The 57,671-nt window shown below is 64.4% G+C and carries 50 protein-coding genes and 3 pseudogenes (1 of these 53 only partly in view); 21 read left to right on the top strand and 32 right to left on the bottom strand.

Annotation, left to right across the window (positions count from 1 at the left end):
- Both istA and istB read left to right on the top strand, forming a co-directional pair.
- Positions 1-372 carry the 3' portion of an IS21 family transposase gene (istA, locus tag ACFYOW_RS42520; protein WP_387296588.1) on the top strand. 870 nt of this gene lie to the left of the window's left edge, so the window shows 372 of its 1,242 coding nt (coding positions 871-1,242); its start codon lies beyond the left edge, outside the window; the stop codon is at positions 370-372.
- Entirely contained in the window at positions 372-1,169 is a 798-nt protein-coding gene (istB, locus tag ACFYOW_RS42515; protein WP_387296576.1) for an IS21-like element helper ATPase IstB, read from the top strand. Before istA ends, istB begins: the two co-directional genes overlap by 1 nt.
- Before the next feature lie 233 nt (positions 1,170-1,402).
- On the opposite strand, the gene ACFYOW_RS42510 is transcribed toward istB, so the two are convergent.
- Positions 1,403-1,531: a hypothetical protein gene (locus ACFYOW_RS42510; protein ID WP_387296590.1), complete on the bottom strand. Its 129-nt coding sequence runs from the start codon at positions 1,529-1,531 to the stop codon at positions 1,403-1,405.
- Between ACFYOW_RS42510 and ACFYOW_RS42505 the strand changes: the two genes are divergently transcribed.
- Positions 1,494-2,054: a TnsA-like heteromeric transposase endonuclease subunit gene (locus ACFYOW_RS42505; RefSeq protein WP_387296574.1), complete on the top strand. Its 561-nt coding sequence runs from the start codon at positions 1,494-1,496 to the stop codon at positions 2,052-2,054. The two genes, ACFYOW_RS42510 and ACFYOW_RS42505, sit on opposite strands and share 38 nt — an antisense overlap.
- Before the next feature lie 72 nt (positions 2,055-2,126).
- Here ACFYOW_RS42505 and ACFYOW_RS42500 read toward each other — a convergent pair whose 3' ends face one another.
- The 3 genes from ACFYOW_RS42500 to ACFYOW_RS42490 form a co-directional block, all read right to left on the bottom strand.
- Complete coding sequence (locus ACFYOW_RS42500; RefSeq protein WP_387296586.1) at positions 2,127-5,237, bottom strand: tetratricopeptide repeat protein; 3,111 nt, start codon at positions 5,235-5,237, stop codon at positions 2,127-2,129.
- Positions 5,238-5,306: 69 nt separating this feature from the next.
- Positions 5,307-5,633, bottom strand: coding sequence for a trypco2 family protein (locus ACFYOW_RS42495; protein ID WP_387296572.1), 327 nt, complete (start codon positions 5,631-5,633; stop codon positions 5,307-5,309).
- A gap of 588 nt (positions 5,634-6,221) precedes the next feature.
- Complete coding sequence (locus ACFYOW_RS42490) at positions 6,222-6,965, bottom strand: hypothetical protein (RefSeq protein WP_387296570.1); 744 nt, start codon at positions 6,963-6,965, stop codon at positions 6,222-6,224.
- Between ACFYOW_RS42490 and ACFYOW_RS42485 the strand changes: the two genes are divergently transcribed.
- The gene (locus tag ACFYOW_RS42485; RefSeq protein WP_387296584.1) at positions 6,947-7,633 is read left to right on the top strand and encodes a GntR family transcriptional regulator; all 687 of its coding nucleotides are present in this window, start codon (positions 6,947-6,949) and stop codon (positions 7,631-7,633) included. The genes ACFYOW_RS42490 and ACFYOW_RS42485 overlap by 19 nt on opposite strands.
- A gap of 8 nt (positions 7,634-7,641) precedes the next feature.
- On the opposite strand, the gene ACFYOW_RS42480 is transcribed toward ACFYOW_RS42485, so the two are convergent.
- Complete coding sequence (locus ACFYOW_RS42480; RefSeq protein ID WP_387296568.1) at positions 7,642-8,655, bottom strand: FadR/GntR family transcriptional regulator; 1,014 nt, start codon at positions 8,653-8,655, stop codon at positions 7,642-7,644.
- A 125-nt stretch (positions 8,656-8,780) separates the two neighbouring features.
- Positions 8,781-9,965, bottom strand: coding sequence for a cytochrome P450 (locus tag ACFYOW_RS42475; protein WP_387296566.1), 1,185 nt, complete (start codon positions 9,963-9,965; stop codon positions 8,781-8,783).
- 921 nt (positions 9,966-10,886) lie between these two features.
- Between ACFYOW_RS42475 and ACFYOW_RS42470 the strand changes: the two genes are divergently transcribed.
- Both ACFYOW_RS42470 and ACFYOW_RS42465 read left to right on the top strand, forming a co-directional pair.
- Positions 10,887-12,158, top strand: a complete 1,272-nt coding sequence (locus ACFYOW_RS42470) for a cytochrome P450 (protein ID WP_387296564.1) — start codon at positions 10,887-10,889, stop codon at positions 12,156-12,158.
- A complete protein-coding gene (locus ACFYOW_RS42465; RefSeq protein WP_387296562.1) occupies positions 12,155-13,441 on the top strand; it encodes a CaiB/BaiF CoA transferase family protein in 1,287 nt (428 codons plus the stop codon). The genes ACFYOW_RS42470 and ACFYOW_RS42465 overlap by 4 nt, the downstream gene beginning before the upstream one ends.
- A gap of 150 nt (positions 13,442-13,591) precedes the next feature.
- Here ACFYOW_RS42465 and ACFYOW_RS42460 read toward each other — a convergent pair whose 3' ends face one another.
- From ACFYOW_RS42460 to ACFYOW_RS42450, 3 genes and pseudogenes are all read right to left on the bottom strand, one after another.
- Positions 13,592-15,076, bottom strand: a complete 1,485-nt coding sequence (locus tag ACFYOW_RS42460) for an aldehyde dehydrogenase (protein WP_387296560.1) — start codon at positions 15,074-15,076, stop codon at positions 13,592-13,594.
- A gap of 95 nt (positions 15,077-15,171) precedes the next feature.
- Positions 15,172-15,348, bottom strand: a pseudogene (locus ACFYOW_RS42455) (NAD(P)-binding protein); the annotation flags it as partial.
- Between the two features lie 12 nt (positions 15,349-15,360).
- Positions 15,361-16,287, bottom strand: coding sequence for an alpha/beta hydrolase (locus ACFYOW_RS42450; RefSeq protein WP_387296558.1), 927 nt, complete (start codon positions 16,285-16,287; stop codon positions 15,361-15,363).
- 233 nt (positions 16,288-16,520) lie between these two features.
- Between ACFYOW_RS42450 and ACFYOW_RS42445 the strand changes: the two genes are divergently transcribed.
- The 3 genes from ACFYOW_RS42445 to ACFYOW_RS42435 all read left to right on the top strand — a co-directional run bounded on the left by ACFYOW_RS42445 (position 16,521) and on the right by ACFYOW_RS42435 (position 19,920).
- Positions 16,521-17,627 (top strand): NDMA-dependent alcohol dehydrogenase, encoded by a 1,107-nt coding sequence (locus ACFYOW_RS42445; RefSeq protein WP_387296556.1) that lies wholly within the window; start codon positions 16,521-16,523, stop codon positions 17,625-17,627.
- 289 nt (positions 17,628-17,916) lie between these two features.
- Positions 17,917-19,044 (top strand): hypothetical protein, encoded by a 1,128-nt coding sequence (locus tag ACFYOW_RS42440; protein ID WP_387296554.1) that lies wholly within the window; start codon positions 17,917-17,919, stop codon positions 19,042-19,044.
- A 96-nt stretch (positions 19,045-19,140) separates the two neighbouring features.
- Entirely contained in the window at positions 19,141-19,920 is a 780-nt protein-coding gene (locus tag ACFYOW_RS42435; RefSeq protein ID WP_387296552.1) for an enoyl-CoA hydratase-related protein, read from the top strand.
- An 82-nt stretch (positions 19,921-20,002) separates the two neighbouring features.
- Here ACFYOW_RS42435 and ACFYOW_RS42430 read toward each other — a convergent pair whose 3' ends face one another.
- From ACFYOW_RS42430 to ACFYOW_RS42405, 6 genes are all read right to left on the bottom strand, one after another.
- Positions 20,003-21,142, bottom strand: coding sequence for an acyl-CoA dehydrogenase family protein (locus tag ACFYOW_RS42430; RefSeq protein WP_387296550.1), 1,140 nt, complete (start codon positions 21,140-21,142; stop codon positions 20,003-20,005).
- Positions 21,139-22,332: an acyl-CoA dehydrogenase family protein gene (locus ACFYOW_RS42425; RefSeq protein WP_387296549.1), complete on the bottom strand. Its 1,194-nt coding sequence runs from the start codon at positions 22,330-22,332 to the stop codon at positions 21,139-21,141. The genes ACFYOW_RS42430 and ACFYOW_RS42425 overlap by 4 nt, the downstream gene beginning before the upstream one ends.
- 46 nt (positions 22,333-22,378) lie before the next feature.
- A complete protein-coding gene (locus ACFYOW_RS42420) occupies positions 22,379-23,236 on the bottom strand; it encodes a MaoC/PaaZ C-terminal domain-containing protein (protein WP_387296547.1) in 858 nt (285 codons plus the stop codon).
- Positions 23,237-23,256: 20 nt separating this feature from the next.
- Positions 23,257-24,069, bottom strand: coding sequence for an SDR family oxidoreductase (locus tag ACFYOW_RS42415; RefSeq protein ID WP_387296545.1), 813 nt, complete (start codon positions 24,067-24,069; stop codon positions 23,257-23,259).
- Positions 24,070-24,132: 63 nt separating this feature from the next.
- Entirely contained in the window at positions 24,133-24,963 is an 831-nt protein-coding gene (locus tag ACFYOW_RS42410; RefSeq protein WP_387296543.1) for an SDR family oxidoreductase, read from the bottom strand.
- Positions 24,960-25,841: an SDR family NAD(P)-dependent oxidoreductase gene (locus ACFYOW_RS42405; RefSeq protein WP_387296541.1), complete on the bottom strand. Its 882-nt coding sequence runs from the start codon at positions 25,839-25,841 to the stop codon at positions 24,960-24,962. The genes ACFYOW_RS42410 and ACFYOW_RS42405 overlap by 4 nt, the downstream gene beginning before the upstream one ends.
- Positions 25,842-26,088: 247 nt before the next feature.
- Between ACFYOW_RS42405 and ACFYOW_RS42400 the strand changes: the two genes are divergently transcribed.
- A complete protein-coding gene (locus tag ACFYOW_RS42400) occupies positions 26,089-27,306 on the top strand; it encodes a MaoC family dehydratase N-terminal domain-containing protein (protein WP_387296538.1) in 1,218 nt (405 codons plus the stop codon).
- On the opposite strand, the gene ACFYOW_RS42395 is transcribed toward ACFYOW_RS42400, so the two are convergent.
- Together ACFYOW_RS42395 and ACFYOW_RS42390 are read right to left on the bottom strand one after the other, a co-directional pair.
- Positions 27,269-28,102, bottom strand: a complete 834-nt coding sequence (locus ACFYOW_RS42395; RefSeq protein ID WP_387296536.1) for an enoyl-CoA hydratase-related protein — start codon at positions 28,100-28,102, stop codon at positions 27,269-27,271. The genes ACFYOW_RS42400 and ACFYOW_RS42395 overlap by 38 nt on opposite strands.
- A gap of 123 nt (positions 28,103-28,225) precedes the next feature.
- On the bottom strand, positions 28,226-29,440 hold the full coding sequence (locus ACFYOW_RS42390; protein ID WP_387296534.1) for an amidohydrolase family protein: 1,215 nt from the start codon (positions 29,438-29,440) through the stop codon (positions 28,226-28,228).
- A 402-nt stretch (positions 29,441-29,842) separates the two neighbouring features.
- Between ACFYOW_RS42390 and ACFYOW_RS42385 the strand changes: the two genes are divergently transcribed.
- Genes ACFYOW_RS42385 through ACFYOW_RS42370 form a run of 4 tightly spaced genes read left to right on the top strand, consistent with a single transcriptional unit; the run spans position 29,843 to position 34,641 of the window.
- A complete protein-coding gene (locus ACFYOW_RS42385; RefSeq protein ID WP_387296532.1) occupies positions 29,843-31,285 on the top strand; it encodes an aldehyde dehydrogenase in 1,443 nt (480 codons plus the stop codon).
- Positions 31,286-31,334: 49 nt separating this feature from the next.
- A complete protein-coding gene (locus ACFYOW_RS42380; RefSeq protein ID WP_387296530.1) occupies positions 31,335-33,029 on the top strand; it encodes a GMC family oxidoreductase in 1,695 nt (564 codons plus the stop codon).
- On the top strand, positions 33,026-33,781 hold the full coding sequence (locus tag ACFYOW_RS42375; RefSeq protein WP_387296528.1) for an SDR family NAD(P)-dependent oxidoreductase: 756 nt from the start codon (positions 33,026-33,028) through the stop codon (positions 33,779-33,781). Before ACFYOW_RS42380 ends, ACFYOW_RS42375 begins: the two co-directional genes overlap by 4 nt.
- Complete coding sequence (locus tag ACFYOW_RS42370; protein ID WP_387296526.1) at positions 33,778-34,641, top strand: TIGR03619 family F420-dependent LLM class oxidoreductase; 864 nt, start codon at positions 33,778-33,780, stop codon at positions 34,639-34,641. Before ACFYOW_RS42375 ends, ACFYOW_RS42370 begins: the two co-directional genes overlap by 4 nt.
- 15 nt (positions 34,642-34,656) lie before the next feature.
- Here ACFYOW_RS42370 and ACFYOW_RS42365 read toward each other — a convergent pair whose 3' ends face one another.
- From ACFYOW_RS42365 to ACFYOW_RS42315, 11 genes are all read right to left on the bottom strand, one after another.
- Positions 34,657-35,640, bottom strand: coding sequence for an NADPH:quinone oxidoreductase family protein (locus ACFYOW_RS42365; RefSeq protein WP_387296524.1), 984 nt, complete (start codon positions 35,638-35,640; stop codon positions 34,657-34,659).
- Positions 35,641-35,675: 35 nt separating this feature from the next.
- Positions 35,676-36,821, bottom strand: a complete 1,146-nt coding sequence (locus ACFYOW_RS42360) for an acyl-CoA dehydrogenase family protein (RefSeq protein WP_387296522.1) — start codon at positions 36,819-36,821, stop codon at positions 35,676-35,678.
- Between the two features lie 88 nt (positions 36,822-36,909).
- Positions 36,910-38,427, bottom strand: a complete 1,518-nt coding sequence (locus ACFYOW_RS42355; RefSeq protein ID WP_387296520.1) for a class I adenylate-forming enzyme family protein — start codon at positions 38,425-38,427, stop codon at positions 36,910-36,912.
- Positions 38,428-38,448: 21 nt separating this feature from the next.
- Positions 38,449-39,495 (bottom strand): phosphotransferase family protein, encoded by a 1,047-nt coding sequence (locus tag ACFYOW_RS42350; RefSeq protein ID WP_387296518.1) that lies wholly within the window; start codon positions 39,493-39,495, stop codon positions 38,449-38,451.
- A complete protein-coding gene (locus ACFYOW_RS42345) occupies positions 39,485-40,687 on the bottom strand; it encodes an acyl-CoA dehydrogenase family protein (RefSeq protein ID WP_387296516.1) in 1,203 nt (400 codons plus the stop codon). Before ACFYOW_RS42345 ends, ACFYOW_RS42350 begins: the two co-directional genes overlap by 11 nt.
- 63 nt (positions 40,688-40,750) lie before the next feature.
- Positions 40,751-42,334, bottom strand: coding sequence for an AMP-binding protein (locus ACFYOW_RS42340; RefSeq protein WP_387296514.1), 1,584 nt, complete (start codon positions 42,332-42,334; stop codon positions 40,751-40,753).
- Between the two features lie 68 nt (positions 42,335-42,402).
- Positions 42,403-43,206 carry an enoyl-CoA hydratase/isomerase family protein gene (locus ACFYOW_RS42335; protein ID WP_387296512.1) on the bottom strand — a complete coding sequence of 268 codons (804 nt, stop codon included), beginning with the start codon at positions 43,204-43,206 and terminating at the stop codon, positions 42,403-42,405.
- Positions 43,206-44,486 (bottom strand): phenylacetate--CoA ligase family protein, encoded by a 1,281-nt coding sequence (locus ACFYOW_RS42330; protein ID WP_387296510.1) that lies wholly within the window; start codon positions 44,484-44,486, stop codon positions 43,206-43,208. Before ACFYOW_RS42330 ends, ACFYOW_RS42335 begins: the two co-directional genes overlap by 1 nt.
- Positions 44,487-44,541: 55 nt before the next feature.
- Positions 44,542-45,837 carry an acyl-CoA dehydrogenase family protein gene (locus tag ACFYOW_RS42325; protein ID WP_387296508.1) on the bottom strand — a complete coding sequence of 432 codons (1,296 nt, stop codon included), beginning with the start codon at positions 45,835-45,837 and terminating at the stop codon, positions 44,542-44,544.
- Positions 45,834-47,033, bottom strand: a complete 1,200-nt coding sequence (locus tag ACFYOW_RS42320) for an acetyl-CoA acetyltransferase (protein ID WP_387296506.1) — start codon at positions 47,031-47,033, stop codon at positions 45,834-45,836. Before ACFYOW_RS42320 ends, ACFYOW_RS42325 begins: the two co-directional genes overlap by 4 nt.
- The gene (locus ACFYOW_RS42315; protein ID WP_387296504.1) at positions 47,030-48,490 is read right to left on the bottom strand and encodes a hypothetical protein; all 1,461 of its coding nucleotides are present in this window, start codon (positions 48,488-48,490) and stop codon (positions 47,030-47,032) included. Before ACFYOW_RS42315 ends, ACFYOW_RS42320 begins: the two co-directional genes overlap by 4 nt.
- A 491-nt stretch (positions 48,491-48,981) precedes the next feature.
- Here ACFYOW_RS42315 and ACFYOW_RS42310 point away from each other — a divergent pair, with 491 nt between their 5' ends.
- A complete protein-coding gene (locus ACFYOW_RS42310; protein ID WP_387296502.1) occupies positions 48,982-50,352 on the top strand; it encodes an FAD-dependent oxidoreductase in 1,371 nt (456 codons plus the stop codon).
- A 346-nt stretch (positions 50,353-50,698) separates the two neighbouring features.
- Here the strand turns inward: ACFYOW_RS42310 and ACFYOW_RS42305 are convergent, their stop codons facing one another.
- The gene (locus tag ACFYOW_RS42305) at positions 50,699-51,604 is read right to left on the bottom strand and encodes an alpha/beta fold hydrolase (protein WP_387296500.1); all 906 of its coding nucleotides are present in this window, start codon (positions 51,602-51,604) and stop codon (positions 50,699-50,701) included.
- A 445-nt stretch (positions 51,605-52,049) separates the two neighbouring features.
- Here ACFYOW_RS42305 and ACFYOW_RS42300 point away from each other — a divergent pair, with 445 nt between their 5' ends.
- The 4 genes from ACFYOW_RS42300 (at position 52,050) to ACFYOW_RS42285 (ending at position 55,235) form a co-directional block, all read left to right on the top strand.
- On the top strand, positions 52,050-52,370 hold the full coding sequence (locus ACFYOW_RS42300; RefSeq protein ID WP_387296498.1) for a 2Fe-2S iron-sulfur cluster-binding protein: 321 nt from the start codon (positions 52,050-52,052) through the stop codon (positions 52,368-52,370).
- Positions 52,367-53,656 (top strand): NAD(P)/FAD-dependent oxidoreductase, encoded by a 1,290-nt coding sequence (locus tag ACFYOW_RS42295; protein ID WP_387296496.1) that lies wholly within the window; start codon positions 52,367-52,369, stop codon positions 53,654-53,656. The genes ACFYOW_RS42300 and ACFYOW_RS42295 overlap by 4 nt, the downstream gene beginning before the upstream one ends.
- A 65-nt stretch (positions 53,657-53,721) precedes the next feature.
- Positions 53,722-54,999 carry a hypothetical protein gene (locus tag ACFYOW_RS42290; protein ID WP_387296494.1) on the top strand — a complete coding sequence of 426 codons (1,278 nt, stop codon included), beginning with the start codon at positions 53,722-53,724 and terminating at the stop codon, positions 54,997-54,999.
- Positions 54,906-55,235, top strand: a complete 330-nt coding sequence (locus tag ACFYOW_RS42285; RefSeq protein ID WP_387296492.1) for a limonene-1,2-epoxide hydrolase family protein — start codon at positions 54,906-54,908, stop codon at positions 55,233-55,235. Before ACFYOW_RS42290 ends, ACFYOW_RS42285 begins: the two co-directional genes overlap by 94 nt.
- 9 nt (positions 55,236-55,244) lie before the next feature.
- Here ACFYOW_RS42285 and ACFYOW_RS42280 read toward each other — a convergent pair whose 3' ends face one another.
- Positions 55,245-55,370, bottom strand: a complete 126-nt coding sequence (locus ACFYOW_RS42280) for a hypothetical protein (RefSeq protein ID WP_387296490.1) — start codon at positions 55,368-55,370, stop codon at positions 55,245-55,247.
- 62 nt (positions 55,371-55,432) lie between these two features.
- A pseudogene (locus tag ACFYOW_RS42275) lies at positions 55,433-55,579 on the bottom strand (TetR/AcrR family transcriptional regulator); the annotation flags it as partial.
- 21 nt (positions 55,580-55,600) lie between these two features.
- Here ACFYOW_RS42275 and ACFYOW_RS42270 point away from each other — a divergent pair.
- The gene (locus tag ACFYOW_RS42270; RefSeq protein WP_387296489.1) at positions 55,601-56,530 is read left to right on the top strand and encodes a zinc-binding dehydrogenase; all 930 of its coding nucleotides are present in this window, start codon (positions 55,601-55,603) and stop codon (positions 56,528-56,530) included.
- Between the two features lie 141 nt (positions 56,531-56,671).
- Entirely contained in the window at positions 56,672-57,211 is a 540-nt protein-coding gene (locus tag ACFYOW_RS42265; RefSeq protein ID WP_387296487.1) for a DoxX family protein, read from the top strand.
- A 120-nt stretch (positions 57,212-57,331) separates the two neighbouring features.
- On the opposite strand, the pseudogene ACFYOW_RS42260 reads toward ACFYOW_RS42265, so the two are convergent.
- Positions 57,332-57,504 (bottom strand): annotated as a pseudogene (locus ACFYOW_RS42260) (aldehyde dehydrogenase family protein); the annotation flags it as partial.
- Positions 57,505-57,671: the final 167 nt, after the last annotated feature.

Here is a 57,671-nt window from a genome sequence, read left to right as displayed (position 1 = left end):
TTGCCGCCGGTGGATCCGGTGGTCGGCTGGCGGCTTACAACCCGCCTGCCTCGCGATCACTATGTCCGCCTGGACTCCAACGACTACTCGGTGCATCCGGATGCGATCGGCCGCCGTGTCGAGGTCCGAGCAGATTTGGATCAGGTTGTGGTTACCTTGGCCGGCGCCGAACTTGCTCGCCACCAACGATGTTGGGCCGATCACCAAACCATCACCGATCCCGACCACGCGGCCGCGGCCGCGGATCTGCGCCGGTCCCGGCGCCTGGTGGCGGTCCCCGCGATCGACACCGATGTCGAACATCGCAACCTGTCCGACTACGACCGCATGTTCGACCTCGACGAGGCCGACAGCAGCGAGGAAATCGCCTGATGGCCACCAAAACCGCCTCGAACGGCTCACGCAACGTCACCTCCGAAATCGCCTATCTCGCACGAGCACTCAAAGCACCGACCCTGGGCAACGCGGTCGAGCGGTTGGCCGAACGCGCCCGCGCCGAGAACTGGAGTCACGAAGAGTTCCTTGCCGCTTGCCTGCAGCGCGAGGTCTCTGCCCGCGAATCCCACGGCGGGGAAGGACGCATCCGCAGCGCACGGTTCCCCTCCCGGAAATCGTTGGAGGAGTTCGACTTCGACCATCAACGGTCTCTCAAACGCGACACCATTACCCACCTTGGAACCCTGGATTTCATCACCGCCAAGGAGAACGTGGTGTTCTTGGGCCCGCCCGGAACCGGCAAAACGCACCTGTCGATCGGGCTCGGAATCCGCGCCTGCCAAGCCGGGCATCGCGTCGCGTTCGCCACCGCCGCGGAATGGGTCTCTCGTCTGGCCGAGTCCCATCACGCCGGAAAACTGCAGGCCGAACTGATCAAGCTCGGCCGGATTCCGCTCATCATCGTCGACGAAGTCGGATATATCCCCTTCGAAGCAGAGGCCGCGAACCTGTTCTTCCAGCTCGTCTCGTCCCGCTACGAACGGGCCTCGCTCATCGTCACCAGCAACAAACCCTTCGGACGATGGGGCGAAGTGTTCGGCGACGACGTTGTCGCCGCCGCGATGATCGACCGCCTCGTCCACCACGCCGAAGTCATCTCCATGAAGGGAGACAGCTACCGACTCAAAGACCGAGACCTCGGCCGCGTCCCCGCGGCCAAAACCAACGACTGACCAAACCAACAAGAAGTGGGTCCGGATTCAACCGGAACGACCGGGTCACCATTCAACCGAAGTTGACACCGGCAAGTGCGGCATCGAGCAGCACTTGCGCGGCCACGTGTGCCTGCACTGCCGCTTCCTTGAAGTTCGAGTGCATCTGCGCGCTGACGAAAACACCGTTCCTCGGAATCAGTAGCTGCGAGGCCAGGGGCTCGGTTTGCCGGCGGCCCCGCTTCGGTGAGGTACTAGGCGAAGATCTCGCGCACGAAGTTCTTGTGAGCCACCGCGACGTCCACGAAGGTGTGTTCCTGGTCGGCCATTTCCACCGCGACATTGATGAACGTGCAGCCTCGGCATTCGGGGTCTGCGGTCACGCCCGACGAAGTCGAATACGGCAAGCACGCCTTCCCTGCTGGAATCGCCGGGCCAGCCGCCGGTTGTCGGAGACGGCGGAGATTGCGTTCGAGCGGGTCGGGCCCGGTTCGGGTCATCCGGTCGTTGCGGGGGCAGCGGAACAATCCGGGCTTGTACTACTCGGCGACGCTGGGTGCACACGTGGAGTTCGAGTCTTGGCTGGAGCGCGACGAGGCGCTGGCGCTGGACTTCGATCCCGACGTGGTCGGTTTTGCCGCGCAACCGTTTCGGTTGTCGTGGACCGAGGGAGCGCGGCAGCAGTGGCATGTCCCGGATTTCTTCGCGCGGCGGGTTGATGGTGAGGGGGTGGTGATCGACTGCCGGCCGGCAGCGCGGATCAGGGCACGCGATGAGGAGTCGTTCGCCGCGAGCGAGCGTGCGTGCGCTGGGATGGGCTGGGCGTACCGATTGGTGACCGGGCACGATGCGGTATGGCTGGGGGCGGCGACGGAGCGAGTCGGCGCGGGCGCGGTACGCCGCTGAGCTGACTGCCGCCGAGCAGCGGCGCGCCATCTACGACTAGTTCTGCGGTGATGCTGAATCAACACCACTGGTTCATCTGGACTCCAACACGTCCAACGCCTGCAAGATCGCCAGCACCAGATTGGCTCGGTCCAAGTCTGCGTCGTACACCTGTGGATACTGCGCGGCCAACCGTTCGTAGAGGCCAATCGCTTCTGTGGCCGCGGCGAGCGCGTCGTCTATCGGTCCCGACTCCCCGAGCCTGACCGCGAAGTTATGCACGCACATCGCGAACTCGGGCAGGAACGCATCGGGATGCCGGTCGGCCAACCCGCGGTAGAGGGCGACAGCTTCGGCGGCCACGGCCAACGCATCGTCCCGCTGTCCTGCCTCCCACAGCTCGCTCGCGAGGTTGTCCATGCACATCGCGAACTCGGGCAGGAACGCATCGGGATGCCGGTCGGCCAACCCGCGGTAGAGGGCGACGGCTTCAGTGGCCGCCTCCAGCGCCTCCTCTCGCGTCCCGGCCGCCGCTAATCCGACTGCAAGGGTATTTATACTCGCCGCGAGGCCAGGCAAAAACGCATCGGGGTGCTGATCGGCCAACCCGCGGTAGAGGGCGACAGCGTTGGCGGCCACGGCCAACCCCTCGTCCACCCGTCCCGCCTCACCCAGCCGACACGCGAAGTTGTGCACGCTCGTCGCGAGGTGGAGCTGGAACGTGGCATCCTGGTCGGCCAACTGCCGGAAGAGAAGAACGGCTTCGGCGACCGCGGTCACAGCTTCGTCCCGCCGTCGCACCTTGCTCAACCGGATTGCAAGAGTGTTCACGCTCGTCGCGAGCTCGGGCAGGAACGCGCCAGGGTACTGGTCGGCCAACCTGCGGTAGAGGGCGACGGCTTCGGTTGCCGCCGCCAATGCCTCAGTGTGCCTCCCCACCGCGGCCAGCCCTACTGCGAGGTTGTTGACGCTCCCGGCGAGGTCGGGCAGGAACGCATCGTCCTTGTCGGCCAACTGTCTGCGGATTTCGACAGCCTCGGTCGCCGCGGCCAGTGCTTCCGCCAACCGTCCGGCATTCCCTAGTCGGTTCGCGAAGTTGCTAACAATCGCCGCGCGGAGGTTTTGGTCGGCGGCAGTGGAGTTTGGCATTCGCCGCAGGCGGTCGACGAGGGCGCCGGTTAGGGATACTGCGGCATCGGCGAGCACCTGGGTGTGGGTGGGGAGGCAGTCGTGCAGGTGGAGGAGCGTATCGGTGTCGATACTGGTGGGGTTGTTGGAAAAGTGGTCGAGGGCAGCGAGTAACGGGGCGGGTGTCTCGGTACGGGTGGCTGTCCGGATCGCGGCGGGCATCAACTTGCGGGCATGGCGCACGCACCAGTCGGTAAGCCGGTTCCCGGCAGGTGTGAGGGCGGAGTGGCCAGCGGCGCGGGTACATACGGTGAGCAGGTGCTCGGTTTCGGTGTTGGTCAGCGTGGCATCGATGGCGAGGGTTTCGATGATGCAGGGTCGGGTGTGGTCGAGCATCAGCCGTCCGACCAGTCGCTCGGCGACCCGGTCCGGCGCCAGACCGCCGAACACCCCGGGTGTTTGTCCAGGGTAGAGACTCATCAACCAGTCCCTTGTATTGCTGCGAACTATGGCAGGTTGGTCGGTCAGGTCAGGGATGCGGGCCAGTACGGTCTCGATATCGCTGAAGGTCGCGGGGGCAAGTGCAACGGTGGCCGCGATGATGTCTTTCAACGTGGCTGGTCCAAGAGCGGTAATGCTGTGGCTGGCGGCGGTGGCGTCCCAGTAGCGACGCTCATGTATGAGAACCCGATCCTCCAAACTCCTGCCACCAGGAGAGGGGGTCGGGGCGGTGGCATCGAGCAACGCGACCAGCGCATACATCTGTACCCCCAGCGCCGTCGTGTTCCATCCGAAAACCGGCAGCGGTCCGTTCACGACTGCAGCCGCAGCTGCACTCCAATCGGTGTCGGTAGGACAGGTGCTGTCGAGGTGGGGCAAGGTGTCACTGAAGGCGTGCACTGCCGCGAGGTAGGTGTTCTCCCTTGCCTGTTGGGTGGCATCCAACGGTTCCAGCGTTGTGATCCGCACCGCCCCTACGGCGTCTGCGGCGGACTCGCTGCCTGCGGCGACCTGCTCCCACCAATCCCCCACCACTCGAGCCAGCAGCAGCACCTTCACCACCGGACCGGATGCCCGCGCGGCAAGCGCGTTGAACATTTCGACGAGCTGCCCGGTACGGGTTTCTGCGTAGTCCACGACTACGAGCAGCGGCACACTCACGTGCCGCACAGGTCGTAGCTGGTCACCAGTGGCATGGACGTTCAGCCACAGCACCGCCCATCCGTCGGCGGCCAGCCGCTCACCGAAGTAGTGCGCGAGGCGGGTCTTCCCCTGCCCACCCGGACCGTGCAACAGCCATACCCCCAGACCGGGTTGCGCGGCCCATTCGACAAGTTCAGCCAGCGCTTGTTCCCGTCCACGGAACGGGACTACCGCGCGACGCGCGACCAGCAGACTCGCTGGAGTCACGGTCGCGGTGGCCCGGACCGGGGACTGATGATCCATCTGATCCTGCAGCTCGATGGGTTCGCACCGCGCCACACCCCGCTCGCCGAGGCGCTCGACCACATCGAGGAACCCTTGGTCCCGCAACAACATGTAGGCCGGCACCACCACCAACGCCGCGTGGCTACGATGGGCCGGATCGGCAGCAACCACACCCGCCAGCAAATCCCCGCAAAACACAGCCGCTCCCGAGATTCCCCGCCACGGCGACTCGGTCCCGTCATTGGGCGGATGACCATTGAGCTTCACGACATACCGATCACCGACAAACCCATCACCAGGATTCAGCGTGCCGGTCGGCTGCTCCACCTCTACCGGGGCACCGGGACGCTGCACGAAGCTCGGCAAACCCCATGTGACACATGCAATGCCAGGCTGGTGTGTGACGGTACGTCCCCACATCACCTGTTCCAGCACAAACATCGGCCAATCCGGAGCGGTCACGTGGACCAAGGCCGCGTCGGTGTCCCCATCCGGTACACCGCACCACACCACCGACGCCTCGAATTCCCCCGATCGCCCAGGTCGGATTACTGTCACCGCAGGCGTATTCATGCCGACGACATGCGCGGACGTCAACACCAGCCGCGGCCCTATCAGATACCCCGAACCCGCCGCGGCGCCGTTCACTCCCAACACCCGATCCCACCGCACCCGTAGCCCCCGATCTGACGACGCGATCGACCCGTTGACCAGCGCTCAGCGGCCGACGTGCCTCGAAACGTCGCCTGGCCCACTTTCCCGGGCGTCGTCGCCGACAAGAACGTCGCCACCTCCACGCTTTTCCGGGGTCAGCGTCATCGTCACCCGCTGCCTCCGCACCCGCGACCCGCCTGCCTCGACGTCACCACTGACCACCCACGCCTTGAACCCAGTCTTGGCCTTTGCGTCCGCCCGCAACTCCACCTCGAACGACAACTCGATCGGCCCCACCAAGAACCGCACATCCTGACCAGCATCCCGGGACGCGGCATCCAGCAACTGATCCCGCAACGCCACGACTGCGTTTCCCAACTCGATATCCATGACCTCCCCATCGCTACTCGAACCCAACACGCTACACGACACAGGTCCAACCAAATCCATTGACAGGATGCACGATTCGCTACACAACAGACACCTAAAGCCGGAATTCAGGCCGTGATCCGGGTACACCTTCACCCCCGACCGCAGCCGATCGCAAACTTCGCACCTTCAGTAGCTGTCACCGCCCGATAACTCTGCCCACAGCCCCAACACTGAACTGTGCTGAGCATTCGCCGCGAGATCGGGAACATACCAAGGCAATTCAACCAAAGCGTCCGCTCAGCGCTGCCTTTGCGAGAACATCATCAACTCCGCATAGATTGTCACCGACAGCACCGACTCGCGGTTCTCTCGAGCCGGCCTCGGTGCTAGGAAGAACAGGCGGGCAACAACCCGGGCGGAGTGCGATCAGGGTCGTGGGCACAAACAGCTACGGTCGGCGGACAACCGCCTGTAGTTGTCCTCGGCGATTGCCGACTCACGCCATTTCCCGCAGCACCCAGTGCCGCACACGCACACATCATGCGGCTGAGCCGCAGTCCGCGAGGTGAAGCGATCGACTCGACCGGAGATGGCGCGATCGGCTGGTCAAGTGAGCTGCACCCACGCGGTCGCCATTTGAATGTCCCGAGCGTTGCACACCATCTCAGACCATTCGGTACGGTCCCCGAAAGGCAAGTGCTGCTTATCGCGCTCGGTCATCGTCGTGTACCAAGCGCCGCCCACGCGTCCATCGGCGCAGACGTTGATCGCCGCCGACTGAGTGCGACCTATCGTGAACCGCACAACTGCGAGATATTCACGAACGCGCGAGTCCTCGTGTTGGCGCACCGGACTCCACGCGGTCGCGATGTCGAACTTGCGAACCCGCGCTGCGAGGTCCTTCCACGACATCACCTCAGTGAACGATCCTTGATCGCCGGTCGCAGTGGTCGCCCAGACATTGCCCCGACGCACGGCGACGAAGTTGTAATGACCACCGCTCTTATCGAAACGCACCACCGACCCATCCATTGGCTCTGCGGGTTTGGGCCGTGACGCCGGCCGCATGGGCGGAAGCGGGTTGAGTAGTGACCGCATCGGTGTCAGGTCATACGCGAGTGGGTCCAACATCGCGGGCCGCAGCGGAGGGATAACAGCCGGAGTCCCGTGCAGTACCTCCGGGCTTGCCTCGTTGGCCTTGATTGCATCGATTCGGACCTTAGCTGCAACAGCCGAGCCCTTGAACCGCTTCTTGGTTGCCGCCGCCCGAAGGTGCCCTTCCGGTTTCAGTAAGGTGTAAAGACCCCTGAGAGACGGAAGGGAGAGCGGCCATCGACGACGATCAGCCACTGACCAGGGTTGAAGCGGTCGCGCAACTACTCCGCCAGCAGATCTTGAGTGGCGAACTCGCTCCGGGCGAACCGATCAAGGATGCCGAACTGGCGAACCGTCTACAGGTGAGCATTACCCCGGTCCGGGAAGCTGTGGCTCAGCTCATCAAGGACGGTCTCATAGAAGCGCTCCCCAACAAACGCCGCCAAGTCACCGCGCTGACCCTGGAATCGGCGACGGAACTGATGGACACGCTGGGGATTCTGCTGACTGCTTCGTTGCGGCGCGCGATCCCCCACCTCGACGGCTCCGCTGTTGCCGAACTGCGAACGGCTATCGATGATTACGGACGAGCCACCGACGCGCGCGATACCCGCTCCGCAACGGTCGCGTTCGACCATTTCGTGCACATCCTCACCACAGCCGCCGGGAACCGCGAGCTCACCGCCCTCGTCGACACCGTCGCGACGCGCTCATACCGCCTCCTCAGGCTCGGGAACGACAGCCCGCTGTGGCAGTTCTGGCTGGACAACCTCACTGCCGTGGTCACCCTGCTCGAGAACGAGAAGTACACACGAGCAGTCACTCGCCTGGAGAAGCACTTCAGCAAGCTCACAGAGAAAATGCGCGCCGACGAGCGTCCGCTCGGCTTCATCCTCCAGACGACAGCAGGCCGCGAGGCGTGATCGGTTGGTCAGGTACCCGCGCCGACGGCGGTGACAGCCCCCGCAGTCTCACCGGAGTCCGCTTCGACGGTGCCCGACTTCTGGCTCGCCACAAGGTAACTCCCGATGCCCTCCAGATGGCGAAGCATACGATGCTTGGCCAGCGACCCGTCCTTGGCCACGATCGCATCGACGATCCGAGCATGGGCGTACCGGACATCGGCCTGGCGATCCCTGGCCACCTTCTTGTCCTGGGGCTGGATCTCGGGAGTCAGGCGGGCCATGACCTCGAGAAACAGCCGCAACGCGGGGTTTCCTGTCAGGTCCGCGATCAGTAGATGAATACTGTGGCTGCCCAGATGCCCGCTGTCATGCTGCATCTGCTCTTCCTGTGCCAGAGCATCCCGCAACAATCGCACGCCGTCCTCGTCGATCCGTTCGGCTGCCAATTCCACGATCGCCAGTTCGACCGCTGAGCGCGCCTCGAAGATGTCGCGCGGACTCGCTTGGTGGAACTGCAAATACAATGCGGCGGACTGTGCCACCGACGCAGCCCGCGGCGCTGTCACCACCAGGCCCCCACCCGGGCCCCGACGCATCCGCGCAATCTCGTCTCGCTCGAGCAGGCGGACCGCTTCGCGAAATACGGCCCGGCTGATGCCCAGTTCGGCGATCAGCTCCGGTTCCGAACCGATGACGGAGCCGACCGGGAAACCCAGGTCGGCAATGCGACGCTGCAGCTTCCGCACAACCACTTCGGCCAGCTTGCCGGACGACCCGTCGGATACGCCGGACTTGTCCGACTTACCGACTTGTTGAGGATCCTCTTTAGCCGCCATCACATCATTCCTTCCCTCGCCCAAACCTCGGAGCGAGCGGCTGTCGGCGTGCGATTCGCGGCGCTCCGTCATCATGATGACGATGCCAGTGGCGCTAGCCATTCTACGTGCTGGACGCCCGCGAACGGCGACGCCGTGGCCGATCGGGCCAACCCCAACGGTCGATCCCATTTTCTTACACTCTTGATGGGTCACCGTACACACAAATTTTCACGTGCGCTCGCTGCCGAGCCACCGGTGGGAAAGACAGCTGTCGCGCCCTCAGTAGGTGGGCGAAGACGCACTCGAACCCGGTCTCGCCGCGGGCCGTGCCCGCGGCGAGCACCAATTCACCTGGCGAGCACGTGCAGATACCCCGGAGAGCGGAAGGCGATACCACCGATGACCGGCTCGGGAGCATCGGGATCAATGCGCAGATCCGGCAGCTTGTCCAGTGCTGTGTTCAGTGCGGTCGTAGCCTCCAGCATCGCCAGATGCATCCCCAGGCAGACATGCACGCCGTTGCCGAAAGCGATCTGACCACCCCGCCTGTCGAGCCGGAACTCGCCCGGTCGATCGAACACCTTGGGGTCGCGGTTGGCCGCTGACAGCGAAACCGCTACCGGAGAACCGGCCGGGATGGTGCGGCCAGCCACCTCGGTGTCCTCGATGCACAACCGATATACGTACTGCGTCGGCGATTCGATGCGCAGGGCTTCGTCGATCGCCTTGCCGACGAGATTGCGGTCCTCACCGATCAAGCGGTAGAGCGACGGATCCGACAGCAGATAGGTGAACAGGTTACCGAGAGTCCGGGTCGTAGTCTCAGCGCCGGCAGGGAGCAGTATGCGCAGGAAGGAGATTATCGCGTCGTCGTCCAGCACCTCGTCGGTGTCGACCTTCATATCGATCAATGCGCTGAGCAAGGAGCCGTTGTCCCCGCGGCGGCGGGCCTCGTCCACCTGGCCCTGAAGCATGTCGCCGAGATGACGGCCGCACGTAGCCGCCAGTTCAGGGTTGGTTCGATACAGCAGCAACCCGACGGCGAGGCTGGAGAACTCCTCGAGTTTGTCATCGGGGAGGTCCAAGATTTTGTGCACGATGGCGACGGGGAACGGCAGTGTGAACTCCCGAACGAGATCGGCGCGGCCCCGTTCCAGGATTCCGTCGAGTCGCTTCTGGACGTCAGGAACCACCAACTCGTCACGCCAGTGCTCGAATGCCTTCTTGGAGAAAATGGTTCGCAGGGCCTTCCGGTGGAAGGTGTGCTCCGGAGCATCCATCACAAGAACGGTTCTACCGTGCGTCTTGCCGACAGTCCGCTCCATCACCGAGTTCGAGAAATGCTCGTTGTCGCGCAGTACCCGCAGCGCCTCGGCGTGACCCACAATCGTATAAGGCTGACCGTCGGGCCAATAGGACAGCGTCGTGGCCGGCATCCCGAGCCGATCGACCATCAGATCGCCGACGTATACCGGGTGTTCGGCCCGCACCTCGTCATAGACAGGATGCGGATCTCCTAGGTCCGACCCCATATCCTTCTCGAATTCCGCAATCAATTCGGCGGCAGGCGGAATGGACCGAGGACTTGTTGCAGCTTCGTGCACCTTCGTTACCAACTTCTGTGTTCGAGAAACAATCGACTTCGCGGTCGCTGCTCGCATAGACGACCACGGGAGTTGCAGAATCCGACCGCGTCCGTAGCGGCCACGTCGGAGAGTGCGGCTATTGCAGTGGTGACGCGTTTCGGTTCGTCACAACCCGGACAGGTCGAGCGCCGTGACCGAATGACTGCCCGCGGCGACGCTGACATCCGGCACCAACAAAGCGGGCTCGCCGTCGAGGAACGGCGGATAGCACACGTTTTACATCTGCGGGATTCGCCAGCGTCTCGTATCCGTCATAGCGCAGTAGGTGATGGCGACCAGAATGCAGAACATGAATCTGCGTCATCGTCGGACTGGTGGCGATCACGGTGCCGCGACGAGTGACGTTCGATACGAAAACCGAGCGGCCGTCGGCACCGAGGTCGGCGCTCTCGGGATTGGTGAAGCCCTCCACCCGCCCGAGGACCCCGACCTTCATCTCTTCGATCATCCGACACGGCCTCCTAGTTCAGTACGGCGCTTCGCTTCGATCGACTCCAGGCTGAGAGTGACTGAAGTCACAGCAGAAGAGTATACTTAGATAGACCGACGGTCAATCACCTTTCCGCCTCGGCGGCGGCCCCGAATGTAACCACGCATGCAGGCAGAAGGTTTCACGATCGTATCCTTCGCCGATCAACCGCCACACGCGTGAGTCCACCAAAGGGGATCCTAATTTAAATTGCAGCTGCTCATTAGCGCGTCTAGAGTGTGTGTCGCCGCAGCTGGTGGTGGATGTGTCACGCAACCTGGCCCCCGGCCCGAACGCGACGTGGATCACCCCGCCCGCCCAACCGAGGAGTTTGCTCGATGGTCGACGACGACCGCACCGGCGTCCTGGACACTCTGCAGTGCCCGCCTCATGTACCACCCCACTTGATCCGCGACTACGACCACGTCTCCGGACCGGAAGTGATGCGCCATCCGCCTTCCGCGATCGACGATCTCCGTGAAGACGCCCGGGCGTTCTACAGCCCTCGTCACGGCGGGTTCTGGGTCCTGACCCGCTACCAGGACATCCGCGCGGCCTTCCACGACCCGGAGTTGTTCCCGCAGTGGGGCAAAGGTGTCCCGGTCAACCCGTTCGCCCGGACCTACATCCCGCTCAACCTCAACCCGCCGGAACATCATTCGGTTCGCAAGGCTCTGATTCCGTTGCTGTCGCCACGACGAGTGCGGGCCCTCGAGGACGTCATCCGGGATACCGCTCGAAACCAAATCGCCCGCATCGCCCCCCAGGGACAGTGTGAGTTCGTCACCGACTTCGCACTGACCCTTCCGGCCGCGATGTTTTGCGGCCTGCTCGGCCTGCCGGTGGAGCAGTTCCCGATATTCAACGAGATGTCGAACGATCTCATCTACCGACCGGCTCAGATTCAGCGCGACGAGGGCATCGAAGCCGCCCGCGCTTTCCGCGCCGACGCCAACCGAAGCATCGAGGAATTCATGCGCGACATCGTCGAGTTGCGCAAGCGAGAGCGCGCCGACGACATGATCAGCTTCTTGCTGGACAGTTCGATCGACGGCCAGCCCATGACCGAGGACGAGGTGTTCAACATCGCGACGCTGATGTTCTTCGCCGGCACGGACTCGACCGGGTCCGCGATCGCCTTCGCGTTCGCGTTTCTGGCCGAGCACCCACGGCAACGGCAGCGTATAGTCGACGATCCGTCGATCGTAGGGAAGGCAGCCGACGAATTGCTGCGGTTCCACGGCTTTCACCACATCACTCGGCAGGTGTCTCGCGATACCGAATTCGCCGGAGTCCGAATGCGTGCAGGCGACCTCGTTCTGCTTCCCACGGGCGGCGCCAATCATGACCCGCGCGAGTTCACCGATCCCACCGAAGTGAACTTCGATCGGAAGGCGACACACCACTTGACCTTCGGTAACGGTATCCATCGCTGCATCGGCGCACCTCTCGCAACCCTCGAGCTACGAGTCGCGCTCGAGGAATTCCATCGGTTCGTGCCCGAATACTCGATCGCGCCCGGTCAGCAGGTCGAATATCTCAGCGGGCAGAGTAAGACCATCGCGCATTGTGTCCCACTGGTCTTCGATCCCGTCGAGGTGCACGAGTGAACCCGGGTTCAGACGCCACCGCTTCGCCGGATTCCGCTCTGCCACTGTCCGGCATCCGAGTCATCGAGGTGAGCATGCTGCTCAACGGTGCGACCACCACCATGCACCTCGCGGACATGGGCGCCGACGTCATCAAGATCGAAAGCCCGTTCCTCGGCGACTACATCCGCCTCGAACACACGATGCACCTGCACACTCAGGTGAACAAAGGCAAACGAAGTATTGCGCTCGACCTGCGAAACGAACGTGGTCGGCAGGTGCTTGATGCCCTTCTGAAAACGGCCGACGTGTTCGTCACAAACCTCCTGACCCCGGCGACGAAGCGGCTCGGCATCTCCTATGACCAACTGGCGGTCGATCATCCGGGACTCGTGTATTGCCAGATCACGGGGTTCGGTGCCAGCGGACCCTATGCGACGTTGCCGGCCCACGGCCAGATGATGGACGCCATCGCGGGCACCTTGCCCGCCGAGACAGGGCCCGACGGTCTGGCACGCGCCAAACAGCCCCCCCGAGTCCGCAGCGGCAGTCTCAGCGTCGCGGGCGAATCGACGGCGATGGGCGGTATTTTCGGCGCCTTCCATATCGCCGCGGCGCTCACCCGCAAAGCAGCGACCCGAATGGGTTGCTACATCGACGTCTCGGCGGCCAACTGCGCGCTGGCCAGCGCGTGGACCTCCGCGGTGGGTCAGCTCAATCTGCCGCCGGAACGGCAGTGGTGGAACCGGGAGGATGCGGGCCGCGACGGCGCCAGGTACCAGTTCTATCGCACGAGCGACGATCTGTACGTCATGTTCTGCCCGGAGGAACGCAAATTCTGGGCGGCCTTCTGCGATCTGGTGCAACGCCCCGACCTCATGGATCGTGAAGCCGGGTATGAACTGCGCTGTGAGATTCAGACGATCATCGGGGCTCGCCCCCGCGACGAATGGATGAAATTGGCACTCGCGCACCATCTTCCACTCGCGCCCGCCAACGAAGGCATGGCCGAGGTACGCGACGACCCGCAGATGCGAGCGCGAGAGATGCTGCACGACGCGCCCGATCCGGCCGGCAACCCCTTCACGTACCTCGGCCAGCCGAGCTTCATCGACGGCACACCGTGTGGAACCTTCGCACCCGCGCCGTCACTCGGCCAGCATACCGACGATCTCCTACGCGAAATCGGATACTCTCAGGACGATATCGAGGAGCTGGCCCGGGACTCGATCACTTCCGCGCCGGTCGTCGGCGACTACATCATCACCAGCGCCCAGGATACGACCGACAATCGGGCGAACTGACCCGCAGGCCGCGCCGACACGTCCAGCGCGCATGTAATGAGCATCGAAAATGCCGGTGCGGCAGCAATTATCGCCGCACCGGCGTTCTGTGTTCAGTTGTTCCTATGTACGCGCAGGCGTCCTCATAGACGCCTGCCCGTACGTGCTTCGCTACGCCGGAAGATGGATCGACTTGTATTCGAGGTACGGATCGATACCCTCCGGGCCGCCTTCACGACCCAGCCCAGACGATTTGTATCCACCGAAGGGCACGGTGAAATCGAAGACCGCGGCGTTCACCGACATGGTTCCTGTTCGGACCCGTCGGGCGATCGAGGTTCCCGCCTCGACGTCGGTGGTGTACACGGCGCCCGAGAGGCCGTACACCGAGTCGTTGGCGATTCGAACCGCGTCGTCGATGTCCTTGTACGTGATCACACTGATCACAGGGCCGAAGATCTCTTCCTGCGCCACACGAGAACCGCTGGCGACTCCGGTCAGCAGTGTCGGTTCGACGAAGTAACCCTGTTCCAGCCCTTTCGGCCGACCGCCGCCGGTGACGATCCGCGCTCCTTCCTGGCGGGCGATATCGATATATCCGAGCACCCGCTGCAGCTGCCGCTCCATCGCCAGCGGCCCCATCTCGGTGTCGGGATCGCTCGGATCGCCGACCTTGATCGACTGCAACGCGGCCGCCATCGCGGCGACGAATTCGTCGTGGCGCTTCTCGGAAACCAGAACTCGGGTCAGCCCGAAGCACATCTGCCCAGTGTTGCCGCATCCGCCGGGAATCAGCGTCGGCAACACCTGGTCGAGCGGAATGTCGTCACAGACGATGGCAGCGGATTTGCCTCCGAGTTCGAAAGTCACCCGCGCCATGCGTTTCGCCGCTTCCGCCATGATCTTCTCGCCGATCGCGGTGCTGCCGGTGAAACTGATCTTGTCCACACCCGGGTGGGTGACCAGACGTTCGCCGACCTCGCGGCCGCCCGCGACAAGGTTCACGACACCGGCCGGCATGATCCCCTCGGCTACGAGCTCATGAACGACATCGGCGAGCAGATAGGTGCTCAGTGGCACCTCGGGAGCCGGTTTGATCACCACCGTGCAGCCGGCGGCCAGCGCGGGACCGAGCTTCAGGCACGCCACCGCCAGCGGGCCGTTCCAAGGCGTGATCAGCGCGGCGACGCCCACCGGCTCTCGCACGATCGCCGTGGTCCCCCCGTCGGCGCGCGGACGATCGACCCGATACGCGAACCCGCGGGCCTGCTGGGCGTAGTAGCGCAACATCGCCAAGGACAGTCCGCGGCTGTATTGACTGAAGGACAACGGCATTCCGCCCTCGGACACCTGCAGATCGCGGATCCGGTCCAGCCGTGATTCGAGACGATCGGCAATGGCCTCGAGGACGGTCGCGCGCTGCTCTGCGGACCAGTCGGCCCACGGACCCGTATCGAAAGCCGTCCTCGCCGCTTCGACAGCTCGATCGACGTCCTCACCCGAGGCTTCTCGAATCCTGCCGACGACCTGTTCGGTTGCGGGGTTCACGACAGCAAGAACCGTGTCTCCCCCTGCGCGAACCCATTCGTTTCCGATGAGCAGATCGTCTCGGGTTTCTACCTGGTCCTGCTCGGTAACGGTACCTACCGCGGTCATATGTACTCCTGTTTCTCTGATTTGGTTCCGATTCGATGGGCCACCGCCCGCTGATGGGCGTTGCACGGCGAGTAATAGGGCTCGCCGTCGGCTCAGCTCGACACGTCGCAGCGGGCACCGGGATAGCGGTTCCAGTACCAGGTTCCGCCGACGTCGTCACCGCGTTCGAACAGACGCACCGACATGCCCAGTTCGCGTAGCCGGTGGATCAGGTACAGCCCGGCGAAACCCGCGCCGACGGCTACCATGTCACAATCGGTCGACCGGCTCATTTTCCGTTTTCCTCATCGAGTCCGGCTGATTGCCTTGGCCACATAGCGAATTCCGTCCGCACTTGCGGGCAAGACGTTGACGAAGGAGAAGTAGGCGTGGGACTGGCCATCGAAACGTTTGCGCTGCACCGCAACTCCGGCCTGCTCCAGCCGATCGGCGTACGCTTCTCCCTCGCCTCGCAACGGATCGTATTCGGCGGTGACCACTACCGCCGGCGGCAGACCGGCCAGCGATTCGCACCGCAGTGGTGAAGCTTCCGGATCGCGGCGCCAGCCGGGATCGGGGAGAGAGTGGTTCCAGAACCACTCCATGGCCTCCCGTTGCAGCAACGCCTGATTCTGCGGGTCGCGGTAGGTCGCGTTGTCCAGATCGGAGTCCGTCACCGGATACACCAGAATCTGCATCGCCAGCTTCGGTTCGCGGCGATCACGCGCGCGCAGGCTCATCACAGCGGCGAGATTGCCGCCCGCGCTGTCACCGGCGACGAGCAGTGGAACATATTGCCCAGCAATGGATTCGACATTCGCCCGGGTCCAGCACAACGCGGACCAGGCATCCTCGACAGCAGCCGGGTAGCGATGCTCCGGAGCCTTACGGTAGTCGACCATCACGACGGCACAATTGCTGGCCACCGCGAGCTTGCGCCCAAGAGTGTCGAACTCGTCGATATCGCCGGTCACCCACCCGCCACCGTGGTAGTAGACGATGACGGCGCGCGGCTGCGGGGACGGGCTCAACGTACGCACGGTAAACCGGCCTCCGTCGAAGCCCACCAGCGAATGCGTTGCAGTCGAACGCATTTCGGGACGAGCACCGTACATCTGAGCTAGTACGACACCGCCCGCGCGTACCTGTTCCGGCTCGAGATTCCAGATCGGCGGTTGCCCGCTAGCGGGCAATTGTTCGATGAGCCCAAGCCTCGACGCATCCAAAGGCATGGGGCGTCCTTCCTGAGAGTTTCCGTCACAAAGAAGGCGATATGTGACGGCAGTCACGAACTGTACGCAAAGAATGCATTCTCTTCAAGAGTCTTGACCAATTAGAGTTGCCTAAATAGGGTTGCGGCACCCGAGGACTGGCGCACCTCGCAGACCATCACCCCGGGTTCGACGACTTCGCAAGCCAGCCGGCCCGAAGCTCATCCACCGATCCGACGCACCAAGGAGACCCCATGAAGACACGCGCCGCCGTATGTTGGGAGATCGGCAAGCCGTGGTCCGTCGAAGAGCTCGAGCTCACCGAGCCGCGCGCCGACGAAGTCTTGATCAAGATGGAGTACGCGGGGCTCTGCCACTCGGACGACCACAACATCACCGGAGATTTCCCAGCCGGACTTCCGCTGGTCGGCGGGCACGAAGGAGCGGGGGTCGTTTCCGCCCGCGGTTCCGATGTCAGCAGCGTCGACGTGGGCGACTACGTCACCGTGACAGCGACTCCGGCTTGCGGCATCTGCCCCTCCTGCACCGCGGGACGGGGCTGGCTCTGCGACGCGAACGCAGCGGTCATGCGCGGGACTCGCCCCGACGGCAGCTCCCGGCTCTACGCAGCCGACGGGCGCCCCATCGGGACCATGGCACAGCTGGGCACATTCTCCGAATATTCGCTGGTCAGCGAGATTCAGGTCGTGAAAATGGAGCGCGACCTCAGCCCCGATGTCGTCTCGGTCCTCAGTTGCGCGGTCGTCACCGGCTGGGGCGCCGCGGTGAAGTGCGCGCAGGTGCGCCCTGGAGACGTTGTCGCCGTCATCGGCGTCGGCGGCGTGGGCATGAGCGCGGTACAGGGCGCCAAGGCCGCAGGTGCGAGCACCATCGTCGCGATCGATCCGGTCGAGATGAAGCGGGATATGGCCCTGAAACTGGGCGCTACACACGTCGCCGAATCCGCGGAAGCCGCGCGACCGCTCATCGAAGAGCTCACCCGGGCCGCGATGGCCGACTCCACGATCGTCACGGTGGGAGTACTGAGCGGCGGACTGGTAGGACAGGCCGACAGCCTCACCGGAAAGGGCGGACGAACGGTGCTGACGTCCGTAGCGCCGATGGATGTCAACTCGGTGACCTTGCCGCTGAGCATGTTCCTGCTGTCGGCCAAATCGCTGGTCGGAAACGTGTACGGGCAGTGCAACCGCGACGACATCCGGCGGATCGTCAACCAGGTTCGAGCCGGGATCATCGACGTCGAATCGATGATCACGCAGGAGTACAGCCTGGATCAGATCAACGACGGGTACGCCGACATGCATGCCGGCAAGAACGTGCGCGGCGTCATTCGCTTTTGACACCACCCACCCGCCCCGCCCTCCGTGTCCGCATCGGTCCGGAGCGCGGGGCGTGTGCGTGTCCGACACCGAGTTCGGTGCCACAGACCCTGGCAGGCGCCTATAATTTCGTATACTCTTCTCGGGAAGATGATGGCGATAAGCCACAAAATCCGAATCGAGTGAAGAAGGGTACGGCGCCATCCGGATCACCCGGCGCGCCGTAGGGGCCCGGACCGCGTGGGCCGACACATGCGCGACCTCCACCCGGCTCCGCCGCCCCATGGTTGTCACATAAAGGAGAACGACATTGTCCACAATCGTCGAAGACGACGGCTACGACTGGCTACGCGCGCAGTGCGAGTTCAAGATCACTGTGCCGGAAGGCTTTTCGGCTCGTGAGGTGATCGGGGTCGGAAAGCTCTACGATCCGCAACTGTGCTGGTCGACCGAAGACGGCGTCATCGTCGGTGACATCGGCGGGCAACGCGAGCCGGGCTGGAATCCCGACGAAGGACACGGCGCGCTGTACGAGTTGCGCCACGACGACACGCTGCGCACGATCGTCGCCCCCGGAACCGGCGGCTTCGGATCGTTCATCCGCCCCAAGCTGGCTCCCGATCACTTCGGTAAATGGGGCGGCCACATCTTCATCGCCGGTCAGTCCAAGCCGGGCCGCGAAGGCGCCCACTCCCCGCACTTCCTGTACCGCGTCGACCCGAACAGCGGCGAGGTCTCCACCTTCGCCGAACTCCCACATTCCGGCAAGATCGGCGACGGCATTCCGGGCGCGATGATGCCGGGCTGCTTCGGCGCCAAAGGCACCGAACACGAGGGCTACTTCTTCGCGCAGTCGATGATGAACTGCACCGTCTACCGTATTTCGGCCGACGGCGAGGTAGAACCCTACATCGTGCTCGACGAGCCGGCGACGCCGCAGACGATCATGCCGCTGCTGGTGTTCTACGCACCGAAGCACTGGGGCGAGCACGAGGGCAAGCTCATCGTGGCCGGCCCACGCGGCACGAGCTTCACGCAGAAGGCGCGCAGCCGATTCCAGCTCGAATTCTTTGAGCTGAAGCGGGCCGAGGAATTCGTTCCCGAACCGATCGTGGGCGTCACCTACGGCACCAACGTCGCCATCGCGCCGGACTGGTTCGGCCCGTATGGCGGGCACCTGTTCTGGTCCGACGAAGGCACCGCGAACATGATGCACGAGACCAAGCGTGACGACGAGGCACTGCCCTACGACGCCAAGATCTTCCACACCGACTTGGACGGCAACACAACCGTATTCGCCGAAAACCTGCAGGGCGGTTCCACCAGCATCGTGTTCGTCCGCGACCGCATGCTCATCGCCTCGCTGCGCAAGAGCTACGCGACCGGCGAATACCACGAGCCCGACGGCTCGATCTACGAAGTCCGCTACAACGGCTGACGCCGGATCGGATCCGCCAGGGGTGCCTCGGCCGACGCTGGAAATGGCCGAGGCACCCTTTCTCTTCCCAGCATTCCGACCGGAAGGAAAACACACGTGAGCACCACTAACGGCACCGGGGTTCGCACCGGCACGCCGGAGTCCGCCGTCGCCGGCGTCTCGCTCGATCGCAGAGGGAATGTCGCCACGATCCGGCTGGACGCCCCGCGGCGGAACGCGTTGACTCCGGAGTTCGCGCTCGGCATCCGCACCGCGCTCGAGACTGCCGAAAACGATCCGGAGATCGGCGCGGTTGTCATCGCCTCCGCCGGCAAGGACTACTGCAGTGGCGCTGACCTCTCGATGCTGACCGAGGTCGCGGCCGACCCCCTCGAGGACGTGAACTTCGCCGCGATCGGCACTATCTACGGGCTGTTCGAACACCTTCGCAATTCGACTCTGCCGACGATCTCCGCCGTCAACGGCGCGGTCGTCGGGGCTGGGATGAATCTCCCGCTGGCCTGCGATCTGCGCATCGTCTCCGACGACGTGCGCATCCGCGGCTTCGGGAAGGCCGGCGTTCATCCCGGCGGCGGGCACCTCACCATGCTCACCCAGCACCTGTCGTCCGCCGCCGCGGCCGCTGTCGCACTGTTCGATCAGGAAATGGATGCCGAGCGTGCCGTCGCATCCGGTTTCGCATGGACCTGGGTCCCCGTGACGGAACTTCTCGACACCGCAGTGCGGATCGCTCAGTCCGTCGCTGGAGATCCCGCATTGTCGCGGTCGGTGACCTGGACCTACCGGGCTGTCGGCGAATCGGCTCCCACCCCGCGCGCGGGTGTACTGCTGGAGCGCGCCGCACAGCTGTGGAGCATGCAGCGCAAGCTGGGGTGACCAGACCCCGGCACGAGTGAAACGAAACAGCGCTGTGGGGAACGGCAAATGCCTTTCCCCACAGCGCTTTTCGAGTCCTCGATCAAACGCTGACCAACGACCGGCCTGCCTGCCGTCGATGCCACTCGACATTGCCGAGCAATTCCTGGTCGAGCTGGGCCCGCTTGAAGAAAAGATGGCAGTCGTGCTCCCAGGTATAGCCGATACCGCCGTGAACCTGCACAGCCGTACCCGCGACCTTCGTGTAAGCGTCCTTGGCGAACGACACCGACAGGTGCGCCCCGAGCGAATCTCCCGCGGACACCGCGGCGGCCGCACCACGAGAAGCGGCCGAGGCTCCACGGACCTGCAGGTAGGCATCGGCCAATTGGTGTTTGACCGCCTGGAACGAACCGATCGGACGGCCGAACTGGGTGCGCTCCTTCGCATACCGAACCGCCGTTTCATGGATCCGGCAAGCCCCACCGGCGGCGTCGGATGCCAGTGCCGCTCCGGCCCTCAGATATGCCTGCGACAGCAGCCGTTCCGCGTCCGTTCCGACGGCCAGGACCTCATCGGCATCGATGCGAACATCGCCGAGCCAGAGATTACTCAGTCGGCGCGTCCGATCGTGAACCACGAGGCGATCGATCTCCACCCGCTCCGGATCGATCATCGCCAGAACCGGGCCATCGTCGGAGCGCGCAGCCACCAGAATCGCCGCGGCAGAGTCGGCATCCAGCGCGAAACCTGCGGAACCCGACAAGCGCAGTGAGGCACCGGAATCCGTCGTCGCGGTGAGCGTCAACTCGTCGTACCCGGGTCTGCCGCTCGATCCGGTCAGTGCGGCACCGCATATCGTCCCGTCCAGGAGTCGGGGCAACCAGCGTTTGGCAACCTCCGAATCCGGGACCGAGATCAAAGCGCCGGTGGCCAGCACCGTCGTCGACAGGAAGGGAATCGCAGCCAGTGCCCGGCCCAGTTCTTCGGCGACCACCGCCATCGCCAGGTCGCCCGCGCCCAAGCCACCGAGCGATTCGGGTACCGCCATCGCCGCGAGGCCGAAATCGTCGATCAAACTACGCCACAAGGCGTCATCGATCAGTTGCCCCTCTGCGAGCTTTCGCACACGTTCGGTCGGGAGGCTCTTCGCGAGTAGCGCCCGCAGCCCCGCTCTCAGGTCCGCCAGTTCGGCCGCGCTCGGAGTACCGCCGGAACCGGACGACGGTGACGATGTGGTCATGCGGGCTCCTTCGGTAGGCCGAGCAGGCGCTCTCCGATGATGTTTCGCTGAATTTCACTGCTGCCCCCGGAAATGGTCCACGTCCACGAACGGATGTGGTCGAGCATCCAATCGCCGGACGTATAACTCAGGTCGTTGATTCTTTCCGGGTCGATCTGCGCGGCCATCCCGACGCCCCGTGTGCCGAACCGAGTCAGTCGTTGCAGGAGTTCGCTGAAGTACAGTTTGAGCACGGATCCGTCCGCGCCGGGATTTTCGCCCTCGGCGATTTTCCCGAGCACGGCTTCGTTCATCAGGCCGAGCACTTCGACCTCCGATGCGAGAGCGCCCAATTCGGTCTGAAAATGCGCATCTTCGGCCAGCGGTGCGCCGTCTTCGCTGCGAATGGTCCGCGCCTGCTCGGCAAGCTGTTCCAGCAGTTCCCGCAGCCCCGCCTGTACCTCCACCATCTGGGCATATCGCTCTGTGCTGAGTGTCGTCTGCGCCAGGCGCCACCCGTTGTTCTCTGCCCCGATCAGCATGTCCTCCGGAATGAAGACATCGGTGAGGAACAGCTCCGCGAATTCCTTTGCGCCCGTTGCCTGCCGAATCGGACGCACTTCGACTCCAGGACTACGCATATCCATGATGAACAGCGATATTCCCCGATGTTTGGGCGCATTCGGATCTGTGCGGGCGAGCAGTAGACACCAGCGTGCGTGGACCCCCATACTCGACCAGATTTTCTGGCCATTGATCCGGTATCCGCCGGCAACGGCCTCTGCCCTGGTGCGTAGCGAGGCCAGATCGGATCCGGAACCGGGTTCGGAGAAGCCTTGGCACCAGACGTCGCCGTCCAGAATGCCGGCGAGCAGTTGCTGCTGTGCCGGAGTCCCGTGCTCCATGAGGGTGGCCGCGGCGTGGCCCAATGAGATTGCGAGATATCGCGGGCGTGGTGCGTGCGCCCGCGACATCTCCTGCTGGATGATGACCTGCTGCTGCAGGGTGGCATCCTCGCCGCCGAATTTCGCCGGCCAGTGCGGCACCAGCAAGCCCGCCGAATGGAGTTGTTTCGCCCAGCGCTGGAAGAACGCCAGGACGTCGGCTTCCGCGGCAAACGGGAGCACCTTCTCCCAATCCGGGGGCGTGTTCTCGCGAAGCCAAGCCCGAACTCGCTGCCGGTACTCGGTCAGATTGTTGTCGTCGGTCATCTTCACCCGTCTCTTCGGCCGTCGCGCACAAGCGGCCACACAGTCCTCAGCCGACCAGTTCCATGGCGCCGAACTTCAGCACGGTCGCGTTACGTGCGGGCACCGTTACTTCGATGTCGAGGTGCGCACCGCTTTCCCAGACGTTCACCCGCAGTGTTTCACCGGGATATACCACCGAGGCGAAGCGGGCCCGGTATTTGCCGACGGCGGCGACATCACCGTTGAGGAATTCGTTGACAACCGCCCGGCATGTAATGCCGAAGGTGGCCAGACCGTGCAGGATCGGACGCGGGAAACCCGCTCGGTCCGCCGCCTCGGGATCCGCATGGATCGGATTCAGGTCACCGTTGAGGCGGTAGAGCAACGCTTGCTGCGGCAATGTTTCCACCTTGATCGCTGCATCCGGTTCGCGATCCGGCCGCACCGGCTTGGGCCGGTCGGGGCTCGCGGGGCCGCCGAAACCGCCAGCACCGCGCAGGAACAGTGAGTACCGGTTGACGAAGACGACGTCGCCGTTTTCGTCGGTCGACGTGGATTCCAGAATCGCCAGCGCGGCGTCGCCCTTGTCGTACACCTCCACCACTCGGCCTTCGGTACGCACCGATCCCGCGGCATCGATCGGCCGCAGCAACTCCACCTCGTGTTCGCCGTGCAGCATCCTCCTCATATCGAAGTTCAGGCCCGGTACGCGGTCCGGGTTCTGAACGCCGCATGAGCCCGCGATGACAGCGAACGAAGGAACCACCTTCATTCGCTCCCCCATCACGTACTGGAGTTCGAGCGGTGACACCGGGTCATGGCCGGCGCCCACGCTCAGGTTGTAGGCCATGGAGTCACGGGCGGCCCAGTTGAACCGCCCCGATGACACCTGCGAACCGATTGCCTGCAAAGGATCGATGGACACTTCGAGCTACTCCTGCTGTTCTACGATTCGGCTGCGTTGCGGCCGAACAACCAACCTTCGAATTCCGCGTCGCTGCGATCCGTCCGATCGGCGATCATCCGCGCAGACTCCGCGGATGTCGGAATTCGCAGCGGTGGATCGTCCATCTCGACGGCGTCCGCGACCACTTCGGCGACGTATTCGACGGATTCGGCCGGTGCGTTGATTCGCGGCGACAGCTCGGCCATATATTCGGCCAACGGCGTATAGACGCCGAAGTCCTCCCGCTTACCCACCCGACGATCGCCGAACCCGCTGGACACCGCACCCGGCTCGACGATCACGACGTCGATGCCGAAATCTCGCAGTTCCCAGCGCAAGGCTTCGTTGAGCGCCTCGAGCGCATGCTTGGTTGCCGCGTAGTGGCCTGTGAACGGCATGGCCCGCCGCCCGGCGACCGACGAAACGGTGACCAGTCGCCCGCGTCCCCGCTCCCGCATCGCCGGAATGAACGCCTGGGCTACGAGCATCGAGCCGAGCACGTTGGTCTCCCAGATCGCACGCATCTCATCCGCGGTTGCCATCTCGACGGGCAGCCTCATACCGACCCCGGCGTTGTTCACCACCACATCGACCGATCCGACGCTTGCCGCAAGCTTCGCGACCGACTGAGGGTCACGTACATCCAGCTCGACCAGCTCGACTCCGTCGACGCTCCCGGTTCCCGCCGGATTGCGCGATGTACCGATCACTCGGTGCCCGCGCCGGGCCAGTAATCGGGCGGTCTCGCGTCCGATGCCGGCCGAACAACCGGTTACCAAAACGTCGAGTTTGTTCTGCGATTCCACTTCCACGTCGCTGTTACTCCTCACTGCGCCGCGGCACCGACGCCTCGGGTTGGCCGCCCATGCCTGCTGTCATCCGACCGTGTCGATGAAAAGGTCCGTTTCGGGGCATTCCCCGCCGCCGTAGCGGCGGAAATCCGTCACACCTGCCTCTCGCAGTACTTCTTCGTCGATCAGCGTTCGGCCGGTGAGATCGGCCGGTGCCGAGGCGAGAATCTCGATCGCCGCATCGGCCATGATTTGCGGGGACCGAGACGCAGCCGTGGCGGATTCTCCACCCAGCAGGTTCTGCACTGCCGCAGTGGCGATCGTAGTCTGCGGCCACAGGCAGTTGGCCGCGATTCCCGAGCCGCGGAACTCTTCGGCGAATCCCAGCGTGAGCAGTGTCATCGCATATTTCGACACCGTGTAGGACGGATGCGCCCCCAGCCATCGTGGGCTCATGTTCAGCGGGGGGGACAACGTGAGTACATGCGCTGCAGTCGATTTCGCAAGAAGCGGCAGACAGGCTCGAGTCAGGAGAAAGGTGCCCCGATAGTTGATCTGCTGCATCAGGTCGAAGCGCGAGACCGACAGCTCCGAGGTCGCAGCCAGGTTCAGCGCACTGGCGTTGTTGATGCAGATATCGATGCCGCCGAAGTGCCGCTCCGCGCTGGACACGAGTCGATCGACTGCTTCCGGATCGCGAAGATCACCCACGACGCCGATCGCCTTGCCACCGACGGCCTCGATCTCCGCCACTGCGGTGTGCACGGTGCCGGGGAGGCGCGGATCGGGCGTGTCGGTCTTGGCGAGAAATGCCACATTCGCCCCGTGGCGCGCGGCCTCCACCAGAATCGCCAAACCGATTCCCCGGCTGCCGCCCGACATGACGACGGTTCTGCCTTCGAGCCTGCCGCTCATGCCTGCGGATCACTTTCGCACAGCTGCGGAAGCTGTACCGACAGCTCGGCCACGGTCCAACGGGCATCCTGCGTGAGTTGCGCACGATGCTTCCAGGAGTCGACCACGCTGATGTGACCACCACGCACATACAAGGTTTCGGCGGTCAGCGGGCAGTCCGCAGTGAGTAGATAGGCCACTACCGGAGAGACATTGGCAGGGTCGTATTCGTCGAAGGCGCCGGGGTCGTCCGGTGCCGCGACGATCTCGCCGACACCGGGCGCGGACTCCGTGAGCCGCGTGCGGGCCGCAGGCACGATCGAATTGGACCGCACGCCGTAACGGCTGAGTTCGGTGGCGCACACCTTCGAGAACATGCCGATTCCGGCTTTTGCCGCCACATAGTTCGCCTGCCCCGGGTTGCCGAAGAGGCCGGAACCCGAGGAGGTGTGCACGACCGACGCCGCGACGCGCTCACCGGCCTTGGTTTGGTCTCGCCAGTAGGCCGCCGCCCATCGGGTGGGCACGAATGTTCCGCGCAGATTGACGTTGATGGCGAAATCCCAATCGTCTTCGGTCAGGTTCACCAGGTACTGATCGCGCAGCGCACCGGCGTTGTTGACCAAGCCGTCGAGCCGACCGAACTGCGACACCGCGGTCTCGACCAATGTGCGACCGGTCTCCCACTGCGTGATGTCGCCGGCGACGGCGATCGCTTTACCGCCCAGAGCGGCGATCTCGTCGACGACATCGGCTGCGGCACCACGTTCGCCCTCGGTCCCCGGAAGGTCGGTGACGACCAGCTGCGCCCCCTCCTGCGCCAGGAGCAGTGCATGGGCGCGCCCCAGACCTCTGCCACCGCCGGTGACGATCACTACCCGCCCATCGAGAGATCCCATTTGCCACTACCTCCAGCGCTGTACCAGTTTAGTATACTGTTCTAAGCCGAGAGTATGCATGATTCGCGCGGCGGAATCCAGCCCCGCCACTATAGAGTCGCTATCTCGCCGGACCGCGCCATTCGAGGCGGCCGCGACATACAGGCTACTCTTTTGCAAAGCTATTTAGTATTCTCTTCTCGATGCGTGCAGTGCGCACCCCGGCGGGCATGTCCAGTGCGCACCGGGTCGAGCTCTGGGAGAAGGTATGACTGACGGCTTGATTCATGGAACGATCACCGACGAATCGCTGGCCAAGATGCGCGCGCGGATCGGCACGCCCAATCCGACGCTGCGCACCGGATTCGTCACCTGGCCGTGGAACGAGACGGCCGGCGTGGATTCGATCCGCCAGTTCGCCCACGGGTACGGCGACCTCAACCCGCTCTACACCGATGCCACCTACGCCGACCGCACAGCCTGGGGATCGGTCATCGCACCGCCCGGGTACGAGTGGACCATGGGTATCGACCGATCCCCCGAGGTCGGCGACGATCTGCGCGAGGCCACCAAGGGCGCATTGCGTGGAGTCCATCTGTTCAACGCCGGCCACGAGGGATGGTTCTATCGCCCGATCACTCCGGGGACTCGCCTCTACCGCAGCGGCGTCCTCGCGGATGTTCAAGTCAAGCAATCCGAGTTCGCCGGTACGTCGGCGATCGCGACGAACGAGCACCGGTGGTGGGACGAGGACGGAACAACCTATGCCGTTCGCCGCCCCTGGTACGTCCATGCCGAGCGCAAGAAGGTCACCTCGGACAACAAATACGCCAAAGACGAACGTGCGCACTACAGCGAAGCGGAACTCGACGAGATCGACGCCGCCTACGACGCGGAGTTCGTTCGTGGCGCCGACACGCTCTATTACGAGGACGTCGATACCGGAACAGAACTCCCACGCATGGTCAAGGGCCCGCTCGTCGTCACGGATCTGATCAACTTCTTCATGGGAGCCGGCTGGTACGGCTACGGGTTCCCGGCGTTGCGGCTCGCACGGGAAAATCGCCGGGCGTTGCGAGGCTTCTACAGCCGCAATGATTTCGGGTCGTGGGATGCCATCATGCGGATCCATTGGGAGGACGACACAGCGCGTGAGGTCGGAGTACCCGCCGCCTATGACATCGGTCCGGTGCGTTGGACGTGGCTCACCCACTTCTGCACCAATTTCGCGGGTGATGACGGCTGGGTCTTCCGTGTTCGCGCCGAGTTCCGGCGATTCAACTACATGGGCGACACGACGTGGATCACCGGCCGAATCACTGAAAAGCGGATCGATGATCGCTTCGGCCCCCTTATAGAACTGGGCCTCACGGGCACGAATCAGCGAGGCCAGGAGAACATCCGCGGCTCGGCGACGATCCTGCTGCCTTCCCGCGAGCGGGGGCCGGTCACCCTTCCGGAGTACCGTTCCGGGGATCCGTCCTGACCTGCCGTTCGGTGTCGGCCGTAGGGCCGGCACCGGGCCGACCGCTTCGCCCGTCGCGGTCCAGTACCGATGCCACCGTGGCTCTGAGGCCGGGGTTGCGCTGAACGGCGCGATAGGCGTCCCGGGATGTGCGCCAAGCTTTTTCGTCGCTTTCATTCGAGATCTCGTCGATGACGTGTTTGGTCTGCAGGACCGCGTCGGCCGGCAGCTCGGCGATCCGCGTCGCGATGTCGTAAGCTCGCGGTAGCGTCATGCCCGGTGGCGTCAGCTCAGACACCACACCCAGCGCATACAACCGCTCGGCGGATACGACGTCGCCGAGCAGCGCGAGATGCATCGCAGTGAACTTGCCCAGTGTCGCGACAGCGCGTATCAGCCCACCTTCCGCGGCGATCAGACCTGCCTTGACCTCGGGCAGGCCGAATTTCGCATCGGTGGCCGCGATGATCAGATCGCACGCGAGTGCGAGTTCCATTCCGCCACCGAGACAATAGCCTTCGACCGCCGCGACGAGCGGTTTGCTGCGCCGCCGACGTGTCACGCCCGCGAAACCGTTCTCATTCACCGAGGGCCGCCCGGCCATTCGCGAACGAAGGTCGGCTCCCGAGCAGAAGGTTCCACTGGCTCCGGTCAGAACGCCGACGCGAAGCTCGGGCGACGACTCCAATTCGTCTATCGCGCGCGAGATCGCCTCCAGCGCAGCGGTATCGATGGCATTGCGGGTGTGCGGGCGGTCGATGACCACCGTCACGACGCCCTCGTCGTGCTGGACCAGGACCGGTGGGTGTTGGCTCATACGCGGACCTCCGAGATTGGCGGCTCGAGCCGACGCCTCCGCATTCGCGAAGCACCCGGCGAGGCTTACGCTCTCGCCGGGTGCTGTCGTCGGGCTTCCGCGTCTTCGACCCGCGCCGTTGCGTTACTTGTCGATTCCGAAACGCTCGAGCCCGAAGCAGGAAATCGCACTTCCGCGGACAAGTTGGTACCGCTCGTCGGCGGTCATTCCGGCCGCGTCGGCGAGGCTCTCGACAACCTTCCGCGTGTGCGGGTAGGTGCTGTCGGAGTGCGGAAAGTCGATCTCGATCATGATGTGATCCATACCGATTTCCGCACGCTGACGAAGCCCGGTCAGATCGTCGAAGATACAGCCGTAGATGTGATTGCGGCCGTAGTGGCTGGGCGGCTCCGGCAGCTTCTCCTGCAGATTGCCGTCGTACATGTGGGCGCGTTTCCAGATGCTGTCCATGCGCTCGTAGATAAATGGCATCCACCCGACCTGTCCCTCACTCAACGCAATCTTGAGGTTCGGATGCCGCACGAAGATCCCGGACCAGATCCAGTCGGTAGCCGCGTGGATCGAGTTCTGGCAGTTCAGCGTCACGCCGACTGCCTGCGGCGCATCCGGCGACGTCGACGGCATACGCGACGACGAGCCGATGTGCATGTTGATCGTCGTCTCGGTTTCGTTGCACGCCTCCCACAGAGGTTCCCAGTAGTCGCCGTGCACGCTGGGCAGCCCCAGTGCGTGCGGGGCCTCCGAGAAGGCGATGGAGTGCGATCCTCGTGCGGCACACCGCCGCACTTCCTGTGCGGCCAGTTCGGCATCCCACAGCGGGATCAAGGTGACCGGGATCAGCCGGCCCGAACCGGCCCCGCCGCACCATTCCTCGATGGTCCAGTCGTTGTAGGCCTGCAGCGCGACCAGCGCGAGTTCCTTGTCTTCGCGTTCGAGGAACGCTTGACCGCAGAACCTGGGGATGGTCGGAAAGCACAGCGAGGCTTCGGTGTGGTTGGCATCCATCGCTGCCAGCCGATCCTCCTGCTTCCAACAGGCCGGATGAATTTCGTCATAGGTCACGGGATCCCGTGACAGCTTGTCCAGCCCATAGATCGCGAAGCCGGCGTGCAGCGGCCAAGCCATGTCCTGATAGATCCAGACATCGGACCAGCCCGAGTGGGGACCGTCCTCACCCTCGAGGAAGACGGTGGCTCCGTTGCGAACCGCGACGCACCCGAACTTTCGTTCGACCCGGGGTCCTTCGGCCCGATACTTGGCCGGCAGCCTGTCCTGCCACAGGTTCGGCGGCTCGACGACATGATCGTCGACGGAAATGATTTTGGGCAGGTCGGACATATTCGCTACTCCTCGCACCGGCGGAAACGCCCTCGGACGGTTGCTGACCCCTGGCGTGCCCGGTACGGCAAGGATGACGGCGCGTCGTCACGCGTATTGCGTTCCGCCACCGGCGCATTCGTCACGTCGCGGCCCCAATCCGGCCCGGGTGTGACGCAGGACATGCCAGCACTGAACATGCTGCACTTGAGTATACTTTTTGTCAACACGCCACTCTTTATATCCTCGCCATTGACGGCGGCGGCGTCAACAAATAGAGACGCTAGGCGCACAACAGTCCGAGATTTTGCCACCAAGTGGGACACCGACTCCATTCGAGACTTGCGCCCAGCTCAGCATATTTAGTATACGGTTATAGTTCGGTGAGACCGTCGTCACTCGGCGACCGAGAATGGAGAGATCGTGTACGAATACGACAAGTTCTATGTCGGTGGGCGTTGGCGGAACCCTGCCGGTACCGGCCGCCGCGACATCGTCTCCCCAGCCACCGAACAGGTCGTGGCCCGCATTCCGGAGGCAACCATCGCCGATATCGATGCGGCCGTCGAGGCGGCGCGCGCGGCGTGGGAGGCCCGGACCTGGCGCGACACCCCTGTCCGGCAGCGAGCGGAGAAGATCGTGGCGCTCGCCGATCTACTGGACAGTCGGGTCGAAGATCTTGCCCAGCGAGTGACGTCGGAAATGGGTCAGCCGATGAACCTGTCGGCGCGTAGCCAGGCCACCGCGATCCGCTTGATTCGGTCCTTCGTCGACGCTCTGGACCGCATCGTGTTCGAGGAACGGCGCCAAGGCCCGTCGGGCCCGGCGACGGTCCGCAGAGACGGTGTCGGTGTCGCGGCTGCTATTTCGCCGTGGAACGGCCCCTTCTTCCTCTCCGTGATCAAGGTCGTGCCTGCGCTGCTCGCCGGTTGTTCGGTGATCGCGAAACCCGCCGACAACACCCCGTTGAGTGGCTACCTGCTCGCCGAGGCTGCCGCGGAACTGGACCTCCCGCCTGGGGTGCTCAGCGTCGTTCCCGCCGGCCGCGAGGCCGGCGCTCACCTCGTAGCCCATCGCGGTGTCGACAAGGTGAGTTTCACGGGCAGCACCGACGCCGGGCGAAAGATCGCTGCGGTCTGCGGCGAGCAACTCAAGAGCGTCAGCCTGGAACTCGGCGGCAAATCAGCGGCGATCGCGCTGGACGATGCAGACCTGTCGGTACTGGTGCCCACCATGGTTGCCGGCGCCTTCTACAACACCGGACAAGCGTGCACCGCACTGACTCGACTCGTCGTTCATCGCTCGCGTTACGACGAAGTCGTCGACGCGATGATCACCGCCGCCAAGAGCATGGTCATCGGTGATCCGATGGATCCGGCTACCCAGATCGGTCCGCTCGTCAGCGCAGAGCAGCGTGAACGGGTGGAGAACTACATCGAAATCGGTCGCTCCGAAGCGACTCTCGCGTACGGTGGCGGCCGTCCCGCCGACCGTGCGAAGGGCTTCTACGTCGAACCGACGATCTTCACCGATGTCCGAAACGATATGAGGATCGCCCAAGAGGAGATCTTCGGTCCCGTTCTGTCGATCATTCCGTTCGACGGCGGCGACGACGAGGCAGTTGCCATCGCCAACGACACCGAGTACGGCTTGCACGGCGCCGTGTTCACCACGAGTCCCGAGCGCGCGGCCGATGTCGCACGGCGTGTGGACTCCGGCACCTTCACCATCAACGGATACGTGAACAACCCGGCCGCACCGTTCGGCGGCGTCAAGGCCAGTGGCCTGGGCCGCGAGTTCGGCGCGGAAGGTATCGAGGAGTACCTCGAATACCGCACGGTCAACGATCCGCGCGCGAGCGAATGACACACGTGGACAGTCCAATTCGAGAACTCCCCCGACAGGAATGAACAACATGAGGAGCTGGCGCCGAGGCGGCACCGAAGCAAGCAAGGAATGGGACTACATCGTCGTCGGCGCGGGCTCCGCCGGCTGTGTGCTCTCGGATCGATTATCCGAGGTACCGAACAATCGTGTCCTGACTATCGAGGCGGGCCCGCTGGTGACATTCAATGCGCGGGTACGGCTGCCCGTCGGCTTGTACCGGATGCCCAAAAAGTTCGATTGGCGCTACGTCGGACAGCCTGATCCCTCCATCGGTGGCAGGGCCGACATATGGTCCGGCGGGCGAGCTACCGGCGGCGGCAGCACGGTCAACGGCATGATCTGGGTCCGCGGCTCCGCCGCCGACTACGAGGCGTGGGAAAAGGCCGGCGCGACAGGATGGGGCTACCGCGACGTCCTCCCGTACTTCCGGCGCGCGGAGACCTATGAGGGTGCGGCAAATGCATTTCGCGGCAAATCCGGGCCGCAGTACGTCTCCAAATCGCGCGTCCGGCATGCACTGAACGAGGCGTTCATCTCCGCGGCGACGCAGGCGGGCCATCGTTTCAACGACGACTACAACGGCGCGGAGCAATTGGGGGCCGCGCAGGTTCAGCTCTCGCAGCGACGCGGCCTGCGCTGGAGCACCTCCGACGGTTACCTGGCTCGGGCCCGGCGACGGTCCAACTTCACATTGTGGTCGCGAACCCAGGCGCTGCGACTTACCGTGGAAAACGGCCGGGTCACCGGAATCCTGGTGCGCCGCAAGGGCAGAACCGTTCATGTGCGATGCGCCCGGGAAGTGGTCCTGGCGGCCGGAGCGATCGGTTCGCCCGCACTGCTTCTGCGATCCGGTATCGGACCCGCCGACGAACTTTCCGGCCTCGGGATCGATGTCGTCGCCGACCGTTCCGGTGTCGGCAGAAATTTGATGGAGCACACCTGTACCCCGGTTTCGTTCGACGTCACCATTCCCAGCCTCAACGACGAGCTCACCGTGGGCGGATTCATTCGGCACGGTGCCGATCTCGTGTTCCGCGGCCGTGGCGCGGCGACTTCCACGGCTGCGCAGGCGCTGGTATTCGGTTCGTTCCAACCGGGGTCCGACCGAACGGACTTCCAGATCATGTTCGGTCCCTTCGATATGACGCAGGCCGGCAAGACCTCCGGCAGCGGCCATGACATGCACAAGATGAAGCTCGCCGACCACTCTGTCGCGCGTGCTCTCGTCTGCGCGGTGCATCCGCGCAACCGCGGATCGGTGACCTTGCGCTCGGCCGATCCTGCGGATCCACCGGCAATCAGCTACCAGTTGTACGGAAATCCCGACGACTGCGCAGACATGGTGGCTGCTGTACGCGCGGCGCGCGAGATCGCCCGACAGCCGGCATTCGCCAAATACGTCGAGAAGGAAACGTCGCCTGGTGCGGCGGTAGAGTCCGACGAGGAGATTCTGGCCGCTATCAGGGCGCGATCCTACGGTGGCCAGCACGCGTCCGGAACTTGCCGGATGGGCAGCGATCACGAGGCCGTCGTGGACCCGTCGCTGCGCGTCAACGGGGTAGCCGGACTCCGCGTCGCCGATGCGTCGGTCATGCCAACGCTGACCAGTGGTAACACCAACGCACCGGTGATCATGATCGCAGAGAAGGCAGCCGATCTCATCTTGACGGATGAGACTGGTGACATTACGTCCGCCGTTCTGGAAAGGGCTGAAAGCCATTGACCGACGAGCCGATACCCGTGGCCGTGGTCACCGCCGCGGGCGGGATGATGGGCACCGCCATTGTCGAACGACTCGCGGCCGCGGGATATCGGCTCGTCGTCAACGATCGCCGCGACAGCGGGGTCGAGGCCGCCCAGGCGAGCGCGCGCGAAGCCGGAGCCGAGGCGGTTGCGGTGGCCGCGGACGTGAGCGCACGCACCGAGGCCGCAGCCGTCATCAATGCGGCGGCCGAGCGCTTCGGTCGTATGGACGTGCTGGTGAATGTCGCCGGCGGTATCAAAGGACCGGTCGACAATCCGTTTCTCTCGATCACCGTCGACCAATGGCACCGAACGATGCAGGCGAACCGCGACTCGGCGTTCCACTGCATGCAGCTGGCCATCCCCGTGCTGACAGAATCGGGGGGCGGGCGCATCGTGAACATCGGATCAACCAGTTGGGCCGGATCGCCGCTACACGCACATTATGCGGCGGCGAAGGCTGGCCTGGTAGCGCTGACCCGCTCCGTCGCAGCTCAAGTCGGACCATCAGGTATCACTGTGAATATCGTGGCGCCCGGCGGCACCGTCACGCACGCGGCGGATCTGCCCGGGTTTCCCACCGCTGAGCAGTGGCGAACACGTAATCCGCTAGGGCGCCCGAACGAACCCGGAGACATCGCGGATGCGGTCATGTTCCTTGTCGGCACCGGCGCTCGCAATATCTCCGGCGAAATACTCACCGTCGCCGGCGGATTGAATCCGTCGCTGTGACACCACGTTTGGCGATAACACTTGGGCGGCTGAACCCGAAATCCTGGCGCGATGCCGCGCTCGTTGCCGACGAACTCGGCTTCGACGCGGTCTTCGTGTCGGATCATCTGGTCGCACCAGCACACGCTGCGGGCCTGCTACACGGTTCCGATGAATCGCGCCTGGTCGCGCCGGACACGCCACTGTACGACGCGCTCGGCTACTGCACATACCTGGCCGGAATCACCGAACGCGTGAAGCTGGGAACCTACGTGTATCTGCTCGGCCTGCGTCATCCTTTCGTCTCGGCCCGTGCCGCCGCCACCCTCGATCAGGTTTGTGGCGGTCGGACGGTTCTCGGTGTCGGAGCCGGCTGGCTGACTACCGAATGGCAGGCGGCGGGCGTGCCGCCGTCCGAGCGTGCAACGCGGCTCGAGGAAGCGATCCAGGTGTGCCGGCGATTGTGGCGCGAGGACCGCATCGAGCACATCGGGGCTCACTGGGCTTTCCCCTCGGTCGGCTTCGCTCCGAAACCTGTTCAGCCCAACGGTATTCCGATTTTTGTGGGGGGCGAATCCGGCCGGGCTCTGGCTCGCGCCGCGCGCATCGGGGACGGATGGATGGGTATGGGCGGAGCCACGGTCGCGGATACCGCCGCGAAGGTCGACCGGTTGCGTACCCTGCGACAGGAAGCCGGTCGACAGGCAGAGCCGTTCGAAATCACCGTCGGCGGCGAGGTCCGTGGTCCGGACGACCTGACAGCGTGGGCGGCCGCGGGCGTAGATCGGCTCGTCGTCACGCCCTGGCGATCGTCGCGTACGGCGGTCGAGGATCTGCGCGACTTCGCCGCGGCGGTCGAGATGCGGGCCGAACCACGATGAGTCCGGCCGGCCCCGTCAGACAGCCGGATCGATAGCCACGACAACCTTTCCGGTCGATTCCTGGCCGGCAACCCGTTCCAGCGCTTCCACCACGCGTTCGAGGGGGTACACACGCGACACGTGTGGTTTCATCCCCTTACCGACCAGCTCTGCCAGCGCCACCCCCGCAGCTGCTACCGCCTCCGGATGCCGCGCAGGCAGCGTTCTCAATTCGAGCCCCCTGATCGTAATGTCCTTGAGCAGCACCAAATTCAGCGGAATCCGCGGTATCTCACCGGCGGCGAATCCGACAGTGACGAATACACCCCCCGGCGCCAGCGCTCGCAGCGCTTGTTCGGAATATCCGCCACCCACCGGATCGATCACCAGTGTCGCCCCACCACCGGTGATCTGTTTGATCCGATCCTTCAGATCCTCACTACCGTAGGCAATTCCCTCGGCCGCGCCCATCGACTTCGCCACCTGGAGACGCTGCGACGAAGAAGCGCAGGCAATCACTCGCGCGCCCAGCCGGGTGGCGATGTCCACTGTCGCGGTCCCGACACCACCTGCGGCGCCGAGAACGACCACCCAGTCTCCGCGCTGCACACGGCCGACGGTGACCAGAGCGTGGTATGCAGTGGTATACACCACGGGGAACGCGGCGGCCTCGACCATCGCCAACCCAGCGGGGACCGGCGTCAGCACGTCGGCAGGCACTGCGATGCGCTCGGCGAACGCGCCGCCCGATTTCGCCGATCCCATCACTCGGTCACCGACTCGGAGACCAGATACGCCCGAACCGATCGCACGAACGGTGCCCGCGAACTCCCCGCCAGGTATGTAGGGCAAGGGCATCGAGACTTGGTACTTGTCTGCGATGAACAGGACGTCCGGATAATTGACCGCGGCCGCGGCAACGTCGACCAGTACGTGACCCGGGCCGGCCACCGGCTCGGGAACGGTCTGAACCGAGACCACGTCGGGAGTGCCGTATTTTTCGCAACGTGCTGCCCGCACGGGCTTGCTCCTGTCGAGAAGTATTATTTGCTGGGCTATGAGGCAAGATCGAAGGCACTGATCAGCATCCGACGATGGTCCACCGGTGTCCCGAACAGCCGATCGAGCACTTTCGCGCGGCGCAAATAGAGGTGCGAGTCGTGTTCCCACGCCATTCCGGTGCCACCGTGTAGTTGCAACGCCCAGCCGGCGCACTGCAGATACGACTCGGAGCAGTAGGAGGCTGCAGCCGGTCCCGCGATGTGCACGTCTTCGGCCGGGTCGACCGCTCCGGCTAGCGCCGCGCCCTCCGTCGCGACCGCCGCGAACGCATTGCGCGACAACGAGGTCGACCCTTCCACCAGAGCAGCCATATCGACGCAGCGATGCTTGATCGCTTGGAACGATCCCAGCGAGCGACCGAACTGGTAGCGGTCGACCACATGCCGGACGGACCGATCGAGCAATCTGCGCGCTCCACCGACCTGCTCGGCGGTCACCGCCACCGCAGCCAGAAGCGCAGCCCGTCGCAGCGCCGATGCCTCGGGATCCGGTGCGACCACCATGCGCCCGGGAACCTCTCGCAGAACATGACTACTTTGTGCGCGAGTCAAGTCCAAGGTGGCGAGCGGCGTAGCACTGTGGCCAGGATGATCGGTCTCGATGGCCCACACGCCGAGCCCGCCGGCCGCACGAGCCACCACGAGCAGCCGAGTCGCGGCCCAGCCGTGTAATACCCCGGTAGCCTCACCGCACAGCCGCCAGCCCTCGCCGGTGAGGTCGGCGGTGACTCCGACCGACCAGTCATCGACGAGTGGGCCGTCGTGGAGTGAGGTCGTCGCGAACACCGCTCCCTCGGCAACCGAGGCCAAGAGATCGTCCACGTCCTGATCCGCGCAGCCGAGCACCAATGGCGCCAGCACAGAAGAAGCCAGGAACGGTCCGTTGTACAGCGCCGCACCCATCTCCTCGAGCACCACAGCTGCATCGGTCAATGTGCCGCCGACGCCTCCGGAGGACTCCGGCACCAACAGGCCCGCGAGCCCGAGGTCGACCGCGATACGGCGCCAGTTCACGGCCGTGTAGCCGGTCGCGTCGCCGTCGAGACAGCGCACTTCCTCGATCGGGGCAACCGTGTCGAGCAGGTCGCGCACAGTTTCACCGAGCAGCTGTTGCTCGTCTGTGAAGGCGAACTTCGGCATGGGACAACTCCTTCGAACCTCGCCGCGAAGACGATCGAAACGCCTATATGAGCAGGTCGCAGAACGCAGCCAGATTGAGTATACTCTTTTATGTGGGTTGATGGTCGTTTCGGCCCAGCAGGCGCAGAATCGCCTGTCGATCCGGTTTCATGGCGGGACCCAGCGGGATCCGGTCGACGACCGCGATCTGCACCGGCACCTTGTACGCTTCGAGCCGGTTGCGAACCCAATCCCGCAACTCGCTCTCGGTCGGCCGCGTCGCAGTAGCCGGACCGGACTCGACCACCGCGACCGGCACCTGGCCGAGACGAACGTCCGGAGCCGGCACGACCGCGGCGTCGGTTACCGCCGGGTGGTCGAGCAAGGTCTCCACAACCTCCGCGCGGTCGATCTTGAACCCGCCGCGGTTGATCGCACCGTCCACGCGGCCGAGAATCCAGAGGAAGCCGTCCTCGTCGGTGCGGGCGAGATCGCTCGTTCGAATCCACTCACCCACACGTCCCTTTGCCGCCTGGGCGGTGCGCACCTCGAGAACACCGGCCTCGCCCACCGGAAGAATCGAGTCGTCCTTCTCACTCACGACCCGGACTTCGACACCCGGATGGATCCGACCGACTGCCCCGGCCTTGGCATTGCGCAGAGTTCGATGATCACGCAGGGTCCAGCTGGCCAAACCTTGAAATTCCGTGGCGCCGTAGGCTTGAAGCACCGGAACTCCGTATCGGTCCTCGAACGCAAGTGCGGTACCCGTGCTCAACGGAGCCGAACCGGCGCGCACGGCCTTCAGCGAAGACAGCCACTCCTTGGGCACCTCGGCGTCGAGCACCATTTGAATCGCGGCCGGAGGAAGTCCGGTGGTCACCACACCGTGGTCTCGCACGGCACGTCCCCATGCCATGGGCTCGAACCGTGGTAACAGCGCGAGCCGCCGGCCGCCGCAGACCGCGGTCAGCACTGATTGCAGCGCACTGGTGTGCGCCAGTGCCAAAGTTTGGATCGTGACGCCTGGCCGCAGTGCCACCTCGTCCGAGGATGCGCCACCGCCGTGGTGCCGTGTGACCGCGTCGAGCGAGGCCGACAGATTCGAGTACCCGAGTTCGATGCGCTTGGGCGGCCCCGTCGTCCCACTGGTCTTGAGACTGATCGCGGTACCGGTCGGCAATACACAACAATTCGCGCCCGGCTCCGCGTCGCGGGACGTGTCGATATGCGCGCCCGGGCCTCGCACCGCAGTCAGAACCCGCACACCGGCGGCGGCGAGGTCCGGTCCTTCGGCGAGCCCGGCGATATGTGCGGAGACACCGATGACCGCGACCGGCCGCAACTCGGCGATCTCCTCCGCCAGGACCGTCGCCGGTTGCATGGGATCAAACGTCACGACGGCCCGCCCGGCCATGAACAGGGCCAAGAGCGCTTCAATGACCGCAGCATCGTTCGCTGCCAGCAATCCGATCGCCGCGTCGTCCGGCAGGTCCTTCAGGACCTTGTCGAGACTGTCTCCCATCGCGGTGATGTCAGCCCAGGTATCCCACTTCTCATCGGCGTGAATCGCCGTCGCCGCCGGATCGAGCCGGACGACTCGGCGCAACCGCTCACTGAAGTCCATCTGCTCTCCTCCGCTGCGCGCTCAACGCTTGCCGTGTGCCGCGTCGAGAGCTGTGCCGACCAGCTGCGGGACGAGCCACTCGAAGTCGCCGTGATGTGGGTTGCGAGATTTACCCGACGACCACCTGGCGTAATGCCCTTCGAGCACCACCGCCAATTTGAACAACGCCAAGGCTTGGTAGTAGTCGACGGCTGACACGTCACAGCCGGTGAGTTCGCCATAGCGGGCGACGATTTCGGCACGAGTGGGCATGCCGGGCAGTTGCGTCACCCAATGCCCACCGGGAGCCACTGCGGCGGGCTGCTCGTCGGCTTCCGCCCACAGTCCGATCCACCAGCCCAGGTCCATCATCGGATCTCCGATAGTCGCCTGCTCCCAGTCGACGACTGCGGCGACAGTGCGGTCTTCGGAGGCCATCACGTTCATGAAAGTGAAATCCCCGTGCATGAGACCGACGCGATTGCCAGACGGCCGGTTGTCTGCCAGCCATCCGGTCAGCTCCTCCAGACCTTCCAGGTGGCGAACCCGGTAGCTGTCCAACTGCCCGGTCCATCGATCCACCTGGCGTTCGAGGAAACCGTCCGGCTTACCGAAGTCGCTCAACCCGATGCCGTCCCACGGCACCGCCGAAATGTCGGCCAAGACCCCTACAGTGGCAAACGCCAGGTCACGAACCTCCGCCGGTGGCCGGGGAGTGTCCCATCGAAGGTTGAAACCCTGGACGTATTCCATCAGCAGGAACGGCGAACCCAGCGGCGAATTCTCATCACCCTGCAGAATCGGGCGCGCGTGCGGGATATCGGTCCGCTCCAGGGCACACAACAACCGCCATTCCCGGCTCATGTCATTGGCCCGGGACGAAATGCGTTGTTGCGGAGGCATTCTCAAAACCATCGGACCGGCGTCGGTCTCGATGCGGAACATCTTGTTCGATGCGCCTGTGGAGATGGGTCGTACCGACACAAGGTCGATCGGCCCGTTGGGGTGGTCGGCCAGCACGTCACGGAGCCCGGCCACCTCATCGCCGCCGAGCTGCGTGTCCTCTGACTTGGATTGTTCAGCGCTCACCGAAATCCCACCCTTCACCGTCGCGGTAGGCGCGCAGAATCGTGCGGGCGACTCGCTCGACGTGGGTCTCGTCCGGCCCGTCCACGATCCGTCCGAAACGGGCTTCACGGTACATCGCTTCGAGCGGCAGCAGATCCGACATGCCCTCCGCACCCCACACCTGCATGGCGCGATCCAAGACGTTGGAAACTGTTGCGGCACAACCGACCTTGACGGAGCTGAGCTCCACCCTCGCCTGCTGGCCCGCATCCACCTTCGCCGCGGCGTCCAAGACCTGGAGTCGCGAAGCGCTGATCTCCTGGTACGAATCGAAGACGAACTTCTGGATCAATTGGCGCTCGGCCAGCGGTTTGTCCTTCAGCGTGCGGTCGTTGGCTCGCTGGCAGAGGTAGTCGAAGGCACGTTGGGCAGCGCCGAGCCACCGCATGCAATGGAAAATGCGCCCCGGCCCGAGCCTGCGCTGCGCCAACGTGAATCCGGCTCCGCGCTCACCGATCAGATTTGTGGCAGGAACGCGAACTTCGTCGAATTCGATCTCGAAATGGCCGGACATGACGCCGCGCAGCCCCATCACGTGGATGTCCCGCACGATTCGGAAACCCGGGGTGTCGCGAGGCACGATGATCATGCTGAATGCCTCATGCGCCGGCGCATCCGGCTCCGTCCGGCACATCACGATCGTCGCTGCGGAGCGATCCGCGGCGCTGATGAACCATTTCCGTCCGGAGATCACCCATTCGCCGTTGTCGAGCCTGGCAGTGGTCGTGAACTGCGTCGGATCCGAGCTGCTGATCCCTGGCTCGGTCATCGCGAAGGCGAGCCGAAGCTCTCCCGCCACCGACGGCAACACCCACTGTTCGCGCTGTTCCTCGGTGCACACCGGGTCCAGCATCAGCACCGTCTGCAAGGTGGTCGTGCCGAAGACCTGGGTCGCGGGCTCCGAACGACCGATCACCTCGTTCACATAGGTGTACTCGCGCATCGACAGTCCGCCGCCGCCGAGATGGGCGGGATGTCCCAAAGCCCACAACCCGTCGGCCCTGGCCTTCTGCTCGAGTTCGAGCAAGACCTCTCGCGCCGCCTCGCCGCCCGAGGTGAGCAAGCCTTCGACCGGGTAGACGTGTTCCTCGAGGAAGTCGGCTACCTTGCGACGCACCGGAAGAATCGTCTCCGGTACTTCGAAACCAATCATGTTCACGCTCCTGTCATGGTCGGCTCGGACGAACTCCGGCCGATCCGAATACGTATTGCCTGCTCAGCCACGGGATTCCGACCGGCCCGCCGGCGCGAGCCGGCGCGCACTGCCGGAGATTTCGCCCGGATAGCCTCCTCCGCCGCCGAGAGCGTCGGCCGCCGCTCGATCGATCTGTCCAGGCCCTGTGCGCGGAATCGCGTCGACAAACTGGACGAAGCGAGGCTTCTTGTACGAGGCGAGATTCCGGCGGCAGAAGCCGATGACCTCATCGGCATCGACCGTCTCGCCCGGCTCGACCACCACCAGCGCCTTGACCGACTGGCCCCAATCCCGGTCCGGAACGCCGATGACACACACGTCCGCGATCGCCGGATGCGCCGCCAGGCAACGTTCCACCTCGGCGGGGTGGATGTTCTCGGATGCTGATTTGATCAGCCGTCCCTTCGGCGCGACGAACCGGATGGATCCATCGGACTCACGTAGTCCGAGATCTCCCGACATCAACCAGCCGTCGAACTCGCGGCGTTCGATCAGCTCGTCCCGACCCAGAAAACGCCGACTCACGGTCGGCCCGCGGAAGGCCAGCTCTCCGGTCTCGCCGATATCGGCCTCCGTGCCGTCCGGTCGCAACACGACGATCTGGACGGTGGGAAGCGGACGCCCGAACGGGGATATCGCCACCTCTCCCAATCCGCCGAAGGTTGCCAGTCCCATCACCTCGGTTTGGCCGTAGGAGCCGCTGCGGTGGGTCGTGGGGTTCAAGCTGGGGGTGATCGTCGACCACTCCCCCTGCGCTGATCGCGGCCAGAGGCAGGAGAGATCTACCGCTGTACGAGAGGCGATTTCGCGGATCTCGGCCACGGTCGGCGCCATCAGGAAGGCCCGGTTGCAGCGTTCCATGTCGATCACTCGACACAATTCGGCGGGGTCGACTCGCCGCACGAAAACGTTCTTTCCACCCAGGTGGAACGTCGCCAAGGTCGAGACGAGCGTCCCGAGGTGAAACAGCGGTCCGGAGTTCAAGAACACGGTGGAATCGGACAGTTCACTGATTCGGGCGATGGTGAGATTTTCGACCAAAATCGCCAGGTGATCGATCAGCGCGGCGGCCGGTCCATTGTCGTCACTGCCCGCGGTATAAATCGCGAGCACGTGCTCGGACATGTCGCGCACCGCGCCGTCGTCGACATCCGTACCGGACGCCAGCAGGGTCTCGTAGGAATCGGCGCCCTCTCGATCATGGCAGACCCACCTGATATCCGGTGCGGTCGCGGAGCGGACTTCACTTGCGAGAGCGCCGATTTCGGTCTCCTGCCACACCACTACCCGCGGCGCGCACTGCTCCACGACAGCGGTCAGCCTGGTGGCACTTTCCCGCCAGTTGACCGGAACCACGATCCAGCCGGCCTTCGCCGCCGCGACAAGAAGTTCGAGCAGGCGAAACGAATTCTGCCCGAACCACACGATCACATCACCCGGTGTCAGCCCTTGCTCGGTCAAGGCAGACACGAGTTGGTTCACGCGAATGTCGAATTCACGGTAGGTAAGGCGAACATCGACATCGACGACCGCGGGAAACCCAGGTCGGCTGCGGCGGTGTTCGCGTGAAACATCGCCCAATGTCAGTGAATTCGCAATCGGCATCTTCTTCTCACCTGTCGGCTGCTGTCGTATGGAACTCGGATAGCGCGCGGCGGCGCCACACGTCCGTGCTATTCCCAGTTGGGCTCGCGCTTCTCCATGAAGGCCCGCGGGCCTTCCTGCGCGTCGCCATGATGATCGGCATGTGCCCGCAAGAGCACGAACCCTCGTCGCATCGCTTCGCGGTAGGACAGGGACAGGGATTCGTAGACCGCCTGGCGACTGACCGCGATCGCGGCCGGGCTGCCGGTCGCCACCAGATGCGCCAACTCGATCGCGCGATCCTTGACCCCGCCGCCCTCCACGACCTCGGTGATCATGCCGAGTTCCAAAGCTTTACGCGCACTGATTCTTTCGTGCCGACCCAAGAGCACCATCCGCATGACCGCCGCCAGCGGCATGTGCCGCGCGAGCCCGATCGGCTCGAGCGCCGACACCTGACCGACGTTGACATGGGGGTCCACGAACGTCGCCGAGTCGGCCGCGATCGCAAAATCGCAATCGCTGACGAAATGCAGTCCAGCTCCGGCGCAGGTGCCGTTCACAGCCGCGATGCTGGGTTTGCGCATCCCGACCTGCAACGGGGTGAAGCGGTTCTCGGCGTCGTAATCGCTGGTGCGGTTGCGTGAGACGTCGGCGACGGTGGACACGTCGGCACCAGAGCAGAACGCCCGGTCGCCGGTTCCGGTCACGACCGCCACCCGTATCGCCGCATCGGCGTCGATCGCTTGCCAGATCCGATCCAGCTCCCGTTGCATCGTGGGCGACAATGCGTTCAACCGATCGGGCCGGTTGAGGCTGACCACGGCTACGGGCCCATCGACTTCCACGGTCACCGTGGACCATGGTCCGGTCAGTTCGTTATCGTCCGCCATCACGCATCGATCCTTCGAGGCTTGAAAGACGATCGCGGGAAGCTGCCCACCGGCTCGAGAGCAACGTCGGCACGAACACCGCAAGCGGACTCGAGGAGTTCGCGTATCGAGCTCTCGCCACTGTCGGCTTCCACCCGCACCTTCAGCACATCGCTCTCGCCAGGGACCATCCGGAACTCCGGCGAACCGAGCTCGTCCAGTGCCAGATGCACGTCGATCGGCAGGATCCGTTTCCCGGCGACAGTCGCCGCGTCGGCCCCGCGACCCCAGAACGTGTACCGAGGACCGGTCTCACCGCAGGGGCACGGCTCGTCACTGACGCTGACGAAATCCTCCAGGTCATAGCGCAGCGCGAAGGCGTCCATGCCGAAGGCCGAAACCACCAGGTGTCCCCGCTCGCCGGGCGCCACCTCACGCCCCGTCTCCGGGTCACACACCTGAATCAAGTGATGGTTCGGGGAGGCGTGCAAGCCCGTATGGAACCGGCAGTCGCTGCTGGTGAAGCCGGGCAGTTCGGAAGCACCGCTCAGGTTGTGCAGTCGGACGCCGTAGGCTTCCTCGATCCGCTGTCGCGGCCCTTCGAACTGGCACACGGCTTCACTCAGCAGTAGCGTGCATCCCTCGAACAAGTCCGAGAGGTCGACGCCTATCTCCCGCGCCACGCGGTCATAGGTCTGCAGTTGGGAACCCGTGAGCATATAGCCCGTCGGCCGCAGCCGTTGCCAGACCTTGATGTGGTCGGCAGCCACCTGGTCCGACACGGGCGGCCCAGTCGGAATCTCCATGATCGACAACTCGGCGTAATCACGACCGCCGAGTACAGCCGACGGGTACAGACCCATCGGCCAACTGTGTGCGAACCGCCCGTGCGGTCGCATGCCGACCCGCCACAGATACGGGACCCGGATAGCGAGCATCTCGGTCAGATCGTGCGCGGTGAAGAAGGTGACAAAAGGACTTCCCGTTGTGCCCGTGGACATTCCGACTCGTAGGGCGCGCTCGACAGTCACGCTGCGATGAGTGCCCCATGGAGCATTACCAGCTTCGTCTGCCCGCAGATGGTCCTTGGTGGTACGCGGGATATCCGCCAGGTCCGGGACATCGCCCTTGCTCAGGCCGGCTTCCTCGTACCGGGCGCGGTAGAACGCCAGCTGGTCGTCCCACACCCGATCCCATTCCTGGGCAATACCTTCGAGCGCGCGTTTGCGCAGCTGCTCCTCCGGCACAGTCTGCACCGCCGGGTCCCAGAGCTCGCGGTCCGGAGCGGAACTGGTTTCCATGTGTCTGCCTTTCAGCCTTTCGCTGTGAGTCGACGAGAGCATTCGGCGTCCGCCGCTATGGGCCGCGCTTGATCTCACGCCACGGGATCGACTTGTCGCTGAACGGATCCTTGGGCATGCCCAGGGTTCGCTCGGCCACATAGTTGCGATGCACTTCGGAGGTGCCTCCACCGATGGTGTCGCCCCTGCTTCTCAGGAAGCCGAAAACCAGCCGGCCGGCCTCCTCGTCGTCCTCGGCGTGAGCCAGGGCTCGTGCTCCGAACACGTCGACCGTGCCCATCTGGAGGCGCTGGTTGTGCTCGGAAGACATCACTTTCATGAGTGCGGGATCGATTGCGCGCCCGCCGGATTCGCGATTGCGCGCATTGGTCGTCCGCACGGCGAGATTCTCGACGTAGAGTCGTGCGACGATGTCGGCCTGCACCGGGTCGTCGATCACCCGTCGCCCCGCCGGTCCCGCGCAGGCGAGGCCCACCAGCCGGTCGATCGACGACCCGCTGGTGCGCTCACGCAGCCCGGAACCAGCGCCGGAAAGCATCGCCCGCTCATGCTTCAGAACGCGACGAGCAACCTCCCAGCCCTGCCCGATGTGGCCGATTCGATCGGCGTCCGAAACTATCGCCTGTTCGAAGAACACCTCACTGAATTCGGCATCACCGCTGATCTTGCGAAGCGGACGCACAGTGACGCCGGGTTGGCGCAGGTCCAGGGCAAAGGCGGTGATGCCCTGATGTTTGGGTACGGAGGGATCGGTTCGGGCCAGCAGAATGCCACGCGCGGCATCACTGGCGAAACTGCTCCACACCTTCTGCCCGTTGACGGTCCAGCGCTCGCCCGACTGCGTGGCACGAGTCGCCAGGCCCGCGAGATCGGACCCGGCGCCCGGCTCGCTGAACAACTGACACCAGGTCTCGGCATTCGTTGCGATCGCCGGAAGCAGCCTCTCGCACTGTTCGTCGGTACCGAATTCGAGTAGGGTCGGCGCCGCCAGGGCAATGCCGATGATGTTCAACGTGGTCAGCCGATACCGTCTCAATTCGGCCTGCACCACATGGACCAACTCCGGAGACAGGCCCAGTCCCCCGAACCGCTCCGGCCACGCGGCAACGACGAGGCCCGATCGCCCCAACACCGGATACCAAGCTCGGTAATCCTGCGGGCTTCGGACCCGATGCAGACGATCGAGGTCGTTGGCCAGAGCCGCCGAAAGCCACTGCTCGGGCACACAGTGTTCGGCCCAGTTGCGCACCGCGTCGCGCAGCGCACCCGCTTCGCCGGCCGCGGCGGCCGTACGAAGTTCCTTGTCCACCACCGTCGTATCCGGCAGGACGAGAGTTCCGTCGGCGGTCATTCCGATCGCTCCGATCCGACAACGGCAATGAAAGACACGCAATCGCCTGGCGGGCCACCGAGGTTATGAGTCAACGCCAGAGTGCGGGAGGTGCCGCGCCCGATGCCCGGCAATTGCCGCTCCCCCGCTGCATTTCGCAACTGCAGCCATGCCTCGTACACCATGCGGAGCCCGGACGCACCCACCGGATGGCCGAACGCTTTGAGGCCGCCGTCGGGATTGACCGGCAATTCACCATCGGCATCGAAACGACCGTCGAGGACATCACGCCAGCCTTTTCCGGGCGTAGAGAAGCCGAGATCCTCCATCAGAACCAGCTCGGTCGGCGTAAAACAGTCATGTACCTCGGCCAGTGCGAGTTGCTTCGCCGGATCGGTGATACCGGCCTCCTGGTAAGCCATTTCGGCCGATGCCCGAACTTCGGGGAAACTCGTCAGATCGACATCGGGCTGGGTGCTGCCGCCGCCGGGGCCGGCCGCCAGAGACAGCGCCTTGACATAGATCGGATCGCTGGAGATCTCTTCGGCATAGTCGGCTGAAACCACGATCGCTGCTGCCGCGCCGTCGGACATTCCCGAGCAGTCGAATATCCGCAATTTCCCCGCTACGACCGCGGAAGACGAGATAACCTCCGGCGCAACAGCCTTCTTGAACTGCGCACGTGGATTGGACGAACCGTTGCGATGGTTCTTCCACGCGATATGGGTCATGGTTTCGCGCATGGTTTCGTCGTCTATGCCGAACTTTTCCTGATACGCCGGAACCAGGGCGCTGAACAGCGCCGGTGCGGTGGTGTCCATCGCGGTGCCGTCGTCGAACACTCCGCTGGGAACCAGTCCGGAATACGGCGAATCCTTCAGCTTTTCGACACCGACCGCCATCGCAACCCGGCAGGCACCGCTGGCTACCGCGTAACATGCCGCACGCAGGGCTTCCGAGCCTGTGGCGCAATAGTTCTCGACGCGTGTAACCGGCTTGTACCGCAATTTGAGCGCCTTGGACAACAGCATCCCGCTGTTGCCGGCGCGCGTAGTCCCGACCCAGAATGCATCCACATCGTCGACCGACATGCCCGCGGATTCCAGTGCGCCTCGGGCCGCCTCGACGATCAGATCCTCGACGCTGCGGTTGTAGTGGTCACCGAATGCGGTGCAGCCCATTCCGACGATCGCGGTTTTGTCGCGTACGCCCGTCATCGGTTCTCTCCCTGAGCTCCGGCCGACACGGCATCGAGGCCGGTGGCGTTTCGAATCGTGCCCGTGGCCGCGCGAAGAGGAGCGGCCTTCCAGAAGTAGTTGTGCACGCCTTCTGTAGTCCGCAGCACCCGAAACGTCATCCGGACCGGCGTGCCCGGCGCCACCTCGCCGTCCGCGACATCGGCCAACTCGCAGCGCAATTCGCCGCCGGAGCGGAACCGCACGACAGCGGTCTTCAGCGGAGGTACCGGCGTCCATGCCAGCCAGTCGGTCGTGGCGCTCACGACGACAGCCGGCTCATCGGCGATCGGATAGGTAGCCATCGCACCGGTGGCACCACACGCCCGGCAGACGACCGTAGCCGGAAGGGCGGGCGTATCGCACTCACCGCACCGCCCCGCGTGCAGCGCGTACTTCCAACCGGTGGAACGGGATGTGGGGGCCGGCGCGGGAGCCGGGAGCGCGGGTCGCCTTCCGCGGTCCTGTTCGATGAGATTGCGCCAGCGCAGATACTCCGGATATCCGACTTCTTCGGTGTCCGAGACCAATTGGCGCAACGTGGGTGCACTGTCGGGCAACGACCCCTTACGTACGAGCAGCGCGTCCGCGCCGTCGGACACTGCCAGCAACAGGACCACGTCACCAGCCGCGACGTTTTCCAACGCATCGACCAGCAACAGCTGCGCGTGGGCAGCGCCGGCCGCACCCAAACCCGGCACCCCGGCGACAACGCCGACGCCGAGTGCCCGCGAAACCAGTGCGGCTACCCGCGAATGCTCGGCCGCCACTACCACCCGAGTGATGTCGGCGAATTCGAATCCAGCTCGATCGGCAACTTCTTCGGCCGCGCCGATCGCCGCCGACGCGAGCAACGCTTCGGTGGACCGCTCGTCGGCACACACGCCGAAACGCTCGAACGGTAATTGCCACCGGTCGAGCACCTCAACGGTGTGGCTGGCGGCGGCGAGAACCTCCGCCCTGGCACGATCGCTTTCCGCCGGACCGACGACCATCGCGACAGAGGCGTCGCCACCTGAAAGTTCGCGCGGTGATCCGACCGGCTCTACCCGCATATCGGACGCCACCAGCAGGGTCATGCGGTGGGAATCCAGGGCGGTGATCAGGGCCGATATTCCTGATCGGGTGGCGCCGGCGGCATCGATCGCACTACAGGTCCGCGGAAGGCCCAATGCCGCGTGCACGGTCCCCGCACAGCTTTTCACCAGATACGGAGGCATGGATGTGGAGAAGAAGAGGCGCGCTACGTCGATATCTGCGGAGCGTGCCAGTGCGGCCCTCGCCGCCTCGACACCCATCGTGATGGTGTCCTCGTCGTATGCGGACACCGAACGGATTGCCTTCGGGCCCGGACGACCGAGTACCGCCGCCACCGACCCGCCGTCGAGACGACGCGCCGGAACGTAACAACCCCATTCGAGAATTGCCTGACTGGTCACAAGGTTTCGCCTTCCCGCCGGGATCTTCGGCCGCTGTGCCGATACCCGCGCTTGGCTACAGTATTAAGTACACTCTTAAGTGGTGTCAACATCCACTCTTCTGCGAGCGAGTCAGCCCGTCTCGCTCGAGCCCGACCGTGATCCACCACCGGACGAAGCGAGCATCGACAACGCTCCAGCCGCCTGAAACTGCCTGGTTTGAAACAGTTTTCACAGGTCCAGCGACGCACCGGCGCACAGACGGCAAGAAGACGTCAATGACAGAATCGATCAGACGCGAGTCGCGCAACGCCGCTCCAGCCAGGCACAAGGAGCCGACCGACTCAACGTTACCCATCGCACGAAACCAGCGACGCTTACCAGATTGACCCCTTCTCGGTAAATAGGATACTTTTCTATCGGCAGCGGGGCTGTCACATTGCACCTACGAACACGACCAGGACTCACCGCCGCTTTTGCGAGTCGGGTCTATGCCATGCGAGGAGAAACCGATGGACCGCCCACTGCGCATCGCGATCGTCGGTGCCGGACCGGCCGGAATCTACGCCGCCGACGCGCTGATGAAGTCCGATGTCGAGGCGAGTATCGACCTCTACGAGCGCATGCCGGCCCCGTTCGGTCTGATCCGCTACGGCGTCGCCCCCGACCACCCGCGCATCAAGGGCATCATCACCGCCCTGCACAAGGTGCTCGACAAGCCGCAGGTCCGCCTGCTCGGCAATATCGACTACGGCAGCGACATCGATTTGGCGACGCTACGGCGCTTTTATGACGCGGTGATCTTCTCCACCGGCGCCAACGCCGACCGCGCCCTGGGCGTCCCGGGTATCGATCTGGACGGCAGCTATGGCGCCGCCGACTTCGTCTCCTGGTACGACGGCCACCCGGACGTGCCGCGCACCTGGCCGCTGGACGCGGAGAAGGTCGCCGTCCTGGGTGTGGGCAATGTGGCGCTCGACGTGGCACGCGTACTCGCCAAGACCGGCGACGAACTGCTGCCGACCGAGATTCCGCCGAACGTCTACGAGGGCCTGCGCAACAACAAGGCGCTCGAGGTGCACGTCTTCGGCCGCCGCGGTCCCGCGCAGGCCAAGTTCACCCCGCTGGAACTGCGCGAACTCGACCACTCGCCGACCATCGAGGTGATCGTCGATCCCGAGGACATCGACTACGACGAGGGCTCGGAGGCCGCGCGCCGCCACTCCAAGCAGGTCGACATGGTCTGCAACACCCTCGAGCAGTGGGCCATCCGCGATGTCGGCGACCGCCCGCACAAGCTGTTCCTGCACTTCTTCGAATCCCCGGCCGAGCTGATCGGCGAGAACGGCAAGGTGGTCGGCCTGCGCACCGAGCGCACCAACCTGGACGGCACCGGCAACGTCAAGGGCACCGGAACCTACAAGGACTGGGACGTCCAGGCCGTGTACCGCGCCGTCGGCTACCTGTCGCAGAACATCCCGCAGCTGCCGTTCGACGACCAGGCCGGCACCGTGCCCAACGAGGCCGGGCGCGTCCTGGTCGACGAGGGCGCCGACGGCGCCGCGCGCTATCTGCCGCAGACCTACGTCACCGGCTGGATCAAGCGCGGTCCGGTCGGCCTGATCGGCCACACCAAGGGCGATGCCAACGAGACCATCGCCTGCCTGCTCGACGACGCCGCCTCCTTCACCCCGGCTGCCGAACCCGATCCCGAGGCCGTGACGAAGTTCCTCGAGGACAAGGGCATTCCGTTCACCACCTGGGCCGGCTGGTACCGCCTCGACGCCCACGAGCGCTCGCTTGGCGAGCCCGAGGGCCGCGAGCGGGTCAAGGTCGTCGAACGCGAGGACATGCTGCGCGCGAGCGAGCCGCACAAGGTCTGAACACCACGCTGCATTCGAGAGCGACGGAACCGTTCACTGAGCGGGTTCGTCAGTGTCCTCCATGAACGACCTGAGCTCGACGTCACTGCCGGAAATCTGAACGACTGCAAGACGCCCGGCGAAGCCAACATCGGCGCATATCGCGGGAGACTCATCGCCCGCGCCTGCTCTGCATCGAGGATCGCCTTCCGCACCGGTTCAGCACTGGCAAATAACCAGCATACGCCGGTGTGGCGGGCTAATTTCCCGGAAACCACACCACCGGTACCCGACGATGCGGCGACTCGAACCGCGGACACGCTCGACAAGGCCGGCCTCGACTTTCACCGCGATGGCGGCGAGCACATCACCGGCTTGCGCTGCACGCCTCGGAGTGTCCCCAGTCGGCCAGAAGCGCACGCAACGCGGTGATGAGCGAAAGCGGCTGATCCAGCATCGGATGATGGCCAGCTTCGGGGATCTCCACCACCGGCGCGCGTCTGCCGAGCAACTCGTACATGTCGTCGCTGATGGTACGGGTCAGCAAACCGTGCTCCGCACGCAAGAGTGCTACCCGGGTGCCGACGCGTCGAAGCATCTCTGGCCGAGGCTTCGCGTTGCCGAAAATCTTCGGATCGAATCGCCACTGCCAACCGGCCTCCGTACGAACGAGCGAATGGCGTGCGATGTGGTCGACCACGAACGGCAACGAATTCGGCTGCTCGGGAACCGTCCGGAAATGCCCGAGCGCGGTCTCCGGATCCGGATAGGTCCGCAGTGGCCCGAATGCTCGTCGGCTCGAAGCTTCCATCTCTTCCGGGCTACGCTCGCGCACAGGAGAATCGATCACGATGACCCCGCCGAGCAGATCGCCGGCCTCCGCGCCCGCGTTCAGACTCACCCAACCGCCCATGCTGTGGGCGATGACGACCGGGCGCGGGCCTATCTCCGGCAAACCGCAGACAGCCACTAATTCCGCCGTCCAGGACCGCACACTGTACAAGTCTCGTCGGCCACTGCGGCCGTGCCCGGACAAGTCGATCGCGACAACCCGGTAATCACCGAGCATCGGCGCTATGTGGTCCCACCAACGGCTGTGTGCTGCGCCGCCGTGGACCAGAACCACCCCTGGTGCGCCGGGACGTCCCCACCAGCGCAACGCGATCGAGACGCCGTCGACCTCGATGCTCTGTTCCTTCCTCGCTTCCCGCACCGATCGCGCGAACCATTCCGGAACCTCGGAGACGACGAGCCCCGATAACCCATGCGACATATTTTAAGTGTACTTAATCCCCGTTCCGAGAGCCAGGTTGCCGACCAGAGTCGTGCTACACCGCCTCTTTCGGCACATCGAACACAAGCGCCTCCCGCATCGACATTCGGGGCTTGGAACGGCCACATCAGCCAACGCGACGACGCGCGTGTCGATTGCCGCCATTGCGACCGGGGAGCGCACCTAACCCAAACCCCTTGCAGTGCCGTATATTCGGCCCCGAGAGACGGCAGCACGTACTGCACCTGCAGAGCGCAGTACAGGGCGGAATGCGCGACAAAACCGGCGCCGCACCACACATCAACGACGCCGAAGCACCTACGCCGCGCCCCGACCCCGGGAAATCTTCGAACTTGGGCCTGTCCCTACCCGAGAAGAGTGTACTAATATCGAGCACACCCGGAACATGGGAGACCGAGAAACGCAAGGAAGTGGAGGCCGACAAGTGCCAGTGGTTGTCTATGTATTGCCTGGTGGCGAGCGCCGCGAGATCGAGGCCGACGACGGCACCAGTGTCATGGAGACCGCAGTCGGCAACCTGGTCCCCGGGATCCTCGGTGAATGCGGCGGATCACTGTCCTGTGCCACATGCCATGTCTATGTCGACGAGACGTGGTCGGATCGGCTTCCGTCGAAATCCGACAACGAAGTCGACATGCTCGAAGTCACGACAGCAGAGCCCACTTCTTTCAGCAGGCTGTCGTGCCAGCTGAAGTGCAATGCCGGATCCGACGGCATCGTCGTACACATTCCGGACGAGCAGTGACGAGCACTGCGAGCAACCCGGGCTCGGGAAGGGTCGTCATCGTCGGTACCGGACAGGCAGGTTCGGATACGGCCGCAGCGCTGCGGATGGCCGGCTACCCGGGCGAAATTTCGATGATCGGAGAAGAACGTTCGTTGCCGTATTCGCGGCCGCCGCTATCGAAGGCATATCTGCTGGGGGAAATCGGCTCCGAAGATCTGCTGATCCGCCGCGCCGCGAGCTACGAGCAGCAACGGATCGAAGTGCGGACCTCGACGCATGTCGACGCTATCGACTCCGCCCGGACAGAAGTCGTCCTGGCCGACCGCGAGCGAATTCGATACGACAAGCTGGTACTCGCAACAGGCGGAACCCCGAGGCCCCTGACAGGTTTCGATGGGATGCGCGCCCGCAACGTGCATACGCTGCGCACCTTGGAGGACGCCGACCGGCTGCGGACGCACCTCGTGTCGGGAGCCCGTGCCGCTATCGTCGGCGGCGGGTATATCGGACTCGAATTCGCGGCTGTGGCCCGCTCGAAGGGCGTGCAAGTTACCGTCTTGGAGGCTGCGGAAAGAGTCCTGGGCCGGGTGACGGCACCCGCGATGTCCGAGTTCTTCGAACAGGTTCATCGCGCCGAAGGCGTCGAGATCATCGTGAACGCGCAGGTGGCGGATTTCGATACTTCCGACTCCGGCGACGTCACCGCGATTCGCCTGCTCGACGGCACTCGCATCGCCACCGATTTCGTCTTGGTCGGCGTCGGCCTGGCCCCCCGAATCGAATTGGCAACCCACGCCGGCCTCGCGGTCGACGACGGCATCGTCGTCGATCCGGCCATGCGGACATCCGACCCCGACATCTACGCGGTCGGCGACGTCGCGCGGCATCCCGACCCGACCCGCGGCGGCATGCGCCGTTTGGAGTCCGTGCCGAATGCGCTCGAACAGGCGCGGATCGTCGCAGCGCACATCAGCGGCACCCGACGCCGTTATGAGGCGCCACCGTGGTTCTGGTCCGACCAATACGATCTCAAACTTCAAGTGGTCGGGCTGTCCGGTGGCCACGACCGCGCGATCGTGCGTCGAGGCTCGAGCGACAGCCGAGCCATCACCGTCTTCTATCTACGGCGCAACGTCCTCATCGCCGCGGACGTCGTGAATCGTCCCGCCGACTTCGCCGCAGCGCGAAAACTCGTCTCGGTCGGCGCTGTGGTTGATCCGGACCTGCTGGCCGACTCGACAGTTCCGGTCCGAAGTCTGGTCCAGTCCGCATCCGCCTTCCCCGGGCTGCGGCCACCGGCGTAAGCAACGTGGGCGCGGTCCACTGACCGAGCCACAACTTCACTGTGAAGGAAGAGAGGAGTCACCACATGATCGAAGCTTCAGCACGGGAAACCCGGATTCTGGGCCGAGTCACCGGCGCCACAAATCCGGAGAGCGCAGAGTTGCTCGACGACGGCGAGACCTTGATCTTCGGCAACTGCGCCATGGTGATGGGCAACCCGCATCACCGCGCGGGTCGAAGCCTCGTATATCTCGCCGGGCAAGCATTCATCACGAGGGCCCGGATCGATGAACAAGGCCGGATCACGGTCACCGAACGCCGGCTGGTGGACAATCTGACCGGCACCCTGGGTACCGAGGTCTATCGAAACGGTACCGACCGCTGGCCGGCCGGTACCGGCCTGACGGCCTGCGGAGGCAAACCGTTTGCCGTCGATGTCGACGCCCCGCTGGGGACCGATGAGGAAGCGCGACAGCAGATCTACGCCTTCGATCCCATGACCGGCGAGCCGCGCGGGCGGATCGCGCTGTGGGCAGGGTCGCCCTTCGCCGACGCTGTCGGACACCACGTCGAGATGCCCAACGGCATAGCGGTCGCCCCGAACGGTGACATCTATCTTGCCGATAACCCGAACACCAACCCCGAGACCGCGGTACCACCACCGGTGCCGTCCTGCGTCTACCGCATTCCCCGGGAAAGCATCGACGGCCTGCTCGAGGACAGCGCCGCAGCGGCCGGTGCGGTACAGGCTGTCGAATGGGAGGGATGGTTCAACGGTGTGGCCGCATCCCCCGTCGACGGCAGTGCCTGGGCGGTGACCTCGTCCTACCACGATCCGCTCAATGGTGCGGTAATCCGTTTGGAAGCAGCGGATTTCGCTGCTGGTCGGCTGCCGGAGCCGTTCGTCCGAGATCTGGGGATCTGTGACGGTGCCGCTGTCACTCGCCGCGGAACGGTCTTCGCGACCAATCCGATCGCTAAGGAGGTTTTTGTCTTCCCCGTCGGCGGCCCCCCCTCAGCGCCTGACCATCGACGGCGAGAAGCTGCCTGCGGCGAATCCTGCCGACATCAATGTCATCTACCCGAAGTTCCTGGGCGGGGAGCCGGCACTGACCGTCGGCGACATCGCAGTCGGATCCGATCCCGGCAGCGCGCAGGTTCTCGTTCTCGATATCACCGGAACATAGGAGCAACGATGGACGCCATCGCGACCGTACTGGAGCTGTGCGCCGCGGCCAATGCGATGGCAGTACACAAATCGAGTGGCTCGTGCATCGCGTCGCCCAGGCCGACGGCGGCACGGTATTCGCCGAGCGCACCGACCGCTTCCTCATCGGCAACACCTGGGTCTCGCTGCCGGTGACGGGCGTATTGGAGGTCCGCGATGGCAAGATCACACACTGGCGCGACTACTACGACCCGAGACGGTTCGTACACAGATGCGGACCGCCGCGAGGCCGCGCTCTGAGTACACCTGTGGTCGACGACGCGAGTTCACGTTTCGGCCGATTCGGCCAACATCTCCGAGGGCACGCGGACCAGCGCAGGACCCCGCTCGGTCTGCGGTTTCGGACTCGCGACCATCGGCCCAGCGCGTGATCGACTCCATCACTCCGCCTCGGCAGCGGCGATCTGAGATGCGGCGCTCGGATAGACATTGCGATGCAACTGGCCATGCTCGATGACATACCGCATCGGACGGTCCAACCGAACCATTGGATCGTCACTGTCCATGCTTCCGAGCCAACCACGAAACGACGCCACGATGCCGCACCGATCGCGCTGTCGCGATCCGCGAAATGACGGTAAAAGCTCTGCCGGCTCACCCCTGCCGCAATGGCAATGTCCGGCACGGAGATCGTCTCGATTCGACGTGAGGACGCCAATTCGACTGCGGAGCTTCGGATCAGCGCCCTGACACGCTCGGCGCGCTTTGGAGTCATTAGTGACAGAAAGAGGAGGACATGAAGGCATGGCGCTTCACATCCGTAGACGTAGGACTGACCCTGAGTGACGTCCTCAGTCCCGAGCCAGGTGCCGATGAAATACTCATCGATGTCCGGGCGGCAGGCCTGTGCCATACCGACGTCGGCATCCTGCAGGGGCACGGCATGCGACCCCCCTTCACTCCGATCACGCTGGGACACGAGATCAGCGGGACCATCGCGCGCCTCGGCGCCACCGTCACCGGATGGAATGTCGGCGATCGCGTCGCGGTCATCTCCGACCCGACCGGCCCCGGCATCAGTCGCAACGGGGGTTACGCCGCGCAGGTCATCGCACGCCCGGACGAATTGGTCGCGGTACCGGATGCGGTCGATGACGCGGTGGCCGCGCTCGCCACCGACGCAGGCCTCACCTCCTATCACGCAGTGCTGACGCAGGCGCGAGTCGAAGCGAATATGAAGGTGGGAATAATCGGGCTCGGCGGACTCGGCATGATCGGCGCACGCATCGCTTCCGGGGCAGGAGCCGAGGTGTATGCCGCCGACATCAAGCAGTCTCTGTTTCCCGTTGCGGCAGAACAAGGCGTATCGGCCTGCTCGACCACGATTACCGACTTCACCGACAGGCAACTCGACGTCATCATCGACTTCGCAGGTATGGACACCACCACTGATGCCTTCAAAGCGATCCGCCCGGGCGGGCGCGTGGTGCAAGTCGGAATCGGCAAGCCCACCGCCACCGTCGAGCTGCTCGACGTTCTGCTCAAACAGCTCGAGTACGTGGGTTCGATCATCGGCACCCGCGACGATCTGGCCGGTTTCCTAGCCCTTGTCGCCGAAGGCAAGGTCGCCCCTCTGGTCGAGCGCATCGGCTTCGATGATATCGGCGCCGGACTCGAACGCCTCGAGCGCGGCGAGGTCGTTGGACGTCTCGTGGCCGTCCTTTGAGCCGTCCCGAGCCGATTTCTTCCTGGTAGAGCCGAAGCCGGACGAACGAATCGCGGCACGTTCACCCTGATGAAACACCGACGAACGGCACACTCGCTGCCGGCCAGTGCCTTACTAATACGACAATAGAAAGAGAGGCCAATGAACAACCACGAAACGCATGACCGACGGGGTGCGGCAATCGCGTCCCTTCTCCTGCGAGGCGTGATCGGCGGGACACTGATCGCTCACGGAGTGAAGCACGGGCGCAGTTTGAACGGCACCGCCGGCTGGTTCGGGTCGATCGGGTTCCGGCAACCTCAGTTGCAGGCGAAAGCCAGTGCCGCGGTCGAAATCGGCGCCGGAGCAGCGCTCGTCGCAGGGGCAGGCACACCGCTCGCCGCTGCCGCCGCGGTCGGTACGATGGCCGTCGCCGCACGCTCGGTACACCTGCCCAACGGTTTCTTCATCACCGCGGAGGGCTGGGAGTATGTTGCCAACTTGGCGACCGCTTCCGTTGCTTTGGCCGGAATCGGACCCGGCCGGTGGAGCGTCGATCATCTGACAGGCTGGGATCGGCGCTGGGGCGGTAGACGCGCCGCGGCCACTGCAGCCACACTCGGACTTGTCGGCGCGGCAGCACAATTGGCGGCATTCTGGAGAAAACCGCAAGCCTCGCAAAACGATCCAACCGACAGCTGAACGGAGTCGGGGCAGGCGACGGCTCTCCGCTCCGGCTCCGATCAGCTCGACCAGGAACCTACGCGCTCGAAAACGTGCCGGTGGCGCCCACAGGGTACCCGAGCGAGATACCCGAACCACGGTGCATGCCTCACCGTTGTTGCGCATCTCGGCTGCCATCGCCCCGTCGACCGCTGCATCGAGGTCGGCGTCGGCGAACACCACGAAAAGAGCGTTGCCGCGAGTTCCATCGAGGTCCGCAGAACACGCTGAGATGCCTTCTACAGCAGGACCTTTCCCACACCGGTCGAGCCGCAATCTCCATAGGGCCCTCGCACAGTGATCAGCCCGGACAACCTCGTGGTTGCCCGGGCTGATCGGCGATACGGGCTTGCCGTACGTGCGCACCGCCGGAGCCGTTGTACGGTCATGTCGGCACGGACAGCAGCGACCGTCGGCGCGTCCGGATCCCGACTGCGAT

Source organism: Nocardia sp. NPDC006982 (assembly GCF_042869435.1).
Taxonomy (GTDB): Bacteria; Actinomycetota; Actinomycetes; order Mycobacteriales; family Mycobacteriaceae; genus Nocardia.
Note: the sequence above shows the minus strand (reverse complement) of the source record. Positions and strands in the feature narration are given on the sequence as shown.

What these genes read in the sequence shown, in the direction of transcription:
- ACFYOW_RS42320 (WP_387296506.1), bottom strand. Translation starts at nt 47,033, where the DNA reads ATGACGGGCGTACGCGACAAAACCGCGATCGTCGGAATGGGCTGCACC.
- ACFYOW_RS42505 (WP_387296574.1), top strand. Translation starts at nt 1,494, where the DNA reads ATGAACGTGCAGCCTCGGCATTCGGGGTCTGCGGTCACGCCCGACGAA.
- ACFYOW_RS42475 (WP_387296566.1), bottom strand. Translation starts at nt 9,965, where the DNA reads ATGGGGTCGGACCTAGGAGATCCGCATCCTGTCTATGACGAGGTGCGG.
- ACFYOW_RS42265 (WP_387296487.1), top strand. Translation starts at nt 56,672, where the DNA reads ATGAACAACCACGAAACGCATGACCGACGGGGTGCGGCAATCGCGTCC.
- ACFYOW_RS42425 (WP_387296549.1), bottom strand. Translation starts at nt 22,332, where the DNA reads ATGACCGACGACAACAATCTGACCGAGTACCGGCAGCGAGTTCGGGCT.
- ACFYOW_RS42270 (WP_387296489.1), top strand. Translation starts at nt 55,601, where the DNA reads ATGAAGGCATGGCGCTTCACATCCGTAGACGTAGGACTGACCCTGAGT.
- ACFYOW_RS42410 (WP_387296543.1), bottom strand. Translation starts at nt 24,963, where the DNA reads ATGAGCGGCAGGCTCGAAGGCAGAACCGTCGTCATGTCGGGCGGCAGC.
- ACFYOW_RS42395 (WP_387296536.1), bottom strand. Translation starts at nt 28,102, where the DNA reads ATGAGCCAACACCCACCGGTCCTGGTCCAGCACGACGAGGGCGTCGTG.
- ACFYOW_RS42450 (WP_387296558.1), bottom strand. Translation starts at nt 16,287, where the DNA reads ATGCCTTTGGATGCGTCGAGGCTTGGGCTCATCGAACAATTGCCCGCT.
- istB (WP_387296576.1), top strand. Translation starts at nt 372, where the DNA reads ATGGCCACCAAAACCGCCTCGAACGGCTCACGCAACGTCACCTCCGAA.
- ACFYOW_RS42340 (WP_387296514.1), bottom strand. Translation starts at nt 42,334, where the DNA reads ATGCCGATTGCGAATTCACTGACATTGGGCGATGTTTCACGCGAACAC.
- ACFYOW_RS42290 (WP_387296494.1), top strand. Translation starts at nt 53,722, where the DNA reads ATGATCGAAGCTTCAGCACGGGAAACCCGGATTCTGGGCCGAGTCACC.
- ACFYOW_RS42400 (WP_387296538.1), top strand. Translation starts at nt 26,089, where the DNA reads ATGACTGACGGCTTGATTCATGGAACGATCACCGACGAATCGCTGGCC.
- ACFYOW_RS42360 (WP_387296522.1), bottom strand. Translation starts at nt 36,821, where the DNA reads ATGCCGAAGTTCGCCTTCACAGACGAGCAACAGCTGCTCGGTGAAACT.
- ACFYOW_RS42390 (WP_387296534.1), bottom strand. Translation starts at nt 29,440, where the DNA reads ATGTCCGACCTGCCCAAAATCATTTCCGTCGACGATCATGTCGTCGAG.
- ACFYOW_RS42330 (WP_387296510.1), bottom strand. Translation starts at nt 44,486, where the DNA reads ATGGAAACCAGTTCCGCTCCGGACCGCGAGCTCTGGGACCCGGCGGTG.
- ACFYOW_RS42310 (WP_387296502.1), top strand. Translation starts at nt 48,982, where the DNA reads ATGGACCGCCCACTGCGCATCGCGATCGTCGGTGCCGGACCGGCCGGA.
- ACFYOW_RS42345 (WP_387296516.1), bottom strand. Translation starts at nt 40,687, where the DNA reads ATGATTGGTTTCGAAGTACCGGAGACGATTCTTCCGGTGCGTCGCAAG.
- ACFYOW_RS42470 (WP_387296564.1), top strand. Translation starts at nt 10,887, where the DNA reads ATGGTCGACGACGACCGCACCGGCGTCCTGGACACTCTGCAGTGCCCG.
- ACFYOW_RS42325 (WP_387296508.1), bottom strand. Translation starts at nt 45,837, where the DNA reads ATGACCGCCGACGGAACTCTCGTCCTGCCGGATACGACGGTGGTGGAC.
- ACFYOW_RS42405 (WP_387296541.1), bottom strand. Translation starts at nt 25,841, where the DNA reads ATGGGATCTCTCGATGGGCGGGTAGTGATCGTCACCGGCGGTGGCAGA.
- ACFYOW_RS42335 (WP_387296512.1), bottom strand. Translation starts at nt 43,206, where the DNA reads ATGGCGGACGATAACGAACTGACCGGACCATGGTCCACGGTGACCGTG.
- ACFYOW_RS42305 (WP_387296500.1), bottom strand. Translation starts at nt 51,604, where the DNA reads ATGTCGCATGGGTTATCGGGGCTCGTCGTCTCCGAGGTTCCGGAATGG.
- ACFYOW_RS42445 (WP_387296556.1), top strand. Translation starts at nt 16,521, where the DNA reads ATGAAGACACGCGCCGCCGTATGTTGGGAGATCGGCAAGCCGTGGTCC.
- ACFYOW_RS42430 (WP_387296550.1), bottom strand. Translation starts at nt 21,142, where the DNA reads ATGACCACATCGTCACCGTCGTCCGGTTCCGGCGGTACTCCGAGCGCG.
- ACFYOW_RS42280 (WP_387296490.1), bottom strand. Translation starts at nt 55,370, where the DNA reads ATGGACAGTGACGATCCAATGGTTCGGTTGGACCGTCCGATGCGGTAT.
- ACFYOW_RS42355 (WP_387296520.1), bottom strand. Translation starts at nt 38,427, where the DNA reads ATGGACTTCAGTGAGCGGTTGCGCCGAGTCGTCCGGCTCGATCCGGCG.
- ACFYOW_RS42495 (WP_387296572.1), bottom strand. Translation starts at nt 5,633, where the DNA reads ATGGATATCGAGTTGGGAAACGCAGTCGTGGCGTTGCGGGATCAGTTG.
- ACFYOW_RS42380 (WP_387296530.1), top strand. Translation starts at nt 31,335, where the DNA reads ATGAGGAGCTGGCGCCGAGGCGGCACCGAAGCAAGCAAGGAATGGGAC.
- ACFYOW_RS42460 (WP_387296560.1), bottom strand. Translation starts at nt 15,076, where the DNA reads ATGACCGCGGTAGGTACCGTTACCGAGCAGGACCAGGTAGAAACCCGA.